Source organism: Bifidobacterium sp. VU/mBH4 (B4), from assembly GCF_058199535.1.
On sequence record NZ_JBVPQJ010000001.1, the window covers coordinates 1 to 57,671 of the forward strand.

At 54.5% G+C, this 57,671-nt stretch carries 42 protein-coding genes and 1 tRNA gene (1 of these 43 running past the window's edge); 26 read left to right on the plus strand and 17 right to left on the minus strand.

The annotated features are described in order from the left end of the window. The coding region (locus AC0AII_RS00005; protein WP_490445661.1) for a TIM-barrel domain-containing protein at nucleotides 1-699 on the plus strand (699 nt) is incomplete at its 5' end. A 496-nt stretch (nucleotides 700-1,195) separates the two neighbouring features. Here AC0AII_RS00005 and AC0AII_RS00010 read toward each other — a convergent pair. The 4 genes from AC0AII_RS00010 to AC0AII_RS00025 form a co-directional block, all read right to left on the minus strand. After that, entirely contained in the window at nucleotides 1,196-3,202 is a 2,007-nt protein-coding gene (locus AC0AII_RS00010; RefSeq protein ID WP_490445662.1) for a glycoside hydrolase family 127 protein, read from the minus strand. Between the two features lie 48 nt (nucleotides 3,203-3,250). Then, on the minus strand, nucleotides 3,251-4,069 hold the full coding sequence (locus AC0AII_RS00015; protein WP_490445663.1) for a carbohydrate ABC transporter permease: 819 nt from the start codon (nucleotides 4,067-4,069) through the stop codon (nucleotides 3,251-3,253). 12 nt (nucleotides 4,070-4,081) lie between these two features. Beyond that, nucleotides 4,082-5,023 carry a carbohydrate ABC transporter permease gene (locus AC0AII_RS00020; RefSeq protein ID WP_313838584.1) on the minus strand — a complete coding sequence of 314 codons (942 nt, stop codon included), beginning with the start codon at nucleotides 5,021-5,023 and terminating at the stop codon, nucleotides 4,082-4,084. Between the two features lie 178 nt (nucleotides 5,024-5,201). Beyond that, nucleotides 5,202-6,527 (minus strand): ABC transporter substrate-binding protein, encoded by a 1,326-nt coding sequence (locus tag AC0AII_RS00025; RefSeq protein ID WP_490445664.1) that lies wholly within the window; start codon nucleotides 6,525-6,527, stop codon nucleotides 5,202-5,204. A 245-nt stretch (nucleotides 6,528-6,772) separates the two neighbouring features. Here AC0AII_RS00025 and AC0AII_RS00030 point away from each other — a divergent pair, with 245 nt between their 5' ends. The 3 genes from AC0AII_RS00030 (at nucleotide 6,773) to AC0AII_RS00040 (ending at nucleotide 10,855) form a co-directional block, all read left to right on the plus strand. Continuing rightward, complete coding sequence (locus AC0AII_RS00030) at nucleotides 6,773-7,792, plus strand: LacI family DNA-binding transcriptional regulator (protein WP_490446077.1); 1,020 nt, start codon at nucleotides 6,773-6,775, stop codon at nucleotides 7,790-7,792. Between the two features lie 869 nt (nucleotides 7,793-8,661). Further along, nucleotides 8,662-10,299, plus strand: coding sequence for an anthranilate synthase component I family protein (locus AC0AII_RS00035; protein ID WP_490445665.1), 1,638 nt, complete (start codon nucleotides 8,662-8,664; stop codon nucleotides 10,297-10,299). Further along, the gene (locus tag AC0AII_RS00040) at nucleotides 10,280-10,855 is read left to right on the plus strand and encodes an anthranilate synthase component II (protein ID WP_490445666.1); all 576 of its coding nucleotides are present in this window, start codon (nucleotides 10,280-10,282) and stop codon (nucleotides 10,853-10,855) included. Before AC0AII_RS00035 ends, AC0AII_RS00040 begins: the two co-directional genes overlap by 20 nt. 235 nt (nucleotides 10,856-11,090) lie before the next feature. On the opposite strand, the gene AC0AII_RS00045 is transcribed toward AC0AII_RS00040, so the two are convergent. The 11 genes from AC0AII_RS00045 to AC0AII_RS00095 form a co-directional block, all read right to left on the minus strand. Further along, complete coding sequence (locus tag AC0AII_RS00045; RefSeq protein WP_490445667.1) at nucleotides 11,091-12,059, minus strand: siderophore-interacting protein; 969 nt, start codon at nucleotides 12,057-12,059, stop codon at nucleotides 11,091-11,093. A 214-nt stretch (nucleotides 12,060-12,273) separates the two neighbouring features. Continuing rightward, nucleotides 12,274-13,137, minus strand: coding sequence for an ABC transporter ATP-binding protein (locus AC0AII_RS00050; protein WP_490445668.1), 864 nt, complete (start codon nucleotides 13,135-13,137; stop codon nucleotides 12,274-12,276). Between the two features lie 5 nt (nucleotides 13,138-13,142). Beyond that, the gene (locus AC0AII_RS00055) at nucleotides 13,143-14,201 is read right to left on the minus strand and encodes a FecCD family ABC transporter permease (RefSeq protein WP_490445669.1); all 1,059 of its coding nucleotides are present in this window, start codon (nucleotides 14,199-14,201) and stop codon (nucleotides 13,143-13,145) included. Nucleotides 14,202-14,203: 2 nt separating this feature from the next. Then, nucleotides 14,204-15,253 (minus strand): FecCD family ABC transporter permease, encoded by a 1,050-nt coding sequence (locus tag AC0AII_RS00060; protein ID WP_490445670.1) that lies wholly within the window; start codon nucleotides 15,251-15,253, stop codon nucleotides 14,204-14,206. A 45-nt stretch (nucleotides 15,254-15,298) separates the two neighbouring features. Beyond that, complete coding sequence (locus AC0AII_RS00065) at nucleotides 15,299-16,369, minus strand: iron-siderophore ABC transporter substrate-binding protein (RefSeq protein ID WP_490445671.1); 1,071 nt, start codon at nucleotides 16,367-16,369, stop codon at nucleotides 15,299-15,301. Nucleotides 16,370-16,909: 540 nt separating this feature from the next. After that, the gene (locus AC0AII_RS00070) at nucleotides 16,910-17,569 is read right to left on the minus strand and encodes a phospholipase D-like domain-containing protein (protein ID WP_490445672.1); all 660 of its coding nucleotides are present in this window, start codon (nucleotides 17,567-17,569) and stop codon (nucleotides 16,910-16,912) included. Further along, entirely contained in the window at nucleotides 17,551-19,326 is a 1,776-nt protein-coding gene (gene drmB, locus AC0AII_RS00075) for a DrmB family protein (protein WP_490445673.1), read from the minus strand. Before drmB ends, AC0AII_RS00070 begins: the two co-directional genes overlap by 19 nt. Before the next feature lies 1 nt (nucleotide 19,327). After that, entirely contained in the window at nucleotides 19,328-22,657 is a 3,330-nt protein-coding gene (gene drmA, locus AC0AII_RS00080) for a DISARM system helicase DrmA (protein ID WP_490445674.1), read from the minus strand. Further along, the gene (locus AC0AII_RS00085) at nucleotides 22,657-23,151 is read right to left on the minus strand and encodes a hypothetical protein (RefSeq protein WP_490445675.1); all 495 of its coding nucleotides are present in this window, start codon (nucleotides 23,149-23,151) and stop codon (nucleotides 22,657-22,659) included. Before AC0AII_RS00085 ends, drmA begins: the two co-directional genes overlap by 1 nt. Before the next feature lie 331 nt (nucleotides 23,152-23,482). Beyond that, a complete protein-coding gene (gene drmD, locus AC0AII_RS00090; RefSeq protein ID WP_490445676.1) occupies nucleotides 23,483-26,119 on the minus strand; it encodes a DISARM system SNF2-like helicase DrmD in 2,637 nt (878 codons plus the stop codon). Next, complete coding sequence (locus AC0AII_RS00095) at nucleotides 26,106-27,395, minus strand: DNA cytosine methyltransferase (protein ID WP_490445677.1); 1,290 nt, start codon at nucleotides 27,393-27,395, stop codon at nucleotides 26,106-26,108. Before AC0AII_RS00095 ends, drmD begins: the two co-directional genes overlap by 14 nt. A 1,065-nt stretch (nucleotides 27,396-28,460) precedes the next feature. On the opposite strand from AC0AII_RS00095, the gene AC0AII_RS00100 reads away from it, so the two are divergent. The 7 genes from AC0AII_RS00100 (at nucleotide 28,461) to gtfA (ending at nucleotide 37,735) form a co-directional block, all read left to right on the plus strand. After that, nucleotides 28,461-29,156, plus strand: coding sequence for a lantibiotic protection ABC transporter ATP-binding protein (locus tag AC0AII_RS00100; RefSeq protein ID WP_490445678.1), 696 nt, complete (start codon nucleotides 28,461-28,463; stop codon nucleotides 29,154-29,156). Further along, nucleotides 29,153-30,010, plus strand: coding sequence for a lantibiotic immunity ABC transporter MutE/EpiE family permease subunit (locus tag AC0AII_RS00105; protein ID WP_490445679.1), 858 nt, complete (start codon nucleotides 29,153-29,155; stop codon nucleotides 30,008-30,010). The genes AC0AII_RS00100 and AC0AII_RS00105 overlap by 4 nt, the downstream gene beginning before the upstream one ends. A 1-nt stretch (nucleotide 30,011) precedes the next feature. After that, on the plus strand, nucleotides 30,012-30,836 hold the full coding sequence (locus tag AC0AII_RS00110) for an ABC transporter permease (RefSeq protein ID WP_490445680.1): 825 nt from the start codon (nucleotides 30,012-30,014) through the stop codon (nucleotides 30,834-30,836). Nucleotides 30,837-30,986: 150 nt separating this feature from the next. After that, on the plus strand, nucleotides 30,987-31,718 hold the full coding sequence (locus AC0AII_RS00115; RefSeq protein WP_490445681.1) for a response regulator transcription factor: 732 nt from the start codon (nucleotides 30,987-30,989) through the stop codon (nucleotides 31,716-31,718). Further along, entirely contained in the window at nucleotides 31,706-33,214 is a 1,509-nt protein-coding gene (locus tag AC0AII_RS00120; protein WP_490445682.1) for a HAMP domain-containing sensor histidine kinase, read from the plus strand. Before AC0AII_RS00115 ends, AC0AII_RS00120 begins: the two co-directional genes overlap by 13 nt. 214 nt (nucleotides 33,215-33,428) lie before the next feature. Then, on the plus strand, nucleotides 33,429-35,000 hold the full coding sequence (locus AC0AII_RS00125) for an ATP-binding protein (RefSeq protein WP_490445683.1): 1,572 nt from the start codon (nucleotides 33,429-33,431) through the stop codon (nucleotides 34,998-35,000). Nucleotides 35,001-36,220: 1,220 nt separating this feature from the next. After that, nucleotides 36,221-37,735 (plus strand): sucrose phosphorylase, encoded by a 1,515-nt coding sequence (gene gtfA, locus AC0AII_RS00130; protein ID WP_490445684.1) that lies wholly within the window; start codon nucleotides 36,221-36,223, stop codon nucleotides 37,733-37,735. A 19-nt stretch (nucleotides 37,736-37,754) separates the two neighbouring features. Here gtfA and AC0AII_RS00135 read toward each other — a convergent pair whose 3' ends face one another. Continuing rightward, nucleotides 37,755-38,786: a LacI family DNA-binding transcriptional regulator gene (locus AC0AII_RS00135; RefSeq protein ID WP_463427562.1), complete on the minus strand. Its 1,032-nt coding sequence runs from the start codon at nucleotides 38,784-38,786 to the stop codon at nucleotides 37,755-37,757. 292 nt (nucleotides 38,787-39,078) lie between these two features. Between AC0AII_RS00135 and AC0AII_RS00140 the strand changes: the two genes are divergently transcribed. The 7 genes from AC0AII_RS00140 (at nucleotide 39,079) to AC0AII_RS00170 (ending at nucleotide 49,075) form a co-directional block, all read left to right on the plus strand. Further along, entirely contained in the window at nucleotides 39,079-40,416 is a 1,338-nt protein-coding gene (locus AC0AII_RS00140) for an ABC transporter substrate-binding protein (RefSeq protein WP_490445685.1), read from the plus strand. Nucleotides 40,417-40,520: 104 nt separating this feature from the next. Continuing rightward, nucleotides 40,521-41,381 (plus strand): carbohydrate ABC transporter permease, encoded by an 861-nt coding sequence (locus AC0AII_RS00145; RefSeq protein WP_490446078.1) that lies wholly within the window; start codon nucleotides 40,521-40,523, stop codon nucleotides 41,379-41,381. After that, nucleotides 41,378-42,202 (plus strand): carbohydrate ABC transporter permease, encoded by an 825-nt coding sequence (locus AC0AII_RS00150; RefSeq protein WP_463427564.1) that lies wholly within the window; start codon nucleotides 41,378-41,380, stop codon nucleotides 42,200-42,202. Before AC0AII_RS00145 ends, AC0AII_RS00150 begins: the two co-directional genes overlap by 4 nt. A gap of 3 nt (nucleotides 42,203-42,205) precedes the next feature. Then, nucleotides 42,206-43,876 carry a glycoside hydrolase family 13 protein gene (locus AC0AII_RS00155; protein ID WP_490445686.1) on the plus strand — a complete coding sequence of 557 codons (1,671 nt, stop codon included), beginning with the start codon at nucleotides 42,206-42,208 and terminating at the stop codon, nucleotides 43,874-43,876. 1,083 nt (nucleotides 43,877-44,959) lie between these two features. Next, nucleotides 44,960-48,088: a cation-translocating P-type ATPase gene (locus tag AC0AII_RS00160; protein ID WP_490445687.1), complete on the plus strand. Its 3,129-nt coding sequence runs from the start codon at nucleotides 44,960-44,962 to the stop codon at nucleotides 48,086-48,088. A 394-nt stretch (nucleotides 48,089-48,482) separates the two neighbouring features. Next, nucleotides 48,483-48,770: a type II toxin-antitoxin system RelB/DinJ family antitoxin gene (locus AC0AII_RS00165; protein ID WP_490445688.1), complete on the plus strand. Its 288-nt coding sequence runs from the start codon at nucleotides 48,483-48,485 to the stop codon at nucleotides 48,768-48,770. After that, on the plus strand, nucleotides 48,770-49,075 hold the full coding sequence (locus AC0AII_RS00170) for a type II toxin-antitoxin system RelE/ParE family toxin (protein WP_490445689.1): 306 nt from the start codon (nucleotides 48,770-48,772) through the stop codon (nucleotides 49,073-49,075). The genes AC0AII_RS00165 and AC0AII_RS00170 overlap by 1 nt, the downstream gene beginning before the upstream one ends. 108 nt (nucleotides 49,076-49,183) lie before the next feature. Here the strand turns inward: AC0AII_RS00170 and AC0AII_RS00175 are convergent. Next, nucleotides 49,184-49,256 (minus strand) — tRNA-Lys (locus AC0AII_RS00175). Between the two features lie 502 nt (nucleotides 49,257-49,758). On the opposite strand from AC0AII_RS00175, the gene AC0AII_RS00180 reads away from it, so the two are divergent. From AC0AII_RS00180 to AC0AII_RS00215, 8 genes are all read left to right on the plus strand, one after another. Continuing rightward, complete coding sequence (locus tag AC0AII_RS00180) at nucleotides 49,759-50,496, plus strand: ABC transporter ATP-binding protein (RefSeq protein WP_490445690.1); 738 nt, start codon at nucleotides 49,759-49,761, stop codon at nucleotides 50,494-50,496. Then, a complete protein-coding gene (locus AC0AII_RS00185; protein ID WP_490445691.1) occupies nucleotides 50,496-51,917 on the plus strand; it encodes an FtsX-like permease family protein in 1,422 nt (473 codons plus the stop codon). Before AC0AII_RS00180 ends, AC0AII_RS00185 begins: the two co-directional genes overlap by 1 nt. Before the next feature lie 37 nt (nucleotides 51,918-51,954). Continuing rightward, a complete protein-coding gene (locus tag AC0AII_RS00190; RefSeq protein ID WP_490445692.1) occupies nucleotides 51,955-53,220 on the plus strand; it encodes a sensor histidine kinase in 1,266 nt (421 codons plus the stop codon). Next, the gene (locus AC0AII_RS00195) at nucleotides 53,213-53,887 is read left to right on the plus strand and encodes a response regulator (RefSeq protein ID WP_490445693.1); all 675 of its coding nucleotides are present in this window, start codon (nucleotides 53,213-53,215) and stop codon (nucleotides 53,885-53,887) included. Before AC0AII_RS00190 ends, AC0AII_RS00195 begins: the two co-directional genes overlap by 8 nt. Nucleotides 53,888-54,212: 325 nt before the next feature. Continuing rightward, a complete protein-coding gene (locus AC0AII_RS00200; protein ID WP_490445694.1) occupies nucleotides 54,213-54,800 on the plus strand; it encodes a GNAT family N-acetyltransferase in 588 nt (195 codons plus the stop codon). A gap of 64 nt (nucleotides 54,801-54,864) precedes the next feature. Continuing rightward, nucleotides 54,865-55,428 (plus strand): hypothetical protein, encoded by a 564-nt coding sequence (locus AC0AII_RS00205; protein WP_490445695.1) that lies wholly within the window; start codon nucleotides 54,865-54,867, stop codon nucleotides 55,426-55,428. A 49-nt stretch (nucleotides 55,429-55,477) separates the two neighbouring features. After that, the gene (gene ftsY, locus AC0AII_RS00210) at nucleotides 55,478-56,707 is read left to right on the plus strand and encodes a signal recognition particle-docking protein FtsY (RefSeq protein WP_490445696.1); all 1,230 of its coding nucleotides are present in this window, start codon (nucleotides 55,478-55,480) and stop codon (nucleotides 56,705-56,707) included. A 190-nt stretch (nucleotides 56,708-56,897) separates the two neighbouring features. Then, nucleotides 56,898-57,671: the 5' portion of an ammonium transporter gene (locus tag AC0AII_RS00215; RefSeq protein WP_198199509.1), read on the plus strand. Its footprint extends 492 nt past the window's final position; only the first 774 of its 1,266 coding nucleotides appear in the window; its start codon is at nucleotides 56,898-56,900; its stop codon lies off the right edge, out of view.

The following is a 57,671-nucleotide window of genomic DNA, read 5'->3' on the forward strand; positions in this document are numbered from 1 at the left end:
GCCGGCATCCCCTGGTTCACCACCGACATGGGCGGCTTCCACGACGGGGACATCGAAGACCCCCAATTCAAAGAACTATTCATCCGCTGGTCTCAATTTTCCTGCTTCCTCCCTGTCATGCGGAACCACGGCAACCGCAGTCTTTCCCACCCACATGCCGATGACCCATCACTTGCCGCCTTGGATGCTCCGCATGAACGGCTTTTGAAAGAGGAGGGGGAGTTCAAGGAGGTCGTCAGGGCCCAGGATGGTTCACCACGGTTCTATTCTGGCGCTGATAACGAGCCATGGTCCATGGGTAAGGAGGTTGAGGCCATTCTCGTAAAGTACATCACCATTCGAAATAAGATGCGCCCCTACCTCCGTGAGCTATTTGACCAGGCCCACAAAGATGGCGACCCTATCGTACGGGGTCTCTTCTATGAGTTCCCTCAAGATCACAGGGCTGCCAGATTGAGCGATGAGTATATGTTTGGACCGGATATATTGGTGGCTCCTGTGGTTCAGGCTGGGGCTCGTTCTAGAGAAGTCTATCTTCCGGGCGGGGAAGAGACCATATGGGAGAATCTCTCTGACGGCCAGATTTACCATGGTGGTGCATGGCAGACGGTTGAAGCCCCCTTGGACGTTATACCCCTCTTCGCGCGTCAGGGCAGAGGCCAGGGATTAAGAAAGGCTATACAGGAGGCTTCCGACTGAGCCCTTCTTGTCCTGTAGGGCACCGTCGGGCCTAAGAATTCGACGGTGCCTCCTCTGCTCGAATGGTGGAGATGTGTTCTGTGAATATGAGGCGGCACTTTTCTTTATCGTTGTTTTATGGCAATGATGCCCAACCTAAGTGATCAGTTGGCTGCGTCTTCCTCCAAGATGGGCCTAAATGGCCCAACAGATATCAAGTTCTTCCGTTTGTCGTCATCATCCTGCTTCAGGTCGGGGCAAGTCCTTGGCTTTCAGATTTCATAACACACCCATTAGTGGAGTAATTTTCTTAGTCGGGTGATAGCTAATTTCACGAGTACCACGATTCCGCTGACATACATGAATCACTTCACTCAGGGCCCCGGTAGGGGGTTGACCGAGATATGCAGGTCCGAGGGCGCCAGCCAGGGTTAATTGCCATGGCCGAATTGCCATCCTATCTGAGATCGTTAAGATGGGATGGCAATTCGGCAGACGTTTGGCTGAAAGGTACAGTCTACAAATCTGCATGCAACCAGACGCTCATCGCTCCTTCGGCGCGATTAGCCCAGGCATAATAGGGGATCAGCGTCATTGTTGACTTTTGGCTGCCTATCGATTCTTGGGCTGAATCATACGATTCGTATAAATTCGGCGAGGTATTCTCCTGTAGTTCACATGGCACTTTTAGGGTCATAACACCGCCCAGTAGATCTTTCTGATACTTGGTTTCCACTTCGTTGCTCGGCGAGCGCAGGGCTTCATGGGTGATGCGATACCTATGGAGCGGTTGGTCATTGTCAACGCCTTCGGCGCAGAAAACCTGGGGGCCGCGCATGAACGCCACCTTGTAGGAGTCTGCTCGAACAGTTGATGAGGCAACCATAGCCTTGGGCTCCATATCCAATGTGAGTGACATTGATACATGATTATCATCAGGTCCGATTTCTATGAATACGAAGCCTTGATATGGCTTTGTCGTGACAGGCTGACTGTCCCTCACGACGGTATAGTGCTTCTGCGACCAGGACGGTATGCGTATTGCAAAGGAGAACTGGGCTTTCTCTGGGTTGTCAATTTCGAATCTGATCTCTCCTGTTCGAGGGAAGTCGCTTTGCTGGTCGATGACGATTCCGTGGTCAAACTTTGTCCGGTTGGCTATAAATTGATGGGAATAAATGATATCCATGCCGTTGTGACGATCGACAACATAGATGTATTTATCAATAGAGGCAACTAATCGGGCGATGTTCGATGGGCAACAGGCACAGCCGAACCATTCAGCACGATGTGTGAGCACATGAGCATAGTCGGGGTTGGATCTTGATGCTTCGGGATCTGCATCAAGAGGGTTGACATAGAAGAAATGCGAGCCATCCAGGGACATCCCACTGATAGCTCCGTTAAACAGCTCCTTTTCTAGGATATCGGCGTATTCACTGCGTTGATCAATCTGAAGCATCCTGCGGGCGAACATCGCCATAGCCACTGAGGCGCAAGATTCTCCGTACATCGTCCCATTGGGCAGGTCGTAATCGTAAGTGAAGGCTTCCCCCTGGTGTGTGGAACCCACTTGGCCAGTGATATACATCCGGCGATGGACGATATCTGTCCAGAGTTTTTGAGCCTCTTGAATCAGTGATGTGTCATTCGTTAGCCGACCTGCCATGGCTGCCCCAATGCACAGATAAATTAGCCTTACGGCATGACCGTTGGCGGATTCCTGCTGAGTGAAGGGCTTGTCTATCTGGTAATAGGCATGATCGAATCGGTTGTCATCAAGCACTGGGATTCCACTGGGGCCTTGACGGAATTGCTGGTCTAAGAAGTCCGGATTTTGCCCACGTTCATGAATGAAGAATGAGGCCAGTCGCAAATACCGCCTCTCGCCGGTCACTTCGTAAAGACGAGGAAGAGCTATTTCAATCTCAGGATGCCCATCTACTCCATGTATTTTGCCGTCTTCTGGGCCGAAATGTGCATCAATGCAATCTGCCATGCCACGTGCAATGAGCAAGGCTTTTTCGTTGCCTGTGCTTCTGTAGTAGGCTGTAGCAGCTTCGATGTAGTGCCCCATTGTATAGAGCTCATGTGATTGGCGGAGTCTGTGGAATCGCTCCTTTGGCGCGTCAATTTGGAAAAGAGTGACCAAGTATCCATCTTTGTCTTGAGCCATACTGATCAGATCAATGAGTCGGTCTGCCAGGGTGCGCAGATCCTTATCGTACCGATATTGAAGAGTGTAGGCGACAGCTTCCAGCCATTTGTAGAGATCCGAGTCCTGGAATTGGTATCCCGTGTGATGTCCTGATTTGAGCCCCGCCGCAATTTCAAGGTTACGTAGGGTATGGCCTCTCGGGGGTTCTGACATTTGTCCCGACGAAGGGTCCTTAGGAGTGCTGTATTGCCTTTCGTCGGCCATGACCGACCACTGATAGGGCAGAACTTTTTCCGCGATCAGTTGTCGATAATTGTTCCAGAATTCCGAGGTGATTTCAACTGAAATATTGTTGGAGATTGACATGACTTTCCTTGTGTGTTGAGCGACGGATGCTTTGCTTCCTGAGGACTTTTATCCCTTGACAGCACCGGACATGAACCCTCGCACATAGTATTTCTGCAGGGCGAGGAAGAGAAATGCGCAAGGAATCATCAGGACTACAACACCTGCCTCGGTTATGCCATAGTCTATGGCGCCCAAGGCTTGGGAACGCATGTTGACCATGGCAAGAGGCAACGGTGCGTTCTCTGAACCGACCAGGTAGAGGGGAATCATGAAGTTGTTCCAAGCTTCGAGGAAGGCTAGGAGCCCAACTGTGATCATGGACGGGAGGACGGACGGGACAAGTATGCGAACCAGGGCCGTGAAAGAATTGCAACCATCGCATAGGGCCGCTTCCTCCAGAGATTTCGGAACCGTATTGAAGGCGATGCGCATGATGAATGTACCCATGGGCAATTGGAAAAGTGTCAGAACCAGCCCTACTCCGACCAGGGAGTCATTCAGGCCGATGTTCTTGAACCAAACCATCATAGGAATCAGCAAGGAAGCATAAGGCACCATCAGTATGCTGAGTGTCACCATGAACCCCAGATTTCTTCCAGGATAACGGAAGCGGCTGAACGAATACCCAGCCAAGGTACAAACGACAACTGAGAAAACTACGGCAATGACAGTAACGATCACCGAATTCAGAACATAATGCAGTAGACCTTCCTGGTAATGGGCCAGTTTGAGGTAGTTGGCAAATCCCCATCCTGAGGATTGCGATGATCCTGGTTGTGGAGACACGGAACAGACCACCACCCAGACCAGAGGCGCTAAGAAGATCAGAGCGAGTATGGCCTGAAGTATCCGTGCCGTGTACGTTTTCCATCGAGGTGTAGACATAACCTGCTTCTTTCAGTCGTTATCATCGCGCATGCCGCGCAACTGAATGGAATTCAATACAATCAGGGCCATCAACACACATAGCGACAGGGCAGCGGCCATGCCTAGGTCCTTCTTAGATTCAAAGGCGAAGCTGTAAATGAGCTGTACAACGGTCAAGGTGGAGTTGTTGGGTCCTCCGCGTGTGATGATGAAAAATTGGTCGAATGCAAGGATTGATCCTGTTACGCAGTAGACCAAACACATGATGATGGTTGGTCGCATCAAAGGCAGGGTTATCGACGTGAAGATACGCAGAGGGCTTGCCCCATCCATCCTGGCCGCTTCATACAAGTCACCGGGTATCGCCTGTAGACCGATCATCATGAGGAGCATGTAGTATCCGGAGAAACGCCACACGATTACGACAATTGTCGCCCACATTGCGCTGCGCCCTGTGGCAAGGACCGAGTCGCCCGGATTCATGAGTCCCAGGAAACTGAGGATGCCGCTTACTGGGCCGACCTGTGGAGAGTACATTGCGTAGAAAAGAAGTGACGCGGAGGCCAGACCTGTGGCGCTAGGCAAAAGGAAGCAGGTTCGGAGAATGCTGTTCCACCGGCTTGATTCCTGCACGATCAAAGCCAATCCCAATCCCAAGGCCAGGAGGATCACAGTCACGATGACCGTGTACTCGAGAGTGAAAACAATGGATTGGCCGAGTAATGGATGCTGGAATACCTTGATGAAGTTGTCAGGGAAGTTGAATCCCCGGCTTCCGCTCATTAGGCCCCAGCGTGAACATGCCATGACGACCAGGAGAAGGCATGGGATAAAGAGCAGGGTGACTATGAACACCCAATCAGGGAGTGCGTAGAGCCATCCTCGTCTAGTCTCGGCCTTTTCGACATCAGTCAAGCCATGATTTTTGGATCTTTTGCCGCGTGCCGGATTCCGCGTATTTTGACCGGCCATTGTGTTTCCTTTCATGGATGCAGATAGAATGCGCATATACGAGTGGGGTATTGCAGACGCTTTTAGCTGTGGATTAAGCGATTTCAATGAGCTTCAAGGTATGAGCAATGGCAAGGTACCCTACTGTTTTCAACTTCGCAGGGCACCTTACCAAAGAGTCGACGGATGAGTATGCCAATCACTGACTGAGGACAGCCGTTATCGCCTTATTGTCGGCTTCGAGCTTTGAGGCATCTCCCCATATTTGATTCTGCAGAAGAATCTGCCATGGTGATCCGGAAGCGTTGAATGCTTCATTGAAATGTGGAGAGACTGGTGTGCGGCCATTTGCTAGAGTGCTGTTCTCGATCTGTATCCGCGGATCTGATTGGCTGTACCCATTTTTGAGCACTTTCAGATTTGCGGCCGTGTCACCTTTGTCAGCGAAGGCACCTTGCTGCGCCTTTTCTCCTGTCAGCCACTTGAGGAAGTTCCATGCCTGGTCGGTCTTCTTTGAATCCTTGCTGATGCCTATGGCATCTCCGCCTAAGAAAGTCGATCCTTTGCCTTCCTTGGTGCCTGGGATAGGAGCGACGCCAAAGTGGAATCCGCCATTCTGCTCGTTCTTTATCAGGGAAGCAATGGCAGTACCGGAGTATGGCATGACGCCAATCTTGCCGTTGAGGAAGGGGGTCGTCCACGTTGAACAGTTCTCTTCCTTGGAGCCTGCGCCGATTCCATTTTTAGTCTCTGCCAGGTCTCTGTATGCTTCATACACCTTCTTAGCGGAGGGGCCATCTAGCAAGGATTTGGTACCTTCCTTATTCATGACTTGGTCTCCGCTGGCCCAAACCATGGGGAAGAGCATAAAGATATCGGCTCCTCCGCATTGGCCGCCGACATAGGTTCCGGCAACCCCCTCATGGTCAAGCGCGGCAACCGCCTTGGCTTGTTGCTGGAATTCCTGAATTGTTGCAGGTCCCTTCTCGGGATCCAAGCCTGCCTGTTTATAGAGATCTTTGTTCCAAACCATGACTGAAACATCGGTGAAGAAAGGCAATGTATAGTTTCGGTTTTCCACCGTACCTGCGTCGATATGCCCCTGTTGCAGGTCTTTAAGATTGCTTAGGCCCTTGATCTGCTTGGTTATGTCAGAGAAAATCCCCTCAGAAGCCCAGTATGGTATCCTCACCACGTCTCCTGACAGAAGATCTGGCAGAGAATCCGTCTGGGAAGAGCTACCTACTTTTCCCTCCATATCTTCACTGGGCACAAGCTTGAGTTTGACGGAGTTCTTATGGGACTTGTTGTACAGGTTGACCACGTTCTTAGCCTGTGATTCCTTATCAGAGCGAACCCAAAGGACCAGTTCGGTTCCATCGTCGGTTCCGTCCGCCGTGATGTTTTTTGTGTTGGCTTCGCTGCTGCTGCCGCAGGCGGCGAGTTGGCCGATGCAGAGCACAGAAGCCATCAGGCCAAGACATAAGCGCTTTGTGATTGATGTTGGTGTACGAGGATTTACCATATTGGCCTCCAATGCCCGGAACTCTTCTTCGAGCGGTTTCCTGTATGTACATTCCGGTTTGAATAGACGATTTTTTAGTAGACTAAAAGCTCAATCTGTTCAAACCTTTTCACAATATATAACATCAGTAAAAACATGTCAATTTGGAGTTTCTATTTTTCGTTGTGAAATAAATGAACTCACTATTTTCACTAGTAGTAAACTTGTTTGAGATTAGCGGCTTCGGCATGTATCCAGGGGGCAATATGGAAAAGGGCTCAAGAAAAAAATCTGCAAGACTAGTGGATGTAGCGGAGCGGGCTGGGGTTTCTGTGGCCACCGCTTCAAAAGCCCTTCATGATAATCCACGTGTGAGTGCACGAACCAGGAATCATGTCCAGAGGATCGCCAGTGAGTTGGCCTATACCCCTAATAAACTTGCCCAGTCGCTGGTCAGCGGGCTTACGGGAACTGTCGGACTGGTTACCTCGGATATGCAAGGCCGGTTCTCGACTCAGATTCTGATCGGTGCCGAGAATACCCTTGAGGCCGAGTCCTTCTCGGTTCTCCTGACCAACGCTCGGGGCGATCCGTCCTTGGAGGCTTTGCATGTCAGGAAATTGCTTTCCTTGAAAGTCGACGGTTTCATTCTGATGGGAAGAGAGACTGACCCCCGTGCATCATGGGGTTCTGATTTGAATGTACCCTTGGTGTACGCTTATGCTCCCTCTACAGATCCGAACGATGCTTCAATCACGTGCGATAACGTTGATGCCGGGAAAATGGCCGTCAACCATCTCATTTCCTGTGGCCGCCACAAAATTGCCATAATTGGTGGGGATGGAACCTTCGCAGCATCACAGGACCGGACCAAGGGCTCTATGACTGCACTCAAAGAAGCTGGCCTGAGGCCAGCGGGTCCTGTTCGATTCGGTCAGTGGGACGGCTCTTGGGGAAGGGGGGCCACTAGGTTGTTGCTCGATCAGGATGTCGATTTTGATGCGGTTGTGTGTCAGAATGACCAGATAGCGCGGGGTTGCATTGACGTGTTGAAGGAGCGCGGGATTCGGGTTCCCGAAGATGTCGCGGTTGTCGGACATGACAATTGGAGCGAGTTGGTTGACATTTCCCGTCCAGAACTTACCAGCATTGACAATAACGCCATTGAAATCGGCAGTCAGGCTGCACAGATGCTTCTGGATGCCATAGGGGGTAAGCCCCACCATGGCATCCGCTATCTGCCTTGTCGTCTTATACAGCGGGGATCGACGGTGCTGCTTGATTAGCATTTATGGTCAGTAATACCGGTGGGGATACCTGTGTCAGGCGTCTTCAATGGCGGCGGAGTAAGGCACATAGATAGTGCAATACACTTTCTTGCTTTTCAGGTGTTACTCCAGCAACCGTGTTTGGCAAGTGTCAATCTAGCCTTTCTTCCGACATTGTGATGCACAAGGCTGTTGCAATCGTTCTGTGTAATGTCTGAATATCTTGTGGATAGTCGAATTATGGGTTTAGGGATCAAATTTTATAAGGCATAAGAGGGTGGATTGTTGGATGTTCTAGCTGAATCCAGTAGGTAGGCACTGCGAATGAGCCATATTATGAAAGTCCTTTCAACGCCATATCGGAATCCGAGCCGCTCTGCTTACGCCAACGAAGTTCATCTGCCTTCATTCGCCATGTTGAGCATAGGGCATCAGCGATCAGGAAGGCTCATGTCATTACCGGATAAGCAGGCTTAATTGTTGAGTTTGAGGAAAGCGTCACGCATGCCACCGTCCATGGCATCGTCAAAGACGGCTGATTTCGTCGCTGACATCGGCATCTATTGAAATGAACAGATTGCGTCCGAATGATGGATATCGGTTGGGTGTTCGCATCCTGGTGCTCTAGCATCATGGCCATGGAGAAAACGACATCACTGAAGCCTTGGTTGCCCAAGGGTGCCTTCTTCTATGTCGATGCCCGATGGCGTTGATGTTTTAGCCGGTTCTTCTTCTGATTCCTCTATTTGCCTCGGTGTTTGAGGTTGCTCTTGTATTATCTGCGGACATGCTGCCATAGGAAATCCATATCCATGGCGTACTGACTCGGCATCAGGTGGGGTTTCGCTGTCGTTTCAAGCCGAGCATTTGACCTAGGAAGTCCCCTAATGACTATCAACGTAACTATGGAATCTCACAGGTTTTCCAGCGACCTCGATGCTCTGGCCATCTACAGGCGGCTGTGCATCAGATATCGGGAGGATCAGCTCTTCCTCCTGGAGTCTCTGAGTGGCCCCGACAAGGACCGGAAGCGCTCAGTTATCGGGTTCGAGCCGATGCTGACCCTGAGCGTGACGGACCATGTCATGACCATCGATCCTTTGGACAATGCTCAGCTGACTGGGATGCTGGAGCCCTTTGGCCCGATTGAGCAGGGAGTGGTCCATCTTCCGGTCTCCGGCATCCAGGAAGTCTTTGCAGTGCTGAGGCGGCTGGAATCCTCCTTCGCCATCAGCGGCGACCACGAAGGCCCCTTCGGAATGGGCTGGTTCGGCTACTTCGGGTATGACACCATCTTCATGATCGAGGATCTGGAGGAGCGCATACCAAGGGACGCGGCCTTGCCGGTCATCTCGTTGACTCTTTATCGGGGAATCATCACCTTGGATCTGAAGGCTGGCGGCTACTGCGCCACTTTGATTTATGCCGAAGAGGGTTCGGCCGAGTGCGGCATTCCAGAGGGCGGGGAAAATCTGCGAGAGCGCGGATCTTCTACACGGTCTGGTGCACAGATCCAGAATGCGGCAATTGAAAGCGGCGGGCACGGTCATGGATTCGTGTCGTTGGAAGAGGTGGTGGAGCTGCTCAAATCCGACGTATTGTCGGAGCAATCTTCTGAATCGCATGCTGACCATGGTGGCATACAGGATGGCATAGGGCCGGACTATCCATATAAGGCCCACGACACGATTGACCGGGACCTCTTCTATCGGTGGTTTGCCAAGGGCAAGGAGCACATAGCCCAGGGAGATGTGTACCAGCTCCAGCTCGGGCATGAGATTCAGGTGGACTCCAGGATTCCACCCTTCCAGGTCTACCAGCGGTTGCGTCTGCAGGATCCGTCCCCCTATATGTATTACTTCGTGACTCCCCAAGGGGTGCATGTCATCGGCGCCAGCCCCGAGCTCTTCATCGGACTGACCCCTGATGGTGACATAACCCTGAGGCCCATCGCAGGAACTGTCGGCAATCCCGGAGATGATGAGGCCCGCCAGGCGGCCATCAGGCAGCTGACCGGCGACCCCAAGGAACGGGCCGAACACCTGATGCTGGTGGATTTGGGGCGCAACGACGTAGCCAGGTGCTGCACACCCGAATCCTTGGAGGTGGACCGGCTGATGACCACCGAGGTTTACTCCCACGTCATTCATATGGTCTCGGATGTGGTCGGTCGAATCCGGCCTGGCCTGGACAAGTACGACGTCTTCTCGGCCGCCTTCCCTGCCGGCACCATGACAGGAACCCCCAAGGTGCGCGCCGTGGAGATCATCGAGGAGACCGAGGTCGGTTCGCGCGGGGTATATGCCGGGGCGGTGGGCTTCCTCGGATTTGACGGCCAGGTCCTGACGGCGCTGTGCATAAGGACGGCCTCCTACCATTCGGGCAGGTACCACCTACGCGCCTCGGCCGGAATCGTCGAGGATTCTCAGCCGGAAAGCGAATGGCAGGAAACCATGAAGAAGATGAGTTCGGCCTATCTGGCCATCACCGGAAAGGAGCTGGCCCATGAGAGTCTTGCTGGTTGATGCCTTCGACAGTTTCGTCTATGTGGTCAAGAACTACGTGGACCTGTTGGGCGCCGATACGACCATTGTCCGGGTGAACCACCTTGCCGAGGTGGATCCACTCACCTTCGATGCGGTCATCCTGGGCCCTGGACCGGGCCATCCGGAGGACTGCGGCTACCTGGAGCTCCTTGACCGGGTTGCGGGACGGAAGCCGGTATTCGGCATCTGCCTGGGCATGCAGGCCATCGCAGTACATGCCGGAGCCCAGGTGGTCAGGGCCTCAAGCCGTCAGCACGGTAAGGTGAGCCGGATAAGAAACGACGGGAAGGGCTGCTTCACAGGGTTGCCCGACACCTTTGAGGTGACCAGGTACCATTCCCTGGTTGCCGATGAGACCTCGGTCGGGCAGGTCGCCGATCTGGAGATCAGTGCGCGCTCGCTTCTGGACGGGTATGTGATGGGCCTGAGACGGGCGCGATCGCTCATGGAGGGTGTCCAATTCCACCCCGAGAGCATCGGCAGCCAGTATGGTCACCAGGTGATTGGTAACTTCTTCCGGGAGTACTGCGGCTAATTTGACAGGGACTGTCTCATCAGAACCGGACCGGGTTGTTTTCCTTGCAATCTGCTATGCAACAAGCAAGTCCTGTGACCTGTCTGCGTAAGTCCAGCAAGATGCTGCAGCGGATTCAATTCGGCAGCCCGTGACCTGACACTCACACGGTCAGGGAAACTTGTGCGACCGCTCGCTGAACTCATAGGTCAGGGAAGACAGAGGTGGGTGGCCGCACGCGTGTGAGGTTCGGCGGTCAGGACATTTCGCTGCGGCCCTGGCGCCAATATCCCATGAAAGAGACGTTGCGCCGGTCCATTCCTCGGTCTCTGACCAGCATGCGCCTCAGTTCGCGGACAGTGGCTGCCTCTCCGGCGATCCAGGCGTACAGGTCGTCGGCATGAATGGAGGCATCGGCTTGGGCAGCATCGGCAGTCTCCCAGAGCAGCTCCTTATCGATATCGATCTCTGTAAATTCCTTAGGAGCTTCAGTGGCTGCGGTCGTAGGCGAATGGATCGGCAGGTTCTCCAGGAGGCTGCGCATGGCTTCGATAAGGGCATGCCCATGCCCGGATTCGTCGCAGGTCGTCCAAATGACGCGGATTCCTGCGTGCTCGGGCAGCGGAAGACGATCCTCTTCGGTCGGGACCTCGATCAATGCCACCCCGTCACCCTGCCAGTGGTCGCGGATCAGGCTGTCCATTATGGCCGCGATGGCTGGTACTGCCGTCTCGTCGCCTACCAGGAGAAGATGTCTGGATTGCCCCGGGTGAAAGTCCATCCCCGCAACCGGTCCTCCGGCTTGTGCATTCGGGCCGATAATAATGGCCTGGTCGCCAGGTTTGGCAGCCTCTGCGAAGGCTCCAGCCGGGCCGGCATGATCGTGGATGACGAAGTCCACATCGATTTGCTCGCTCTCGTGCCTGACCTTGCGAACCGTATAGGTGCGCAGGGGATTGCGGCGCTCTGCGGGTAGGGTCCTCCACTTTTGGTACCAGGCAAGCGGATCTTCGGGGGATGCTTCGAAGAATGAAGGGGCCGGAAGTGAACCGTCTGGGAGGGGCAAGAGGATTTTGATTCGTTCATCGTACCCAGCATCTGCAAAATTCTGTAAATCTGGTCCCTGAAAGACGATTCGTTTGAAATGGGGAGAGAGCGTCTCCGCTCTGGCTACGGTGACGCGGAAGGGGATCAAGGGTACAGGACGACTGGCTTGGTGTTCCATGGCTGGCTCTCTTTCGGTTGGGGTTTATGGGTTGACCTGGACGTCAAGTTGTCTGAGGACGGGACTCCGTTCAGGTTGTCACGGCTCGTGAGTCGGTGGTTTTGAGGCTTTCTGGTTGGGACGTTGGTGGTAGTGATGTGGAGAGCAGGACGAAGGGGTTTACGTCAAAGGTTTTACATCATTGGATTGTTTGATGTCGTCCTGCCGAGTCATTTCAGTGTACGTGCGCATTACGAGCCCCGCCAGAGTGGGCTTCGAGGCAATGGAGGGGCGCCGGGGTCATCAGCGGGGTGCCGGTTGACCTATCAGTTACCACGGTGGACGCGATGTCGAACACCTCCGTGACCAGGTTCTCGGTCATGACCTCGTCGGGAGCGCCCAAAGCGACCCTCCTGCCACCCTTGATGGCCAGGATCCAATCCGAATATCTGGCGGCCATGTTCAGGTCGTGGAGAACCATGACCACCGTGACGCCCTCCTGCCTGTTCAGGGTGCTCAGCAGGTCAAGCACCTCAAGCTGGTAGGCGATGTCGAGATAAGTGGTCGGCTCGTCAAGAAGGAGTATGTCGGTCTGCTGGGCGAGGGTCAGGGCAATCCAGGCGCGCTGGCGCTGGCCTCCGGACAGGCGGTCGATTGGACACCCCGCCATATCGGTCAGTCCGGTCAGGGCAAGGGCCCGTTCCACCGCCTTTTCGTCCTTGGTCGTCCACCGTTCGACGAAGTGGTGGTGGGGGTATCGGCCGCGAGCGACCAGGTCGGCGATGGTGATGCCGGCGGGGGCTGACGGGTTCTGTGGCAGCAGCCCCAGAATCGTTGCAACCTTGCGGGTGGGGATGCTGGTGATGGGCTCTCCATCCAGCATGACGGCCCCCGAGGCAGGTTTCAGTATCCTGGCCATGGCCTTGAGGAAGGTTGATTTTCCGCACCCGTTGGGTCCGATGATGGACCCCATCGTGTGTGGGGGTATATCCAGACTCAGGTCCTCGATGACCGTACGCCCGCCATAGGTGAGGCGAAGGTGCGAGGCGGTCAGCCTATGCGCGCTGCTCCATGAGTCGTGTGCCGGGGGTGACGTCATGATGTTCAGAGCTCCTGTCTGCGGGTCATGAGGACCATGATCAGGATGAGGACGGGGCCGCCCACAATGCTGGTGATAATGCCGACCGGCACCTGGGTTGTGGGCAGATGCTGGGCGACGATGTCCGACCCCAGAACCAGGCAACCCCCCACCAGGCCCGACTGGGCAAGGGCCGATGTTCCCCGACCAACCAGGACTGCGGCGATGGGGCCGGAGAGGAACGAAACAAAGGAGATGGGACCGGTGGTCGCCGTTGCGACGGCCAGGAGCAGCACACCCACGATGATCACCTCGAACTGGACACGGCTTACCCTGACTCCCAGTCCGGCGGCCATCTCCGGTCCCAACTGCAGTGTGCTGACATTCCTGTCGAGTGCCAACAGGAGCATGGCGCCGACCAGGGTTGTTGTTGCCAGTATGGGCAGATCGGTCCACTGGGCATCGGCCAGGCTGCCCGTCAACCATCGGGTAGCTGTCTGGATGTCCCATTGGCTGCTGCGAATCATCAGCCAGGAACCCAGAGCATTGAACCCTGCGGCCACTCCGATTCCGATCAGTATCAGCCGGGTCGGGTCGAACGAACCACGCCAGGCCAGGGCCATGACCAGGAGGGCTGTCAGGAGACCGCCCATGACCGCCAGGCAGGCCAGAGGCATGCCCGACAGGCCCAATACGACAATGCCGAAGATGGCGGCCATGTTGGCTCCGGCCGTGATGCCGATGATATCCGGGCTGGCCATCATGTTGCGCAGGAGATGCTGGAAACCAATCCCGGCCATACCGAATGCGATGCCGGCGACGCAGCCGATCAGCGTCCTGGACATACGGAGTTGGAGAATCACGAACCTGGTCCCCTCGTCCCCCTGCCCCAGGAGTGCTCCAATCAGGTCGTTCATGGAGTATGTGCGATGTCCCAGAGCCAGGTCGGACAGCGCGAGAGCAACCAGGAGTATCACAAGCAGCATGGTGACCGCCAGTGAGCGAACGGTATGGGTCCGTCGTATCCGTTGCAGGTCGGTCATCGCATCGTGCCTACGCGAATCATAGAGGGAACAAGCATCCATGCCTATACCTCCGCCGTTCTTCTGCGCCCGGCCAGAATCACGAATACGGGAGCCCCAATCAGTGCCGTGACGATGCCGACCTCCACATCGGATGGACGGGTGATCATCCTGCCCACCACGTCGGCGCCGACCACCAGGAGGGGTCCGATAAGGATGCTCAAGGCCATGATTCGCCTGTAGTCGGGTCCTATGAGCAGTCGTGCCACATGGGGGACCACCAGTCCGACGAAGCCAATCGGACCCGCCAGTGCCGTGCAGGAGGCGCAGAGGAGTATCGCCGCAAGCCAGGCCAGGCTGCGGACACGTCCGACGTGCATACCCAGTCCTTCGGCCATCTGATCACCCAGGGTCAAGGCGTTGATTCCGGGCGTCAGGCAGAAGGCGAGTATCAGTCCAAGAGCGAGAAGAGGCAGGACCGGCATCATGAGGTCGAACCGGGCGCCCGAGATTCCGCCCACCTGCCAGAAGCGATATGAGCTGATGACATTGACGCGCGGCAGAAGGATGGCGGAGGTAAGAGACCCCAGTACCGAACTGATCACGACACCGGCCAGGGTCAGCCGTAGCGGAGATGGACCGGATGGTCCCAGAGAGCCTATTCCCCAGACGACCAGTGCGGTCGTCGCACTGCCTAGCAGTCCCACCCAGACATACTGGGCCGGGGTCGATAGGGAGAAGAAGGCTATGGAGCAGACAATCGCCAGGGCCGCCCCCGTATTGAACCCCAGAATCGACGGGTCCGCCAGTGGATTGCGTGATATGCCCTGCATCAGGGTCCCGGCCACCCCGAGCCCGGCACCGACCAGGAGGCCGAGGACGGTGCGGGGGATTCTCAGGCGGATGGCCGAGACCGCGATGTCATCCGAGGAGGCGGACAGGGCGTGGAGGATGTCGGAAGGGCTGACGGAGCGGGAGCCGAAAACCAGGGACAGGGCGCAGACCATGACCAGGCAGACCGCCAGAATCAGACCGGACAGGACCACGGGCCCGTTTCCGTTGCGATGCATGGCTGTCCGCCGGGTGCCTGGGTGCGAAGTCACTCCCGACCGCATATATGCGCCACCTCCCCCTCTTTCATCCCCTTACCTGCGGCCTGATCAGACCTTGGCGGCAGCCTCGCCCAGAAGTTGCGCGTAGGTGTTGGTCGTCTTTTGGATGGACAGGGCCGAGGGGTCAAGGGCATTGGCCATCTCGCCGTCACTGTCGATGACCACGACGGATCCGCGCTCAACTGCGGGAATCTTGGAGAGGAGGGGGTCCTTGCGCATCGCTTCAAGCAGGTCCGGGGTGCCGTAGGTAACGATGATGTCGACATCCTTGTACCTGTCGGCATGCTCGGAGGAGATCTCCTTGTAGAAGTTCTTGGTGCTCTTGGAGTCCTCCTTGATGGACTCCGGAGTCTCCATACCGAGGTCGTTCAGGAACTGAGGCCGGGCGTCGGAGGTGGTGTAGACGCTGAACTTGGAGAGCTTGGAGGCATCGAAATACATCACTGCCGCGGTCTTGCCCTTGATGGCCGGTTGGGTCTCTCCGGCCTTTGAGATGCGCTTCTCCAGGTCGGCTATCAGCTGCTTGCCCTTTTCGGGTTCTCCGATGGCTTTGGCTGTGGACGTGATGACCTTGCGCCAGGGGTCGCCCCAGGCAACCTCTTGATAGGCGATTGTTGGCGCAATCTTGCTCAAGGTGTCATACTGCTTCTTGGTCATGCCGGAGAGCAGGCCGATGATCAGATCGGGTTTGGACGCGGCGATGGCCTCGACATCGATGCCGTCCGATTCGTCATGCAGCTTGGGCATATCCGCCTTGGCCACATGCATTTCATCCAGGGCATCCTTGGTCCAGGGCAGATACCCTCCATCCACGGTCTTGCCGAAGGAGTTCTTCTGGATGCTGACCGGCACGACCCCCAAGGCGATGAGGTTGTCGGGAGTGGCCCATCCGACGGTGGCGATGCGCTTGGGCTTGGCAGGTATCGAGGTGGTGCCGTAAACATGATCGATCTTGACGGGGAAGGAGCCCTGCCCTCCCGAAGCTTCTGAATGGCTGGACTGGCCTGCCTGCGGGCCCGATCCGCAGGCGCCCAGGAAGAAGAGGGCGCTTGCCAGCACCAGGATGACTGCGATAGCGCGCTTGAATCGAGCGAGGGAAAGGAGTGGTCGAATGTGCATGTGGTTCCTTTGATCGTGCTGTCGAATTGGCATGGTGCACCAGAGCCAGGTACCAGATGTAGCATCGGCGCGACGGGAAGAAAAGAGTTGATTTCCCTGGTTGCGTGTGTTAAACGGAGCATATGCCGACCATAGTGTCTTTGTGATCAAGGGCATGGGTAACCTAATGAATTCAGTGTTCTTTGCTGCTCAGTAGCTGATCTCCAACCACTACAGTGTGGCGTAGATAAGAGCCAATGGATCCCACGGAGGTTTCAAGTGAACATCATTGGAAAAGGTGCTCGACAGGGGGTGGATGATTCCCGGCGAGCACCGTCGTATATCAAGGTCTTTCAGGGAGGCTAGTACTTAATTTTGTCCGAGATCCATAAAACGCTCAAAGACGGATGCAAGCTTATCAATGTCTCTGCTCTGACAAGATTTTATCCTTGATGGAAAGGCTGTATGTGCTTGAATGACATACAAAGTAAACAACCATCCAGTTCCGCCTCTGCTGCTGTTCCTTCGCCCGAATATCCGACATCGTCATCACCCCATGTATCATTCTTCTTTGAATATTTTTTTGAAGATCAACTGTGTCATTATTTCATCGAGTTGTTTCGCTGTGCGCTCTGATTCAATCAGTGTTCCAAGTTCGATGTTTCCTTCTTGCCCGTGGTAGGACAGATTTGCCGATGTAATCAAAGTCTGTTTCATATCCGTAGAAATGACTTTGGCGTGCAAAGCTGCCATCTTATCTTCCTCATTGCTGTAGTCGTAGATTTTAAGGAAGTGACCCTTGTGCCGAAGCAATTTGTCTGCTTCTGGTTGTTCCGCGATGTTGTTAATGAAGAACTTGACGAAAATTCCTTTCAGGCTTTTGTCAATAATAGTGTCTGTAAGTTCCGAGAAATACGAGGAAAGCGCATATCCGGTAATCAGAATGTTTCTTTTCGCTCCTTCGATCAATGATCGGACAACGGTCATCGTCGGTTTTGCATGAATTCTGAACGACGGCGGTGCTGTCACGACAAGCGAGACCTTGTCAGTGCTTTCTGTGTTCAGAGCAGACTGGATTGTTTCAGCTATTTCCGTGCAATCTATAGGTGACAAGCTTGGATGTTGTCTGCGCAGGAGGTCTGTGGCATTGTCGGTACCATTGGCGGCATCTGCCCTTAGAGTGTTCAGAAGTATTTCTCTTTTTACATCTCCACCTGACACAACTCATTCACCAGCTCTCGAAAATATGAAGTCTCCTCCCTTTCCGAAAGGGGAACCACGAGTCCCCGGTCAAGCATGCGGTTACCATTCTCGCAAGCAGTTTCTGAAATCATGCAGCACGAATGGCATGTAGCTCCGTTTAAATTTTGTCCTGCTGGAAGCGTGTTCATGCACTCTGGATCGTTCGTGCATACCAAGGCTTCTTGGAATGCGTCCCGCATGAGGCTTGTCATCTGGTCTGCCGTACCGAGCTCCACAAGACCTCCTAGAGAACCTTCCTTGTCGGAACTTCCCGTGTAGAGCAGAACGCCTGCCATCTTATCGCCGAAGTAGATTCTTTCCCTGATTGCTGAAGAGGAGTAGCCCGACGACATGGCCATCTGCTTGATGAGAAGATGGGAAAAGGTATGCATGAGGACATAAACGGCATTGCGATTCGTTATTATCGTCCACCCCTTTGACTCACAGTATTTCCTATAGGAAACGGTATATTTTCCCGAAATTTCGTTGACTTCCGGTTCATCCAGCCACTTCGCAAGCGTTTGCCTGTTGAATTCGATGAAGATTCCTTCGCCGTTTACTTCCACAGCAGGAAGCCAGCGTTCATCCCTGCCTTTTGCTAGGTAGACGACATTCGGCTGTTCGTCCGCATCAGGATCGGGAGCATCAACTCGAGTGAAGCCAAGAAGGACCTGTACTTCACGCAGTCTTGTTATGCGAATGATCCGGTTGAAGTAGTGTTTGAAGTATTCGGGCAAAGCGTCTTCCTCTGCCTTGAAATGCTTCTTGTTAGACTGATAGGTAGGATCATCATGATGCGTTATGGCCTCATACTCCATCCGCTTGATTTCCGTGAACTCTTTGATATTATTCATGCGCCGCTCATAGGCTGCATTAAATTCCTCGCGTGAATAATCAGAAAAGTACTGTTCGTAAATCTGCTGAAGACCTTCTTCCTCGGTGCCTAGGAGTCTTACAGCCATCTTTTTTGCCTGTTCAATATCCCGAAGATGCTCGTCTATCAGGTTGTAAAGGGGGTTGATCCATGGCGGAATAGATATGGCACTTCTGGTCACAGCAAAGTACACGTTCGATGCGCCTCGTTGTGACGGGATGACTGGTTTCTCGCAATGTTCGTTTCCACTATGTGGTCGGAACGGGTGCATGCCGCAGCAAGACAGCCCCTCGAAGTTTCCGGCCTGCGTGGCCCCGCTCATGCTTCTGTGCATGCCGCAGGAGCACTTCACGCACATATCCGACAGCGTGGACGTATTTCCGGTGGAGTACATTCTCATTTTTCCTTCGCAATGAGTAACTCCGTGATGAACCCACCAGTTCCACGGGAAATCTGATATGTGCCCGTTTTCGCAGATTGTTATGAAACGGGCAGGATAAGCACGCCAGCCGCAGTCGGGGCAGCTAGCGCCATATCTCAGATATTTGTCAAGATCATTGTCGATACCCTCTCTTGCATCAAAAAGTCTCCCACATTTGATGTTGGAGCAAACATGCCAGTAAGGAAAAGTAACGACAGGTATGTCATGCGCGGAGGTAGTTCTCGGCATATAGAAGGCATCGACGTTCAGGTAGGATGCAAGCCGACCGTCTATTATCTTCTTTCCTTTGTCCCTCCAGTACGGGATATCAAGAATAGTCACAGAGTCTTTGACAGCATCTACAACTGATCCCGGTCCAAAAGTTGTAATGATCTGATTCGGGTGCAGTTCGCCAAGTTTGTTATTGTAGTATCCAGCCATATTAGTCCTCCGTGTAGTAGTACATATTTGCTGCGCTCTCCACATCGCGCATCGATCGTAAAGTAGGTTTTTCACTTTCGATATGAAGCTGTTCATATCCGTTCATAAGCCTGCTGTATTTTTCGGTTCCTAAAACGTAATAGCGAAGAGGCCTGTCATCCTGAGTTGCCTTTGACTTCCACCAATCGATGAATTGGTCAATTTCTTCATTCGTATCGGCTCTTGCTGATGGCTTGACGATCCTTATCCGGTCAAGAATCATCTTCTTCACAGCATTGATCTGATCCTGTGACAGAGAATTTATTGCCGCGGCATCCTTGTTGTCAGCCATTGCCGGGTATAGAAGTCTTATGGCGGAAATAACAAGTGCATGTAGAACACGATCACGTGCTCTTGCAGAGAACGGAGTGGCAGTTGTCCCTTCGACAAACCTGTAAAGCTGCGCATGGTAGCCAGTGAAGTTCTCGTAATGCGAAAGGTCCCGCGGACGGTATGCGTTATACAGCGTCACGACGAGTCCTGGGTAAGCACGCCCTATACGGCTTGTCGCTTGGATGTATTCGGAGTTCTGCTTTGGCTGGCCCGTAACGACCATAAGTCCAAGCCGGTCTACATCCATACCAGCTGCAATCATATTCGTTGCGAGGGCTGTGTCAATGCAATCCTTTGCGGTATAAAGCAGCTCAAGCTGGTTGAGTTTTTCTGGTATTTTCCATGACGACATTCGGGATGTTATCTCGTCATTCTTATTCAGAAAACGTCGTTTCTTGCAGTGGTAGCGTTTTTGAATTCGCTTGATTCTGTCAGGAATATCATCCTGCAGAAGTCGGACTGTGCCTCCAAGTTCTCTGATACTGTTGAAATATCCAATTAAGGTGTAGTAAGGATCAATGACGTCCTTGTACTTTTCTTGTAGGGAGAATGTGTAGGCTGCCTGCAGAATGATGGCATAAGTTCTCAGCAAGGCCGTCTTCATAGACTGCCCAGGAGCACAAATCCCGACATATTTCCGGAATGGATCTTCTTCGACCGGGATTTCACGTATAAAGAAGCTGTCGCCGATCTCGAAGCCATTCGGAGGAAATTGTTTCGTTGTATTTCTGGCGTACAAGCTTTTCGCCTGATTGTCTGCGTTTTTTATTGTTGCCGTGGAGACCACGTACTTTGGCTTGATTTCATCGTGTGTGCACATGTCTTCAATAATTGTTTCATAAGCACCATAGATAGTTCCAAGAGGCCCAGTGATTAGATGAAGCTCGTCCTGGATAATCAACTCGGGAGGAAGAAACGGTTTCACCGGCGTAATCTCTGCAGCAGGAAGACTAGCTGTCTTCCTGTGTTTCGGATGTTTTACACCAATCGCAATGTATCCATGGCGGCTGCACTTGCGGTCAACTCTTCCGAACAGAGCATTCGTGTTCACGTCCCACGGCAGCCTAGCGAACTTGTCGACTGTTGACAAGATGATAGTCGGACATTTTGCGTAGATTTCCTCGTCAACCAAATATACCGGAATCGAAATACGCTCTCCGGTCTTTGGATATTTATAGAACTTACAGTGCTTGTCCGAGCAATATATTTCTACGGATTTCTCTTCCGGCGAGATATAAAAATCGTCCTTTGTGAGAGGCATGCCACAGAGTGGGCAAGTAAGAAGCTGCTTGTAAAGTAGATTTTTCTGGCTTCGTGTCTCGTAAGATTCTACCGACTTTTCTTTCAAGTCTTCGAACTTGTTTGGAGTCACTCCACCTCCGACCCAGAAACCGATGCTGATTGGCTCCGATCCGTAACGGGGATAGCTTTTCTGTCTGACAAGCTCTGCGGCGACAACCATCCTTGTGATACGGTCGCGCTGCTGGGTCGTTAGCAGTCTGAGCGTGTAGCGCAAAATGATGGTCACGCCGCCGTCATGATTGTATTTGTCAGCATCAGAAGCTCTCAGACGCCTGTTGGCGATAGTGAAAGCCATGAGTCCGAGATAGGCCTCCGTCTTTCCGCCGCCGGTCGGGAAGTAGAGCAGGTCGACGATTTCCCGCTCAGGATCTTCCGGATGCACGATGCCCCTGAGATTCATCAGGATAAAGGCAATCTGGAACGGTCTCCAGGCGAACTCGTTCTTCGGGTTATTTGGATCGAGAAACTCTTCGAAATTGCATTCGATGCCTTTTCTATGCTTCTTCGCGTAGTTCTTGATGCTGTTCTGCATGAAAATCACGCTGTTCATGAAGCTGAACGCTTCAAAGGAGACCTCGTCAGTCTCAATGATCTGGATGCCGTCCCGGATTCTGCGCAGTGCATCCCGGCAGTGGTCGATGACGAGATTCCCAACCTGCCCTTGGAATTCCTGATCATTCATCCTTGGGCTGCTTTCCAGCGTTTCTTTAATCCAATTCTCGTATGAGTCGGCAAGCGTGTTCAGCTTGTGTAGAGTATCCGCCTTTTTACCCTTGGCCGCCATCTGCCAAGTCGAAAAATATTCAGATGAGAAGCCCTTGAGTGCAGCACTGACACCGGGATACTCATATTCTGGAATGAATGCAGATTCAACATAATTAGTTCGGCCGTTTTCAGTATTTCCCCATACGGCCGCGCAGCCTCTACCGCGTCCCATGATTGGTCGCTGTTCGAAGTAGAACTCATCAGTCGCAAGAACATTCCTGCAGATATGTTCGGCGATAAACACCGCCGAACCGTCCTCCGCATGAGCTTTGACTCCTACTTGGAACATCAGTCCCTCGATGTCGTTAGACGGATTGCTCCTCTTGTTCACAACATAGGCAGTAATGAGAGAATACCCGTCCTTCAGCAGAATGCGCGACACATGGACATGTACATTTGAATCTTGAACAAGCGGGTAGTCCTTTGTGCGGCCGAAGTCACTGAACTTTACTTGGACGGTTTCCTCCTCTGGAATCCTCTTGTAAACCGTGTGGCTGTGTTCCTTTCCATCCTTGTCGACGTTCTTTTCTGTTGATTTTGTATAGTCTCCCCACGTCACATCCAGACAGATGCAGTCGAGACTGCTTTCCACGTAGAAGCTGATGCCAATGGATGATGGCAGCTCGAATTTCGTGGTGGATATCGGCTCGTTGTCGTCACCCTTACCGGCAGTAAAGTCCTCGCCTTTGTCGTGATCAATGTCAGCTTCGATTTCCTGCTCGTTCTCGTCTGGCGCATTCTCATCACGTTGCGGTTCGAGCTTGCCGACAAGGTATGCGTAGCGCGGATTCTCATCCAGCTTTTCCTTCGAAGAACTTGGGCCGATCAGGTCAGTTCGGATTGCGTCTATGATTTTCTGCCGTACTTCGGCGTACTTGAATCTGTCAGCCATTAGTCCTCCTTTACGGAATGTGCTGTTCCGAGGGTGTATTTGCTGGTGTTCCCGGGATGAATATTGTCAGTGAAGATCGGCTGGTATTCCCATGTGGTTTGGTCCTGATTGGCTGTCGCTGCGAAGTGGCGCCACTGGACGCCTTCACACGCCTTGGAAGAAGTCTTCTTGTTATTAACTTCGTTGATTGCTCTGGCTTCGACCGTGTATTTCCCGGTCGTGGTTGCCAGGAGAAAGCTAGGGCTGTGCCATTGAGAAACTTTCCAGAACAAGCTGAGTTGATTCAACGGTGGCTTGATCAAGCCGAACACGTCCGGATCTTCCTCAAGGATGATGGAGAACAATCTCTCCGTTCTGGGTTTGCAATGGGTGTTGGAATAAAAAGGCGCGTAATTGTGACCAAGCGAGAATTGTTTAGAATCGTTGTTGCTGTTATTGATCGATCTCCAAGTAACAGTAACCACGAAACACGTTCTTGCAAAGATCTCATCCATAAGAACCCTTAGGTTAGAAGACCTCGTTATCGTCCAAGGCAATCCAGATGCTTCCATCGTCTGCTAGCAATTTATGCAATAGAGCGAGACAATCTTCCATCATAAATAACCAAATAATATGATACATCATCATCGTATTGTTTGAATACGTAACCTCGTCGTATGGTGGATCAATAAAAAAATTTAACCGCCCAGCATGTTCCTGCTGCCCGGGTCGTCGTTTGTGTTCTCCGGATTTTACAAAAGAATGCATGGCTCGACAAGTTTCTTCTCATCGTATTTGCCGATTCTATCAGCTCGAATCTTCATCTTTCCTGCATGCCTGCATCTCCTAAAACTTCAGTATGATGCTGATCAGAAGAATGGGATTGTCGATTTCAAGGTTCTTGTTGAAATTGGCTATTTCCCGTTTACCCTCGGCTCTGAACTGGCTGTCTCGTTCATAGAACGAAGTGTCGAACTCCTCGAGCCTCTTCTCCTTCTGCCTTGCCTTTTCTCTGATGTCTATTTTTTCGTAGAAATTGTTTGAGGCTCGCTCTTCATCGTGGAGAGCCTCGACTTCCCTACTCATTTTCTGGTACTCCATAACGAGCTGTTCACTCTGGATGCGAATCCAGTTTTCGATTTTGCATCTGTTGTGTTCCCGCACGGGTTCCGTCTGCTCTTCGAGCCTATTCAGCATCTCAGAAACGAGATTCTCGTGTGCGCTCTGGAGTATTTCGTTTTCCTGGTCGGTCGGTTTGAAAAAATGGATGGCAGAATCGTTAATCTTCTGCAGTTCCGGCATGAGATCATCCTCATCAAAGTCAACGTATTTCCCATCGTGGTCACACAGGAGCAGCGCTGGGAACAGGATGTCGGTGTTATTGCACATCGCGCCGAGAAACAGGTAGCCGTGCACACCGAAAGTTTGTTGGCCCCAGCCGTCGACCTTCCAATACTGAGTGTCCTTGAATACCTTGGGCTTGGGAACCTTGCTCCAGTAATCGACTTCCTGAAGATAATGGTCTATTTTCTTCTTCGTTCCTTCGAGCGCCTGCTTCTTTGCGCCGCTGCTTTCCGTGATCAGGATGTCGCGGAGCTTGCGCACCTTTTTGCTGCGGTTCACGTTCAACTTCTTGTCAAGCTTATCGAACGCTTTATTGAATTCGGCTGTCGTATTGCAACGCTGGTAGATATCCAGCACTGTTTTCTCGAAGCTCGTGCCGGATTCCAATGTACCGAGCGCAATGTCAGAGGCACCGAACACACCTTCGAACAGTTCAAACTTTTTTGACAATATCTCGTAGACGCGCCTATCTGCCTCGTTCTGTGTGTTTAGCAGGTTGATGGCGACAACGTCGTTCTGTTGTCCGTAGCGGTGGCAGCGACCGATCCGCTGCTCGATCTTCATCGGGTTCCAAGGCAGATCGTAGTTGATGACCGTATTGCAGAACTGCAAGTTCAGACCTTCGGAACCGGCATCGGTGCTAATCAGTATCTTTGCGTTCTCTTTGAAATAATCAACAATGGCGTGCTTATATTCGACGCTCCGTCCATAGTTTGTGTTTCCGGAGTTCTTCACCTGCCACGCCCGGTAGATTTTCCGAGTCATGGCATCGTCGAAATCGCCGTTGAACTGGAGGATATCCTCCCCGCTGTACCCAGATCTGCACAGCTCAGCAGCGATGTATTTCTGTGTCCGCTTTGAATCCGTGAACACAACAGCCTTTTGTGCTATGCCATGAGCCCTCTGATACGAGAAACCAATCTTAAGTGCCTGTTTCAGAGCGGTGACTTTGGAATTCGTCTTAATACGCTTCGCCATATTGATGATTGCATTGACCTCGTCCATTTCATTCTGAATGCATGCCTTCTGCGCGGCGGTGTCTTCATCTTCAACTTCTTCAAAGCCGGATTCATCGATCTCGTCCTCGACAAAGCTCCAGAAGAGGTCGAAGCCATCCTGCGCGTCAGCTGACTTCGTACCCTCATACAGCTTTTGGAGTCGCTTCTTTAGTACCTCGAATGTCTCGACCAAGGCGAAGCTGGATGAAGCCATGAGTTTACGAATGACAAGGATGACCAGCCCGCGATTGGAGGCCGGTATGGAATACAGGTTATCCTTCTTGAGAAACTGATTGACCTGTTCATACAGCTTGATCTCGTCTTGTGACAGTTCGAAATCCACGGTCTTGCAGATTCTCTTTGCAAAGTGCATATAGTCTGCAACGTCTTTTCGAAGAGTTCTGTATACCACTGGCGCAAGTTTGCGCTTGAGGTCGTCGTAATTCTTGTTCTTTATGTACCGCTGCCGGAACACCTGCTCTGGGCCGAAGATTTTCGGATCAATGAAGGAGATCAGCCCATACAGATCCAAGAGCGAGTTCTGCAGCGGAGTCGCGGTCAAAAGAATCTTTGGAATTCCGGCAGAAAGCTTATATAGTCTCTTCGCGCGCTTCGTGCCGTTCAAGTTACGCAAATTGTGCGCCTCGTCAATAATAAGGAAATCCCATTTCACATCAGGGAACCGCTTCATCAATTTCGATGAGTAGTCGTAGGAGGTAATCACGATCTGAATGCTCTGCTTGTCAGTGAGCTTCTCGTGCCAGTCCTCCGCGTCATGTTCTAACGTAAGCCTGTCCAGAATCACGGACTTCAGATCGAATTTGTCATTAAGTTCCAGCTCCCATTGCTTGCGGAGGGGAGCGGGGAGCACTATCAGAATCTTTTTCGCTCCGGATTCCAGCATGTACCGCAGAACGAGTCCCGCTTCGATTGTCTTTCCGAGTCCAACCTCGTCGGCAAGCACCATGCCGCCCGTCTTCATTGCATCGATGGCAGCGCAGAAGGCGTTGACTTGGTGAGGGTTCGGATCAATATGGGACTCATTCGCAAGGAGAAAATGGAAAGGTGATTTTTCCAGTTCCATGCGCTTGAACCTGCCGTACTGCTCGAGGATCAGGTTTCCGTTTTCACTGCTGTCCACTAGTGCCCTCCCCCTGAAGCTGTGCGAAAATGCCCTCTGCGATGCCTCTTGCCATCAAAGGAGGCACGGCGTTGCCGATTTGCACAAACTGCGATGTGCGCGGCCCCTCGAAGTAATAGCTGTCAGGGAATGACTGTATACGTGCCGCTTCCCGTACGGTGATGGACCGATGCTGATCAATATCCGGGTGAATGAAGTAGTGGCCGTCCTTGGAAAGGTGCGCCAGTATCGTGTGGCAGAAGTGCTCGTCTCCCTCGACGATCTTGAAGCGGTCGATGAAGGAGCGCCGGTTCCTATGCGTCTTCAGTTCCTCGGGCAGGTCGTTGTAGTTGAGACGCTTATGCCCGTCGTTCCACAGCTCTATGACCCTCTTGTATATCCTTATGTCACGCTCGATATTCGGTCGGCAGTTCTGCAGGGTCAGGATGTCGTCTTTCGTGCGGATGCGGGTCTCAGTCACGTATCTGCTCGGCATTTTCTTCGAGTAGGTGTTATTGCTTTCGCCGGGATGGAGTTTCGGAAGGTCCGTGAACAGGTCGTTCACCACGGCATCCGACTTTTTCCTCACAAAGTCCGGGTATGCCAGGCCGCTGTTCTTGAGCCAACCGACGATGATCATTCTCCGCCTGTTCTGCAGGACGCCGAAGTTCTGTGCGTTCTGCTCTCGGCATTCGATCTCGTATCCGACGCGCTTGAGGTACTTTTGCAGGTTCTTCCAGATGGTGCCGCCCTGGGCTGTCTCGATGCCGGTCACGTTCTCGAATACGAACATGCGCGGCTGATATTTCTTAAGGAATCGTCCATACAGCTTATACAGGTAGTTGCGCGGATCGTCCTCCATCGGGGTCCCCATGTGGCTGCTCTGTGCTCTGCCGACGATAGAGTAAGCTTGGCATGGCGGACCGCCAACAATCACGTCTATATTCTCGATACCGCGCATCTTTATGACACTGTCTATGGTCTTGAAGACGGAGGGAAGTGTCTCGTTCGACAATGTCTGGTTGATAACAGTCTTTGTCACGGTTGCAGGGATCTGCTTCATGAACTCGTTACGGTTGATTTTCTTGGATAGATATTTTTTGTAAAGAGCGAGATTACCAGTGTTCTTCAGATAGTAATACGCACTGCGGGTTTCAAGCGTCTTTGCGGCGTACTTGTCCATCTCGACATGCGCAATCGGCTTGAAACCAGCCTGAAGGAATCCTTCGGACAGGCCTCCAGCCCCCGCGAAGAGATCTATGAAAGTGCAGTTACTCTGCTTATCCGCCCGTGGCATGCATTTTCCTTACAATCTTTGTTTCAATTACCGTACGGTATGGACAGGACGTGTACGTTCAAATGAGACTGTCGGTCATGCTTCTTCCTGCATCGCGTCTTGTCCCGAGGAAATCCTCCTTTTCTCACATCTTATTAACACGGATATTGCCGACCAGGGCAGTTCTGGCCAGCAGTTCCTAGACCGCTTGGGGCGTAAAGAGCTCAGCGCCGGATTTGTCTGTCCGAGAAGAGTACACGTCCGTTGGAAATTCATAAGCATCACCGGAGGTGTCTATCTGAGTATTGTCATCTGACCCAAGCTGGATGCCACCAACAGCGCGTAGCAGTCTATGGAGGTTCTTGTTGCGGTTGACCAGGGTCGGGCCGAGTTTGTTGCAGTTGACGCCCATGTCGTCAAAATGTCCTTGAAGTTATCTTCACGAGCTGTTCCAAGACTGATCTATCAGTATTTTTGAATATTCTCTCCAGTGGATCGTTCAGAATTTCGGCCAGGTAGCATTAGTCTGTATCTTGGCAAACAAGCCAAAAGGAAGAATGGGAAACTCTTTTTTGCCGCCTTGTTACTGCCCGAGTTCGCCTGCTTGTCTGGCAGCTGTGCATAGTCAAAAAAGCTATTGCATGCTACTTGTTCGGCTGTATTAAATAGTCGCTCAGATTTTCTGATATAGACTAGTAGAAGAGCAGTCTAGGAATGTAGGACTTGAAACCAAGGCCGTCCATAAAAGATCGTAACTTGTTGGCTATTCTTAAGATGGTCTTGCGCAGTTCTGCTCCGTTGACTCTCCTTGGTATTTGGCATTCTTTGTACTCTAGGTGCGCCCGTATGTACGGTATTCGATAGATCATGAAGCTATCGGTCAGACCGTACTTATTAACAGCCTCAGTATTTGTTTATTGATCTCGACAGAGAATGATCAAATCAATCAGTCTGGTAAAGCCGACAGGAATAGCATGGTTGCCTTGACTTAGTGTCGGCGTGAGAATCCGTTTCGACTCCTTTATCTTTCTTTATTTTCGGTCTTTAGTCTGGCTCCTGCCACAAGGAAACGAATAGGAGCTGACCATGCGTTACATATTGAGGACCGAGGGGCTGACCAAGGTCTTCGGCCACAGACAGCGGGCCGTCGACCAAGTGTCCCTGCATGTTCCTGAGGGCGGAGTTTACGGGCTCCTGGGTCCAAATGGGGCTGGCAAATCCACTACTTTGAAGATGGTCACAGGCATGTTGCATCCCACTGGCGGATCCATGATTCTGGATGGGCACCCCTGGTCGCGCCGGGACCTCTACGACATCGGCGCCCTGATCGAGCAGCCGCCCGTCTACCCCAACCTGACGGCCCGCCAGAACCTCAAGGTGCGCACAACCCTGTTTGGCCTGCCCGATGAGCGGATCGACCAGGCGCTCTCCATTGCCGGACTGAGCGATACGGGCTCCAAGAAGGCTGGACAGTTTTCCCTGGGCATGAAGCAGCGCCTGGGGATAGCCAACGCCATCCTGACCAGACCCCGTCTGCTGATACTGGACGAGCCCACCAACGGGCTGGATCCGCTGGGGATCGAGGAGCTGAGGGGGATGATCCGCAGCTTCCCGCAGCAGGGGATGAGCGTGATCGTCTCCAGCCATATCCTCTCCGAGGTGTCAATCCTGGCGGATCATATCGGCATCATCGCCGACGGTCGCCTGGCCTACGAGAATGAACTGCACGCCGGAGAGGACCTGGAGGGGCTGTTCATGGACGTGCTCAGGAGGTCGCGATGAACGAGCGGAATGCCAACGAACTCGTCCAGCAGAATACGACTACTTCAGACAACCGAGTTGTGACAAAGGCTAGAACGCGGGGAGGAGGCATCTCCTTTGGCAGGGTTCTGGCGGCGGAGATCATGAAGGGCAGGTCGGCCGCGCCCAGGCGGATGGCCCTGGCTTTCCCCCTGGTGCTCATTGTCATCGTGGCTTGCTTCGCGTTCGGGCTGCATGTCTGGATGCCCTCCTGGATCAACTACTGGTATGTCCTGCTCCTCCCAGCCATGACTGCCCTGATAAGCGTCGCCGTGGCCAACATCGACGGAAAGCAACAATGGAGGACCACCCTGTCCCTGCCCGCAGCGCCCGTTCTGGTCTGGTGGGCCAAGATCGTCTACTGCCTGCTTCTAGTCGGCCTTGCTACCTTGCTGGCTCTGGGTCTTTCGGCAGTCATGGTCGCCGTCTCCAGGGTCCAGGGCCCCTCCATAGTTGATTTCGCAGTCAGCGCCCTAATGCTGGTCCTGGCCTGCTCCTGGATGATACCGGCGGGACTTGCCCTGACCGCCCGGTTCGGCGTTCTGATCGGGTTCGGCCTGCCTTACATGGCGGACCTGCTGGTCTCAATCATCTTCTGGGGAAACCAACGGCTATGGCCCTTCCTGCCGCCCGCCGCCATGATCAACCTGCCGGTGCCCTTCATGAAGGTCATGCCTGATGGTGTGCCTCTGGAGACCGAGGACAACAGTCCCATCAAGGCTGCCTTGTCTGTCTTCGGCGGACAGAGCCTGACGGCCTTGGTGGCCTGTCTGGTCTGGTTCCTGCTCCTGTCCGTCCTGACGGGAATCTGGTTCTCGCGGAAGGAGACCAACTGACATGACTGGGATGACAGTCGGCCGGGTCGTGGCCTCGGAAATCGTGCGTTTGCACGGATCTGTACTTATCGCCATCCATGTCGTCTGCGGGTTGGCGGCCGGACTCGTCTGCGGTGCCTACTTCGCCGCAGCCCCCTATGATCCCGGGCTGGAGACCGATGCCTTCTTTCAGGTCCTGGGCGCCTTCATGCCCCTGATGGCCGCCATCGTTGTTGCCATGAACATCGAAACCGAGCGTGAGGCCGGCGACATGGCCAACCTTCTGGGGATTCCCAGCCGCCGACTGGGTCTGGCAGCCAAGGTCCTGGTGCTCTGGCTTCTGGGTCTGCTGGCCCTGGCCCTGGCGGCTCTGGCATACTGCCTGCCCATGGCTCTGGCCGGCGGATCGGGCGCACCAATCTCGGCCGTTGCGCTCGCTACTTTGGGCATGGCCGGTGGTTCCCTCTGCCTCTACCTTTTCGACATCGCCCTGGCTCTACGCTTCGGCCGGAATGCGACCATCGCCATCGGGGTCCTCGGCACAGGGATATCCATCAGTTCCCTTGGCGGCCTCTTCAATGGCTTATACGGCCGTACTTTATCCGGTGTCGAGAGCACGCCCGGGATCAGCCAGTGGATACCCTTCACCTGGCCTACCAGGTTCGGCTCCTTGGGAATCGAGCAGGCCCTGGCCTTGACCATGCCGGGAGGGGAGGGCCTGCGTGCTTCAATCGGCGTGACGGCTGTGGATAATCTGGTTCCCTGTCTGGTCCTCACCCTGACCCTGGGCCTGGCCCTCCTGCTCTGGATCGGCAGGTTCGAGGACCGGCGCAAGGTCAGTGATTAGACTGGATTACAGGGCATCCGGTCTGTGAGAAATCCGTCCTGCAAGAAAATCGTCCTGCAGGAAATCAGGCTTACAAGAATCCTGGCCCGCAAGGTGTTCATTCTCAAACGCTGCTGGGCCGGGTCGCTAAGCGCAGAAAAGGAGCCAATCGTGGCTGATGTGCACGCCGGAGGTTCCCCCGGGGACGATCGGCATCGGGCCTCCATCCTGGTGGTGGATGACGATCCAAGGATCACCACCCTGCTGATGGCCGCTCTGTCCAAGGACGGCTATGCCGTGACTGCGGTCAACGATTCCCGGGAGGTCGTGAGGATGGACCTGTCCTCGGTCGACCTGATCCTCTGCGATGTCATGATGCCTCACTTGGACGGCTTCGCTCTGTTGACCTCCATCAGGGAACGGGTGTCCTGCCCGATTATCTTCCTGACGGCCAAGACCGACGAGGACAGCGCGGTCCTGGCCTATGGCCTGGGGGCTGACGATTACATACGCAAGCCTTTCGGCATTGCCGAGCTCCGAGCCAAGGTCAGGGCGAGGCTGTCCCAGGGCAGTCGGCGTGGGCGTCCGCTCCTGCGTTTCGGCTCCTTGGACATGGATCTTCAGGCGCGGCAGATCAGGGTGGACGGGCGCAACGCCAATCTGACGGATGCGGAATACCGCATATGCGCACTGCTGGCCGAACATCCAGGGCGGGCCTACGCGCCCATGCAGATATGGGAGGCCTGCTTGGCCGCTGAGGATGACCCGGCCGCTGAGGATACGGACAGCGATGCCACGGCTGCGGTCAGAGTCCATCTGAGCAATGCCCGGCGCAAGCTCAAGGCCCTGGGGGTGGACCCCATCAGGACCATCTGGTCGGTGGGTTACCAATGGGCGGCCTGACCGACGGCGTGCCCGAAGCGCCGGGGGAGCAGAACCCCGACGGCAAGGGCCGGCCAAGCCGCAAGGGAATGCCCATCGTTCTGCTGATCATCAGATACTTTCTCTACGTGCTGCTGATTCTGGCTCTGCTGTTCGCCGGTATGTATATGGTCTGGATAAACCTGGGGACCAGGGGTGACTTCTTCTGGGCCAACTATGGCGAACAGCATCTGGAGGAGGTGGGGCACTCCATCGGCCGTTCGACTGCTATTGACGAATCCATGATTCCCGCTGCTTACTGGTACCGAACCTATGACCATCAGGTGCATCCCACGGGGGGAGATATGAAGGGCGGCATGGCCAGCGAAGCCGACCAGCTGGCGGCCGACCACTGGGAGCACAGGGCATCCATGCCATCGGAAGAGCGGGAGAAGAAGACGGGACGGCCTCTCGCCACTCGTGCAAGGCCGAATGCGACCTACCTCGTCTATGCCACAGCCGATGGGCGGCCATGCGTCCTGGCCTATCGGATCCAGCCGCAGTGGGTATCGAGGCAGGCCCGGGACCGCTATCCCAATCCCCAGAATCTTCTGCTGGTGTCTTGCGGGGCGGTCCTGCTGATCACCCTCCTGCTGATCGGGTTGCGGGCGGCCCATGTCATATCGTCCAAGCTCAAGGTTTTCAACCAGGTGGCTGACGACATAGGGCGGCAGGATCTTGACGCATCCCTGCCCCGCAGCAACGTGCTGGAGATCAACCGGGTGCTGGGGTCCTTCGATAGGATGCGCGTCACGTTGAGGGAATCCCTGGAGAAGACTTGGACGGCCCAGGAGTCCCAGCGTCGGCAGGTGGCGGCCCTGGCTCACGACTTGAAGACACCGCTGACCATCATGCGAGGCAACGCCGACCTGCTGGGGGAGACCGGGCTCAGCCAGGAGCAGCAGTCCTACCTGGACTCCATCGAGGACGCCATCCGCGAGATGGCCGACTATGCCCAGGCCATCAGCCGGGGTTCCGTGGGCACCGCTTCAGAGCGATCCGGGGTTACGACAGTTGCCTTGAGAGATATGGTCGACAACCAGGCCCAGGGGTACCTCAATGCTCGGGGTCTGCGACTCGAGAGGGATGACCGCCTGGGTTCCGATGCCGGACAGGTTTCCGGTAATGATGCTGACCTTGCCAGGGCGATCATGAATATCGTCGCCAACGCGGCTGACTATTCTCCGGACCATGGTCTGGTGACGCTGACATGGAAGCTAGAGGATGGCCAGGCGGGCGGGCGCGATTTGGTGGTGACCGTGCGTGACCAGGGTCCAGGATTCAGCAGCCGGGCTCTAGCCCATGCCACGGAATGGCTCTATCAGGCCGATAGCAGTCGGCACGGCTCCGGCGGCCACCATGGCATCGGCCTGGCTGCAGCGCGGTCGACCGTCGAGAGCGCAGGAGGCCGCCTGACCCTGGGGAATGCAACCGATGGCGGTGGCGCAGTGGTCAGTGTATCTTTGCCATTGCAGTGACTGGGGCAGGGTGAATATCGGTCACTACAAACTCCGTGTCCGGTTAAGAATTGCACATTGATAAAGATCCGGAAATAGTGTTGATCATGGGCCGATAATTATAAAAACACCAATTTTTTAGTAATCATTTTAGTAATTGATTACTAAAGTTTGCCTTTCTTTAGTAAATCTGTATGATAAAGATCACAGAGATTATCAATTTATAGGGGCCTGCATGCAACAATCAGATGACGCTGAACAGAGCGATCTGTCGCTGGAGGAGGTTGTGCGTTCGATTCAGCGCAAGGGTTGCGAAGGCCAATCGATAGAAGTCAAAGCCGCCAACCAGGGGACTCCGAAGGTGTATGACTCGCTGTCGTCGTTTTCCAACCAAAACGAGGGCGGCATCATCGTATTCGGGCTGGATGAAAGCCTTGGATTCGAGGTTGTCGGCGTCCATGACGCGCAGGAGCTGGAAAAGGCGGTAACGGCACAGGGCAAAGAGATGTATCCCGAGGTCAGACCGGTCTATAGCGAAAGCTTGATTGACGGCAAGACCGTGGTGTCGGCTTACATCAACGGCAAACCCATGGGCGAGAGGCCTGTCTACCGTAAGACAGCAGGTATCAGCGCAGGCAGCTACACCCGGATCGGGGATGCCGATGCCCGCATGACGCCTACGCAGCTGTATGAGATCGAGACTTTCAAGGACGGTCGGCGCGACGATGTATCGGTAGACCCTCAGGCCGATTCCGATATGTTGAACCCAGGAAAACGTCATGATTTCATTAATCGCGCACAGCGGGAACGCCCGCTCCTGGCCAGAAGGAATGAGGACGAGATCCTGGAGCTATCAGGTGTCTGCCGTCGTGGATCTCCCACTCTTGCAGGTCTGATGACCCTTGGCGAATATCCGCAGCAGGTGTATCCGAACCTCTGCATTACCGCTGTGGTTGTGCCGGGAGCCAAGGCCGGAACTGGTCTTGGGGGAGAGCGGTTCCTTGACAATCAGCGCTTTGAAGGGACCATCGACCGCATGCTTGAGGATGCCATGGCCTTCGTGCGGCGTAACAGCAGAACCAGAACGGTGATCAGGGATGGGGTGCGCACTGATATTCCCGAGTATCCTGAAACCGCAGTCAGGGAAATCCTGACCAACGCATTGATGCATCGTGACTATGGCCCATACTGCAACGGAACGCCGGTCAGATTGACGCTCTTTGCCGATCGTCTTGAATGCTGGAATCCTGGTGGTGTATACGGCGGTCAGAGCATCAACGACTTGGGCTTTGCCAACAGTCAGACCAGGAACCCTACTCTGGTCAGTCTGCTGGAGATTGAGGGGATTGCGGAGAATCGGCACTCAGGGATTCCGGCTATCCGTGAGGAGGCCAAACAGTATGGATATAAGCCTGTAGAGTTTCAGGATCGGCAGGCTTCCTTCACTGTGCGCTTCTACTCTGTGCCGGAGCGTGCTGGTGCGGCGGAAGCAAACGTTCCTTGGTACGGAACCGCAGAATCTGATTCGGCGAAACGCGTCCAAGTCCATGCGCTTGGTGGTTCCGATGCCTCGGGAGCAGCAAAGACGGGCAATGGAATATGCGACAGGATTCTCGGTTTTTGTAAGGAACCCCGTTCACTCGAGGATATCGCGCATGCGCTTGGGCTGGGCAAGTACTATGTCCGCAGGCGGTATATCGAGCCACTGCTCGAAGAAGACGCGCTCTCCATGACGCTTCCCGATAAGCCCCGGAGCAAGTACCAGCGATATGTGGCCAGTGATGCCTCAGCCGAGATGTCTTTGTAAAAGAAGCCGTGAATGGCATTACCGTAAGAGCAGGTATTGCCGGGTGGTCAAGATGAAGCATGGTTATAGCATGCTGATTGTTTTCTCAGTGCGAGTACGCTGACCTGCTTGAATCCCGCTCTACCAGGGTCGGCTCAATCAACACGGAGCAGTGCACATGCCGGGAGTTGCTGAACTCGCCCATCAAAAGGGTAGCGGCCTTGCGGCCCATGTCGTACTGATAAGGGGACCTTGGGATAGCTGTCCGTGCGGGCGCCTTCGGTACTGTCGGCTTTGATGTCGTCGGGTACGCGATATCTGCGCTTTTCTCCTGAATGGGATTGACAATTCCCGCACGGAGAGCGTCGTTGCTGGTGGAAGCTGGCTGATCTCACGCTGTCTGCAGGATACTATGCAGCGGTCACATATGGACTGGTTTCCGAAGGAGTGGGAGAGAAGCGAAGGCAGTGTGTTGGCAGCCGGCTCCCCGCAAATATCTGGTCGACATTTGCCCTACAACGAGATGTTCTCCAGGACGCGGCAGTTTCGGTTGTGCTGCTGAGCTCGACATGATCCACCAGCACTATGGGTAACTTGACCGAGGCCGCACACTCCAGGTCGGAGGAGCAGTCTATTACGATATAGACACCAAGAGAGCGAAGGAAGTTGAGCAGACTGGTCTGTCGCTCTGAATCAGAATAGGCATTGGTGCCGATCAGCTGCATATTTTTGTCTTTGTGGATTTCCTGAGCCCCCTCGAATACGGATGTGCACAAGGAATGCTCAATATTGGTCATGGTGATGGGGATGGCTGATTGTTTGGTAAGAGTTGTGGCTCGACTCGCTGGGCAAGGATCGGCATATTCGGGATGAATCCTGGGATCTGGTGAGAAGATGGACAGAAGAAGTGCGGCTGGAGGTGTCCTGCATGATTCTGTGCAGGCTAGTGGAATCGGTTTGTGGCAGGCGATGGCCTAGCTTGGAAGGATCATATATTAGATCTTTCCAATTTCAATATATTCATGATTCTAAAACTGTGTTAATGATCTACTGAACTTTTCGGCTGTTCGAACTTGATTGATGACTTCAGGCTCTGGTTAGAACCTAATCAATTAATCCTGCTTCTTGTCTGTCTAGCCAGAGTCGTTAGCTCGATGCTCTGTCGTCGCCTTGTTAGATACTTGTAAAATCGATTTTACAATGATGATCAAGCGTGGTTGCTGACTGTACTCGGAGGAATAATGGAAAACACGGTTCAACTTATTGCCTATGCGGATCGCTTTGGCGATGGAACTTTGGCATCACTGACCGAAATGTTGCGGACCAGGTTTGCCGGAGTTTATTGTGGTGTTCATATTCTGCCATTTTTTACTCCTTATGACGGGGCAGATGCTGGCTTTGATCCGATTGACCATACAAAGGTAGACCCACGTCTCGGCTCTTGGGATGATGTCACGGAGCTTAGCCGTACTCATGGAATCATGGTGGATACCATTGTCAACCACATGTCTTGGGAATCAGAGCAATTCCAGGATGTTATGCGCCGCGGTGAAGACAGCCCTTTCCATGATATGTTCCTGACTATGTCATCAGTCTTCCCTGATGGTGCATCTGAAGAAGATCTATCAGGGATATATCGTCCTCGTCCTGGCCTGCCCTTTTCCCAATACTCTTGGGCAGAGAAGACGAGACTGGTTTGGACGACCTTTACACCTCAGCAGGTAGACATTGACACTGACAGCAAGCAGGGATGGAGCTACATCCTGTCGATTCTTGACAGACTTGCAGAAAGTCGAGTGCGATATATCCGACTGGATGCTGTTGGTTATGGCGCCAAACAAGCCGGAACTAGCTGTTTCATGATCACCAAAACATTCCGTCTGATTGAATCTATCAAACAAGAGGCGGAAAAGCGCGGTCTTGAAACTCTGATAGAGGTCCATTCCTATTACAAAAAACAGATAGAGATAGCTTCTAAAGTCGACCGAGTCTATGATTTTGCATTGCCTGCCCTTCTTCTCCATTCGCTCTATAGCGGAGATTTGCAGGCACTGGCGCATTGGATAAGTGTGCGGCCCAGCAACTCTATCAATGTTCTGGATACGCACGACGGCATTGGGGTTATAGATATCGGTTCCGATCAGACGGATAGAAGTTTAAAGGGTCTAGTTAACGATGCGGCAGTGGATGCCTTAGTGCGCACTATTCATCAGAAAACTGCGGGTCAGTCTCAGGCGGCTACTGGAGCGGCTGCCAGCAATCTGGATCTTTATCAGATCAATTCAACTTACTACTCAGCTTTAGGTTGTGATGATCATCTTTATCTAGCGGCTCGGGCTGTTCAATTCTTCCTGCCAGGGGTTCCTCAGGTTTACTACGTCGGTGCTCTGGCAGGGGAGAATGATATGGAGCTTCTCAAGCGGACTGGCAATGGGAGAGATATTAATCGGCATGCATATTCAGTAGTGGAAATCGACCAGGCTCTTCGGCGCCCCGTGGTCAGGGCTCTCAATGCTCTGTGTAAGTTGCGTAATCGATTAGATGCCTTTGATGGAGAATTTTCCTACGAATTGATTGATAAAGGCCCTCTTTTTCTGAGGTGGAAAGGTGAAACGAGCAGGATTCAACTCACTTTTAATCCTATGAAAGCAGCCATACCCGAAGATGCCAGTGGTGTCGCCGAGCTGGATTGGGAGAGCGGAACAGGTCATCATCACAGCTCTGACCTCCTAGAGAATCCTCCTACGATCATATGACGAGCCTGGGGTCTATCTGTTAATTAATGTGACGTGCTGGGCCGATGGTGTCTCGTAGAATGAGAGAAGCAGGCGCGACTATTCTTGACTGGTCTAATGTCTCCCCACGGGCCAGTCGTACTGCCATCAGTCCAGCCGTTTTGCCATATTCGTCGGGACGGTGCCTGATCGTCGAAATTCCGAGCGGAGCCGCCATCTCACGGTCGTCAAAGCCTACGACAGAAATATCATCCGGAACACGTACTCCGTAACGCCGTAATTCATGTACCAGGCTAATTGCCACTTCGTCGCTGATGCAGCATATGGCTGTTGGCTGAGGATCTAAGGCAAGTATGGCACTGACTGCAATGCTGCCTGCTTCAGAACTATGGGGAACGGGAATCTCGTAATCTTTTCGATGGGTAATGCCAGCAGCTCGTATTCCTTGACGGTATCCTTCAATCCGCTGGTCGGCATCCCAAACGAAATCTTTGTTTATCGGAGTCGTCTGGATGAAAGCGATACGCGTGTGCCCCATGACGCAGAGGCGATGAATCAGGTTCTTCAATGCGGAGATTTCATCTACGCCTATGGATGCCATGCTATAACGGTCGTTGAGGTGCATAGTGTTGACGCCTACGATGGGTACTCCCACATCGCGTAGAGACTGTCCTTCATTCTCAGTTAGAGCGAAGGAAGAAATGATGACAGCATCCGTATTGCGTTTGATCGGCATCGAAGAGAAGAAATCAGCGCGTTGCTTTCGATCTGCAACTCGATAGAAGAGCAAATCATAGCCTTCGCTGCTCAGGGCGGAATAAACCCCTTCAGCTAATTCTGAGCTGTACCATCCTGACATTCGGTTGCCGACAATCAGGGCAATTCGCCCGGTTTTCCCGCTTCTCAGTCTCGAGGCTTCCTTGGATGCCGTGAAGCCAAGCTGCTCACTGGCTTGGAAAACCTTACTCCTTGTGTCGGCTGAAACTCTATCTTTACCGTGTAGTGCGCGAGAGACTGTTGACGGGGAGACGCCCGCTTTTTTTGCGACGTCGTAAATGGTCGGTTCTCGCATGTATATGCCTCTGTTGTGGTTACTTTAGAACACAACCGATTTTACAGCATGAATTAAGGCGTTGTCGTTGCCGAACTTTGATTGGGCAAAGAAGGTGAAGAGGCTTGTTCGGCATAGGAAAAGGTGGGAACAATTTGACAGGAGCTGGATTACGTTTATATACTGTGTGCAACCGATATTACAAATGGAGAGTAATTTAGAAAAAACAATGTCATAAATATAGCAATATCAAATATAATATCGGTTGTGCAAGTTCATCGACGAAGTGGACATCTGTACGGCAGGAGGAAAGATGCAGTCGTTCTTTAAACAAGGGGCAGCGATGCTGCTGTCCGTCGGATTAGCGGTTTCGCTCGTAGCCTGTGGACCTGGGGGTTCAGACAAGCAGGCGGGAAGCAACGAACCGGATTCTGTCAGCACCGATCTGGGTGATAAGAGCTACAGTCTGACACTCTGGGATGGTGCAGGTCTAAAGACTGTAGATGATGCGCTGATTAAAGGGTTTACAAAGAAATATCCGAAGATCAAAATTAAAGCGCATTACGATCCGGACAATGTAACATCCCAAAACGGTCCTCGTCTTATTGCGTCTAAGGATGCTCCAGATATTGCTCGTGTCACTGATGTTAACTCTGCTGTCAAGGGAAAGCACGTCATCTCTCTTGAACCTTACGTTCAAGCATACGGCTGGAAGGTTCCGCAGTCGCAGACCCAGCTGTACCGCGCTGACGGAGCAGGCAAGGTAGGTAAGGGCAATCTCTATGCGCTTCCCAACTCCTATTCGGTCGCTGGCATGTATGTAAATACTAAGTTGTTGAAAAAAGCTGGTATCGAGAAGGTGCCAACGACTATGGATGATTTGGAATCAGACATGGCCAAAGTTAAAGATGCTGGTGAGATTCCCATGATGATTAATGGAAAAGATGGGGGTCTTTCTTACATCTTCCAGGCTATGATGGTCAACAATGACTCTTTGAAAACAGTAACCGACTGGATTTTGCAGCGGGACGGATCCACTTTCGATACCAAGGGAGCAAAAAAGGCTGCCGAGCGGATTCAGAGCTGGAGCAAGAACGGGTATCTGCCTTCTGATGTCAATGCCGTTGACGGTTCTTCAGCGCTGAATAGATTTGCCAATGGCCAGGGTGTGTTCTTCCCCAGCGGGAATTGGAACCTGGATCAGATGAACGACTCCTTGGGAGCTGATGTCCAATTCGTTCCATTCCCTTCCAATTCGGCGGATCAAAAGCCTAATATTGCAGCCAATGGAGGAAGTTTCTTTGGTATCCCGACAAACTCGGCCCAGAAAGATGCAGCGGCTTGCTTCCTTAATTACACACAGAGCGATGAGGCCCGTCAGATAATTGCTGATGTCAGCGGTTACTTCCCCAAGACGGTCAAGGGACAGACCGTGCCCAAGGCCAAAAATGATCTGCAGAAGAGCATGTTCGATTCTTACTTGAATGTGTTTGAATCTGGGAACTCTACTGATTTCATTAATAATGCCACTGCCGGTCTTCAGGCCAGTGCTCTGGTGCCTAATTTCCAGCTTCTGGTGGACGGCAGTATTTCACCCAGCCAGTTTACGCAAAACGTTCAAAATGAGTATAAGCAAGAGGTCATGCAGTGAGTACCTCTGTCAAAGCTGAGGCGGGTGCGGAACGACATTGCTCGAATGCCGTTCGCACTGCCAAGCGAGATGGGCATAGGCGCCATAAAGCTGGTGTTACACTCATCGGCTGGCTTTTCCTGTTGCCTGGGCTCGCTTTCTATATAGTTTTCGTCTTTTGGCCCATCATTCAGACTGCTTGGTACTCCTTTTACAGTTGGAATGGGGTTGATGCCAGCACATGGGTTGGATTCGATAATTTCACCCGTGTTTTTACCGATCCGGTCCTGAGAGGCAGTATTGCTCATTCGTTTTACTTGATCATTCCCTTTGCGCTGATTCCGGTTGCCCTAGGTATCATTTTGGCATCGCTCATTCGAGATGTTCGCAGCAGAACCTTCAGCTCTGTGGCACAGGTCTGCATGTTCCTTCCCAGGGTAATACCTGGAGCCGCGGCAGGTGTGGCTTGGACTTGGATGCTGGCTCAGGATGGCATCGTTAATCAGATGCTTAAAGCGATGGGTCTTGGCTCTCATGCCACGGCATGGCTAGGAAATCAGCGTACAGCACTGAACGCCGTTGGAGTTATTGGGTTTTGGTTGCAGCTGGGATTCTGTATCGTTCTGCTCTCAGCGGGTATCGGCAGTATCAGCAAATCTCTTTATGAGGCCGCAAGCATTGACGGTGCCGGCTGGTGGAGTCAGTTATGGCATATTACCCTGCCTGGCCTGCGTGGTCAGATAGCTGTCTGCTTGACCATGACCATGGTCGCGGCGCTGGCAAGTTTCGATGTCGTCTTTATGGCTACTCAAGGCGGTCCGGGCTATTCGACGATGGTTCCCGGCGTTATGGTCTACCGGCTGGCCTTTACGCAGAACAAAGTCGGTTTGGCTTCCGCTCTGGCTGTGGTGCTCATGATTTTAGTCCTGCTTGTAGTTGGACCCTTGCAGCGGCTGGTCCAGGGCAAGTCGGAGGAGGCAGCATGAAGCAGTCCTTATCTGTCCGTGTTCTAGGAAATCTGACGCTGGCGATCACTGTTATTTTTTGTGTCTTGCCTTTTATCAGCATGCTTTCAGCTGCCCTGCAGCCTCAAGGTTCCATGCCATATGGGATTCAATTCACCGCCCATCCGCATTGGGAGAATTTTGCTGCTGCTTGGAAAGTAGCCAACATCACTCCTCTGCTGATTTCCAGTGTGATCCTGGTCGTGGCTGTGGTTCCGGTAACTCTCATCTGCAGTGCTATGGGCGGGTATGCACTAGGTTCTTTGCATGTTGCAGGTGGTTGGATTGCATACGCCCTTCTCTTTGTAGGGCTGACGCTGCCGTTCGAGGTGCTGGTAACTCCTCTGTATTATGAAATCCAATCAATGGGATTGCTCAATACGCGGCTGGCTATGATCCTGCCGATGATCGGACTGAATATGCCGTTTGGAGTCATCTGGATGCGAACCTACTTCGCCCAGATGCCCCGTGATCTAATCGAAGCTGCCAGCCTAGACGGGGCCGGACAGTTACGTATATTCCGTAGCATCCAACTGCCGCTGGTGATTCCTGCCATATCTTCGCTGGGAATATTGACTTTTCTGTCAACATGGAATCAGTTCCTGCTGGCTGTAGTACTTATCGATGATCCGACCAAGCGGACAATGGCTGGGGCTCTGCAAAGTTTCGTTGGACAGTATTCGACAGATGTCGTTCTGCTCAACGCAGGCTCTCTGCTCATCATGGCGCCAACCATGATCCTCTTCATATTTCTACAAAAATATTTTATACGGGCGATGCTCGAAGGCTCAGTAAAGGAGTGATGGATGATCAACGATATGCTGGACCCAGACTGGTGGAAGAATGCTACTGTCTACCAGATTTACCCCCGGTCTTTCCGCGATGCTAGCGGAGATGGAATAGGGGATTTGCGAGGAGTGAGGTCCGGACTGCCCTATCTAACCAAGTTAGGTGTTGATGCTATATGGCTGACTCCTTTCTATCCTTCACCTCTAGTGGACGGAGGCTATGATGTGGCTGATTATCGTAACGTTGATCCGCGTCTAGGGACCATGGATGATTTTGATGCTTTGGTGCACGATGCCCATGATTCGGGAATAAAGGTGATTGTGGATATCGTTCCCAACCATTGCTCCAATCAGCATCCCTGGTTTCAGCAAGCTTTGAAGGATGGACCTGATTCGCCTATGCGTCAGAGGTTTGTCTTTAGGAAGGGGAAAGGCCCCAATGGAAGTCAGCCCCCCTCTAACTGGCTTTCAGGAGTTGGCGGCAGTGCTTGGGAGCCGTGCGGCGATGGCTGGTACTATCTGCATCTTTTCACCAAAGAACAGCCTGATTTCAACTGGGACAACGAAGAAGTCAGGAAGGACTTTCTGAAGACGCTGGCTTTCTGGAGTGATCATGGGGTTGACGGATTCCGTATTGATGTGTCGCATGGCCTGGCCAAGGATTTAGCTGAACCCTTGCGTGATAGGCCTGATCCTGCTGATCAGGAGCCCTTGTCGGACAAGGGAGATGATCCTTTGTTTGATCGTGACGAGGTGCATGATATCTACCGAGAATGGCGTAAGGTCTTCAACGAATATAACCCACCCCGCATGGCTGTGGGGGAATCTTGGACTCCGATCACGGATCGGGTATATGACTATGCAAGATCTGACGAGCTCGGATCAGTGTTCGATTTCTCTCTTTCTAAGTGTGACTGGGATAGACAGGAGTACCAGGATGCTATTGAACGTACATGGAATGGTTTCCGTAGGGTCGGCGGCTCTCCAAGCTGGGTATTGGGCAATCACGATGTACCTCGCGTGGCATCGCGTCTCGCTTTGCCCAAGGGCGCCGATGTGGTCGAATGGGTAACTTCTGCCGGTACTCGACCGGTCATCAATCAATCAGTGGGTCAGGCTCGAGCCCGTGCAGCTGGAATGCTCATTCTTGCAGTGCCGGGAACTGCTTACATCTATCAAGGTGACGAATTAGGCCTGCCAGAGGATTTGGACATCAAGGAAGAAGACATTCAGGATCCGAGCTGGGAGCGTTCAAATCATAAGGTCAGGGGCCGCGATGGGTGCAGGGTTCCACTCCCTTGGACAGTTTCGGAGACAAACGCTTACGGATTCAGCTCAGCCAAGTATGCCCGACCCTGGCTTCCCCAACCAAGTTGGTTCTCGACCTATGCGGTTCAGAGAGAAGATGGTAGGCAGGATTCAGCGCTGGAATTGTATCGAAAGGCTTTAGCTCTCCGACGTCAATGGGTGGTTGCAGAAGGTACTACCACTATGGAAATCCTCAAAGACGGTGATCCAAGAATCCTGCATATTAGACTTTCGACAGGGTTGCATTGTCTTCTGAACTTCGGCCCAGGCAAAGTTGGTCTCAATATAGATGGGACGATCGTTCTATGTAGTGACGATATCGATGAGAAGCTTCAAAAAGAGGAATTACGAGAAAATTCCTGCGTGTGGTTTGTGGAGTAAGCATAAATAAAAGAGCTGTAGGTGTGAGCGCTTATGGGCTCTTGGTCTTCTGAGTCGGGTGTTTCTAATCATCCGCGAGATATGGGCGGCTAACTAGAGCACCGATAAGGTTGAAAGGGCACGGGAAGAATATAAGCCGAGACTGTAGGCCAGTCTTGGCTTATATTCATCAGCAGCGTCAGAAGGTATGACATCATGGTGGCGCTGGACCGGGAATTTAGTGCGGGAGTTGGGAGCATGGACGCGAAGATCGAATTAGCCGCTTATTGAGGGGTATAACCAGCTCTTTTCCTGTTGCTGTATCTGTAAGATCGCGATTACTCCCGTCAATTGATAGTCAGAGGGAAACGAACTATGTTTACGCGAGTTGGCTACAGAGAGATCAAACCTTATTGTGTATTGGGTTCTTTGGCTGACTATGTGTTCTTATTCGGAAGAGATTAGGCTTTGTCATTCGACAAAATAGATACCGGGGAACGACATCGTTAATATTGCCAGCAACCGAGAGCCGCCCTTGTCCATCAGGAATGCTTGCTCTAGGTTTGGTCAAAGATCAGGACGAGGGACTGAATGCACGCAAACTGAAAGAGGAGTGGCTACGATCGAGGCCGGATCGTCTATCCGTTTACCGCCGGTAGGGCGGAGCCAAGAATTGAGCTAATAGTGACGGACTGTGCTGTTGTTTAGGATGAAGAACCTACTGGATTCGTTGTATGAAAAACTGACTTTACTGTTTTATTGCAGGTCAGTTATTTTGCGTAGTTAGCTAGTTTTCACGAAGCTGCCTTGGTTTTTCAATCTGCTGCACATGCAACTAATAGACTTGACAGTGAACGAGAACAGATGACGCGAATAAGGGATTGAGGTATTTAAAGCCGAGTTCAGTTCGGTTCATGTGTATCGGTAAAGGAATTGCTGTTGCTTTGTCTTTGAGCAAAGACCTTGACGACTTCGGTTGTATTTATGTATATTGTGAATTCAACTTGGTAAACATCCACGCAGCGTTTTGGCTTGGCCGACTCTGATTTCTTTCAACAGGCCCCCGAAGCGTTGACTACTCCGTGGCATAAGCAGGAGAGTGGCATGACTGGGTTGACCAGTGACTCCAAGCATGAACAATCAACAGATACTGGCGTGATCCCGGCTGCAGGGCAGGACTCCGGGCAGAAGAGCGGGGTGAATGACCCTGTCCTTAAGGATCCTTCTACAGCAGATGTCGGTCAGGTCGCCCTTGCCCTGAACGTGGATCCTGACCGGGGTTTGGACGAGGCCGAAGCGGCTCGCCGGTTGGAGGCGCTCGGCCCTAACGAGCTGGCTGGGGCGCCTCCTGTTCCTGCGTGGCGGAAGTTCCTTCAGCAGTTCAAGGATCCCTTGGTCTATCTGCTTCTGGCAGCCACGGCCATTTCGTTGGTGGCCTGGGTGGTGGAGCGCTCGCACCCGGCGGCCGGAGGCGGCGAGCCCCTGCCCTTTGATGCCATCGTCATCATGATCATCCTCATCCTTAACGCCGCCCTGGGATACGCCCAGGAGGCCAAGGCCGAGCGGGCGGTCGACGCCCTGGCGAGCATGACGGCCCCGCGGGCCTCGGTTCTGCGCGATGGCCAGGTGGTCAGCCTGGAGACCAGCAGGATCGTGCCTGGTGATGTAGTAGTCCTGGCTGAAGGCGATTCGGTCGGCGCCGATGGAAGACTGTTCCAGGCCGCGGGCCTGCGTGTGGCCGAGGCGTCGCTGACCGGTGAGTCGCTGCCGGTGGGCAAGCGGCCCGGTCGGCTTGACCGAGCCAAGGCTCTGGGCGACAGGGCCAACATGGTCTTCAACGGCACTGCGGTCACCCAGGGCACCGGTCGCATGATCGTCACCTCCACCGGCATGGACACCCAGGTCGGGAAAATCGCCGGCATGCTGGCCGACACCCAGGAGGAGCCCACGCCCCTGCAAAAGGAGATGGCCCGGGTCTCCAAGCTTCTCGGTCTGGCTGTCTGCCTAATCGCAGTCCTTGTTCTGGCTGCTCTGGCTTTGATGGAGGGCTTCCAGACAACCCAGGATCTGATTGACTCCCTGCTCATGGCCGTATCCCTGGCCGTGGCAGCCGTGCCGGAGGGGCTTACGGCCATCCTGACCGTGGTCCTTGCCCTGGGCGTGCAGCGCATGGCCAGGCATCATGCCATCGTCAAGAAGCTCAGCTCGGTTGAGACCCTGGGATCGGCATCAGTCATCTGCTCCGACAAGACAGGGACTCTTACACGCAATGAAATGACCGTTGAACGGGTGGTCGTCCCCTCGGGGCAGGTCCGGCTCACTGGCACCGGGTACGCTCCGGAGGGAACCATGCAGCCGGTCGAGGCCGGAGGTTCCGACGACCGGCCGACGGACACCATCGATTCGACTTTGGCTGAGGCGGTTGAAGAGACCCTGATGGTCGGGACCATCGCCAACGACGGAGACCTTCACTGGCAGGCGGACCAGGCCGGACCGGATTCCCAGGCCCAGTCCGGATCCGGGCATGGTTACTGGCAGATTGTCGGTGATCCCACGGAGGTCTCGCTGATTGTCGCCGCCCGCAAAATCGGCGCTGATGCCAAGGCTGATGGCTATCGTCGTCTGGCCGAGATTCCTTTCACGTCCGAGCGCAAGCTCATGTCGGTCCTGGCCGCCCCGAATGATGGCGGCAAAGGGCGGTCGCGCCTCTTCTGCAAGGGCGCTCCCGATGTGCTGCTTGGCCGATGCGACCGAATTCTCGAAGGCGGCCAGGCCAGGCCTATGACCAGCGCCGATCGGGAGAGGATTCTTGCCCAGGTCAGCAGCCTCTCGGCGGATGCCTACAGGACTCTGGGGCAGGCTTTCCGGCCTGTATCCGACCAGGAGCTGTCGGCGTTGACCGAACCCGATGAGGGGGAGGAGCCGTCAAGCACGGTTGGGGCAGACCAGACGGACCGGTTGTCCCAGAAGTCTCAGCATGCCCCGGCGATCCGTCTGTCCGCCGACAAGGTGATCCAGGAAAGCGCCCGACTGGAGAGCAATCTGATCTGGACGGGCATGGTCGGCATCATCGACCCGCCCCGCACCGAGGTCCGTCATGCGGTGGATCAGGCCCACAAGGCCGGCATCAGAACGATCATGATCACCGGCGACCATCCGCTCACCGCGGCCAGAATCGCGGGGGACCTGGGCATCATCAAGCCCGGCCAGCCTGCCTGCACCGGCGAGCAGCTGGATGCCATGGACTCGGATCAGCTTCGGGAGACCACCTCCAAGGTCTCCGTCTACGCCCGTGTGGCTCCGGAGCACAAGCTGAAGATCGTCGAATCGCTCCAGGACCAGGGCAAGGTCGTGGCCATGACCGGCGACGGCGTCAATGATGCCCCCGCTGTCAAGACCGCGGACATCGGCGTGGCCATGGGCATCACCGGGACCGAGGTCACCAAGGAGTCGGCCAAGATGATCCTGGCGGACGACAATTTCGCCACTATCGTCCAGGCTGTGCGAGAGGGCCGGGGCATCTTCGACAACATCCGTAAGTTCCTGCGCTACCTGCTCAGCTCCAACATGGGCGAGGTCTTCACGGTCTTTGGCGGCGTGGTCTTTGCGGGGCTTCTGGGCATATCGCAGCCCGGCATGGCAGGTGTGACCGTGCCGCTGCTGGCCACCCAGCTCCTCTGGATCAACCTCCTGACCGATGCGGCCCCCGCGCTGGCCATGGGCGTGGATCCGCAGACCGACGATCTGATGGACCGCCCGCCCCGATCTGTCAGCGACCGGGTCATCGACCGGGACATGTGGGTTGACATCATCTACATAGGCCTGGTCATGGCCCTGGTCACCCTGATCGGCATGGATATGCACCTGAGCGGCGGCCTCTTCACCGACAGGTCCGTCCAGGCGATCGGTCACGAGGCGCAGATCAGGGAGGCGCGGACCATGGGCTTCACCATCCTGGTCTTCGCCCAGCTCTTCAACGCGCTGGCCTCCCGCTCCTCCCGCAAGTCGGCCTTCCAAGGACTCTTCAGCAATCCCTGGCTCTGGGGCGCCATCGGCATCTCCATCCTGCTCCAGCTCCTGGTGATCTACGTGCCCTTCCTGGGCGAGGCCTTCGGCACCGTCCCCCTCCAGTCCCAGGCCTGGCTGGAATGCATCGCCCTGGCCTCCTTGGTCCTCGTGGCCTCGGAGCTGCGCAAACTGTTCAACTGGGCGGTCAGACAACTGCGGGCATAACCTGGCTTCTTCCTGATGCGGCGACCGTACTCGCTGCCGTTGCATTAAGTGAGGACACAGTTTGCGCCCTACTTCATCTTCCGCAAAGCCATTGTGGATCAGCTGTGTAGAGCCAAGGCTGTTGTTGCTAGGAGGGAGCGAGCGCATCCGTGTCCGGCGTCATTCTCGTTCGGGCGACTTTGGTTGTAGCAGAAGACCGCTTCGTCAAGGTTGGCTTGGAAGCATGAGTAGTCAGAATCGCCCAGCGCAGCATGAAGCAATGGATGCATGCTATTGCTGTCAGCTATACACATTGATGCCTTACCATGCACTGCAATTTTGCATTAAAGTAAGAAATTAGCTGTAATTTTGCACTTTAATGCAAAATTACAGACAACGAGGAAGGTGGGCTCCGATGGAGAAGATGTCTCAGGTTACGGTGCGTATATCCGATGCGGACAAGCAACAGGTGGATCATATCGTGAAGGAGCTTGGTCTGGATATGACTACGGTCACCAGAGCCTTTTACAAGCAGATCATTCGGGAGCAGCGGATCCCCTTGGACTTCAGCTTGGATCTACCTGCTGAAACCGAGGAGGCCTTGGAGGAATCGCGCCGTCTGGCCATGAGGGGAAAGACTAAGGGGTACGCCACAGGAAAGGACTTGGTGGATGGCGTGCTAGCAGCTGCTGGCGTGGACTGATGAGGCTTGCGCTGGTTCCTACCGGTGCTTTCGCGAGAGATCTGAAGCGCATGGCTCGCCGGCACGTCCCATTAGAGCCGGTCGAGGAGGTGCTTGATCTGATAGCGGAGAATTCCGAAGCGTCGCTCCGTACTTTGAAAGCGCATCATCGGATGCATATGCTGCAAGGTTATGCAGCTATGTATGAGTGCCATGTAGGCAATGCCGGAGATCTGCTGCTGGTGTGGCATAGGGAGGGCGGTGCTGCCTATATGCTGCGACTAGGTTCCCACGATCAGGTGTTGGGCAGGCGCGGTGGATACTGAGCTTCAGCAAATGGATCAAACTTATATCAAGGATCTAGCCCACTATTGCGTAGGCAGATGATCTGTAGAGAGCATAGCGACTGGTATTAAATAATCGGCAATCTAAAGTGCCCCCCGTGGGACTCGAACCCACAACCCACGACTTAAAAGGACGCTGCTCTAACCATTGAGCCAGAGGGGCAACAGCTCAACACTACATGTTTGGTCTGGATTTTTCCAGTTCACGGCAAGCCGGTTCTCGGGCGAAGCATCACTGAAAACCTGTACAGATAGATGAAGAATATCAATATGAAGCGCTACCCTTCCGCCCGCTTAGGAAGGTTGTTGAGGTGGGTAGAGGGCGGTAGGGGCGGCTAGGCGCTGAACTTGTGCGACGGGATCCGTGCCGGACAATAAACGAACCTGCATGCCAAAGCTTCTGCCAAGGCTGTTGAGAGGCATTCCTCCCCGTTAGGTGTTGGCTGGTCGTTGTTTTGCCATCTGCAGATGGCGAACTGGCGAGCGACGTTGATTCCCCGTACTCGGATTGAAAGAATCATCTCTGCGAGGCGATCTTTTGCCATCGCAACTGCGCTGAGGGAGGGAGCTCCGATGAAACATCCGGCTCAATACGCATTGCCGCACGCACAGAGCGTCACAGGTTCATATGGGCATTCGCCCGTTTACAAGCGCGGGATACTGCTATGAAGCGTACCGCCAATCCTTCCGGCCAGAGCGAGCCTTTCGCCATCCATGCATCTGGTCTGTGTAAGCAGGTTTCGCCCAGGAAAGGGGAGACCATCACTCTCCTGGAGAATGTGGAGTTCACTGCTTCCTGGAGAGCCATGACCGGGATTGTAGGGCCGTCGGGTAGCGGCAAATCAACTCTGCTCTACTGCCTGGCTGGTCTCGAACCAGTCAGCTCGGGCCAGGTGGAAGTCCTGGGTCGTCGCATCTCTGCCATGGGGTCTGCAGCGTCAGCGCGATTCCGGCGTGTGCACCTGGGCTTCGTTTTCCAGTCCTATAATCTGGTGCCTTCGATGAGCATGGAGGACAATCTCAAGCTGCCCTTCATTCTGCGCAAGACCCGCTGGCCGGAGGATCAGGCGGTCGAGCTGCTGGGCAGACTGGGCATCAGGGGGCTACTCAAGTCCAATGTGACCCTCCTGTCAGGGGGCGAGCAGCAATGTGTGGCTCTGGCCCGCGCGCTGCTTTCAGATCCCGATATCATCTTCGCCGATGAGCCTACTGGCGCCCTTGACCAGGAGACCGGCAATGCGGTCGTCAATGAGCTTGCCGCCTTCGCCGATCGACCGGGCCACGCAGTGATCATGGTCACCCACAGTCCTGAAGTCGCCTCCCGCTGCAACGCTCTGGTGCGTTTGTACGATGGCCGCATAGCCACAGCCGACAAGGTTCCTGTGCTGAAAGCGGGCATCTGATGCGGCTTCTTCTGCGAGATTTCAAGGATGCCCCCTTGGTTTGGTCTGGCGTCGTGCTTGTGCTGATCGCATCGCAAACCATGGTCGGCCTGCTTGCCATGATGCTCTCTTCAGCCAGGGCCCTGGGCTATCTTCCCGGCATGGCCGAACAAGGCCGCACTGCCTACCAAAACTTGATGATCCCCTTCGTAGCGCTTCTCATTGCCGCAGTGCTGATCGTTCTGCAAGTCGTTTCGTCGGTGGTCAACCAGCGGCGACGCAACCTCGCCCTCCTGGTCCTGCAAGGCGCCACGCCCTGGCAGCTGACCTCGCTGACCTGTCTGCGTGTGCTCATTGTGGCGCTCGCGGCCAGTGTGGTCTCGCTGGCGGCCTCTTTTCTGCTGGTCCGTCCCCTCTATGCCTGGGAGACTTCACAGTTCTTGATCGGCAGGCAGCCTTTTATCGCCAGCCACCAGCTGGCTTCATGGGCAGTAGGAACCTTGTGCGGAATATTGGTGGCCTTGATCGGCACACTGCTGACCATCCGGACCATCAGCAGGATCAGTCCCGTGGAATCTCTGCGTGCTGCAATCATTCCTCCAAAAACAGCAGGTTTGGCTCGTCGTATCGCCGCTGCCTTGTGTCTGCTGGCAGCCTTGGCAGTCATGCTGATGCCGATTATGCAGGCTCGGACCATACCTGATGAGCAACTGGTCCGTTTGCACACTGCGGCACCCATCCTGCCTATTGCCATGGGCAGCACTTTCGGTTTCGTGCTCCTGCTGGCAGCAATCTGCTTGGCAGGTCCCTCCCTGATGGGTGCGGTCACCAGCGGCTGGACCAGGCTCGTCGCTATTCACAGCCCCTCATGGCTGATCGCTTGCCGGCAAGCCAGCGCCCGCATGCGTAGTCTCAGCTCCACGGTCCTACCGCTGGTCGTGGGGGTTTCATTGCTGATGATGACCGATTCCTTCTACCAGACCAGCGCCGATTCCAGTCATCTGCTGCCTCCCAACCTGGATGTCAGCAGCTCTGATTTCTCCATGCTCATTACCCTTCTGGGCCCCGCACTGGTCGTCACGCTGGCTGGAGTATGCGCAGGATGCCTGATCTCAGCCCATGGTCGAAGCCTGGATCTGTCCCTTATCTCGATCGCTGGCGCGGACCCGAACCAACTTGAAATCATGTCCGCTCTTGAAGGGGTCATCATGGCAACCACCGCCGTACTGATATCCTTCACCTCCGGCCTTCTGCCGGTCATAGCCTACGCTGTCGGATTCCGCAAGGTCTTCGGGGCTGCCAGCATCGGCATACCTTGGGTCCACTGGGCGCTGGTCTTCCTGCTTCTGACTTTGGCGGCATCACTGGCTTCGTGGATCACGGTGCGCAAATCAGCAGGTCGTTCCCCTGCCGGTGTGATAGCACAGTACACTGGCGAATGAACCTGGGGATCCTGGGCATGCGGCGTGAGGGGGCGCGATGAAGGGCATGGCAACCAACCTATTCGAGCTGTTGAGCAATCAACGCTTGACCAGATTCGTCATGCCTCTGCTGAGCCTGATTTATACGCTTCTCTATGTCAGCGCCCCCACGTTCCCTCCAATCTGGGCCGAGAACATTCCTTTGCCCGTTTGGAAGACGGCCATTGGCCTGATTGGGCTCCTGTCTTCCTGCCTGCTGTACTGGAGCAGGCAGCTTCCCCTGCTCATCACGACTTTGGAGACCCTGACGTACATCGGTCTGTCATTTGCCAGCTCGGACGATAGCTTCCTGATACCACTGGTAGGCGCCCTCTATTTCTGCGTCTGTTTATCATCAGCACTCAGGATTGCAGCAGGCGTGGGTGAGGTAGCCGCAGCCGTCAGTCTGGTCACTGTCAGCATGCATGCCGGGCACATGCTTTTTCTGGAATGGTCGGCCAGGATGGCTGTCATCATGGCGGTCGCGGCCGTTGCCGTAGCTGTCAGGTCCTACCGGATTCGACGCGAGATGCAGCAGCGTCAGGAGCAGGAGCGGATCCGCTCTGAGATGCTTGCCAGGCAAAGGGATCAGGCTGTATCGCGCGCCCAGGTGGCAGGGGAGTTGCACGACAGCGTGGGCCACGACCTCACCACGATCATCGCCCTAACCCAGGGATTCGCTGATTCGGTTGAGATTGAAGAGCTGCAAGAGGTGCTTAAGGACATTAATCAGGTTGCCAGGGATGGATTGGCCGACACCCGGCAAGCCGTCCGTACCCTTGTCCAAGAGCATGAGGCGATCCCTCAAGAGCCCGATGATGATGGGCGCAGGTTTGGTTCCAGGCTGCACACGCTCGACGAGCTAGACACCGTAATCGCCCATGCCCGCGCAGCTGGTCTGGCTGTCGTGTCTACCGAAACAGGGCATCGGCGGCAGGATCGCAGACAGGACAACCTCTGCTTCATAATCAGCAGGGAGGCCATCACTAACACGCTCCGGCACGCCTCAGACCCGAGCACCATCGTCATCTCCCGCGACTATGAGCAGGACGGCACCCTCCGCATCAGCATCCGCGACGATGGGCATGGGAATGCACATCGACAAGCCTCGGGCGATTGGAAACCGGCCATTCATGACCATCCAGGAGTGGGCCTTAAGCAGATTGGCGAGCAATGCCGACTGATGGGAGGGAGTCTGAGTTGCGGGCCGAGCGAGAACGGGGGATGGACTGTAGAAGCCGTCCTGCCTGGCACCAGCGAGAAAGAGGGCAATGCCGATGATTGACCTGATGCTGGTCGACGACCTTGCGCTCCTCCGCAAGGGGTTGGTGCGCATGATCGAGGCCGACCACGATTTACAGGTCGTCAGACAAGCCTCCAACGGTCAGGAGGCAGTGACCATGCTTCGAGAGATGAAAGCAGCCGCCCAGCCGTTGCCTCGGGTGATCCTGATGGACGTTCGCATGCCGGTGATGGACGGCATCAGTGCCACTGCGGTCATTGCCAAGGAGTTCCCCGACATTCGCACGCTGATCCTGACCACCTATGACGAAGACGATTACGCCTTCACCGGTCTGCACGCAGGCGCCTACGGCTTTCTGCTCAAGGACGTATCCACCAGAGACCTGCACCGAGCCATTCACGCAGTGGCCGATGGAGACGCGGTGCTCACCCCCCGTGTCACAGCAGAGCTCATCAATCGCGACAGAGCCTACGCCCGGCATAAGGTCAGTGATCCGCAGGCCAGACAGCAGCTGGATAAGTTGACCCCCAGGGAGTACGAGATAGCCGGGCTCATCGCTCAAGGGCTCTCCAACCAGGAAATAGCCCAGCGCCTCACTCTCGAAATCACCTCCGTCCGGCGCTATGTAAGCCGCATACTCGACAAGACTGGACTGCGGGACCGTACACAAATTGTCATCACATGGTTTCAGGCCGGAATGTCTGTGTGACGATCCCTGACCGGCCATTCCGGGCATTGCGGGGAGAAAAGCAGAAAGAATGACAGATTCCAGAGCGACTCTTTCGCTGACCTGATGAGGTCGAAGCCAAGGATTAAAGCCCAGAACGTAAGTTTGGAACATTCTTTATTGCACATTGTGGTTCTTACTGTATTGGGTTCCAGCTATTCGGCTATATGCACGATGTCCCGGTGGCACTTGTTCGCTTTGGAAGCCCAGTTCCGTTGAATGTTGCTCAGGTAAGCTGAAATACAACTGCTGGTCAGGTTGCAGCAGATAAAGGCGCAGGCCTTGGACTGGGCAGGGGAGGTGGACCATGGGAATCCGTCTGGCGAGGATGGATCAGCCGGGGATGGTGGATGCCAAAGCGATTTGGGAATATCTGCAGGCCTGTCATGCCCGGACTGAGGATGAAGCGGCGGGGCTTGGTCCTCTGGAGGTCTGTCGCAGCCTGGATGAGGTTCGTCGGTTTGGCTTGCCTGAGGTGGCTCGTCAGGCGCGCGGCGATGATCTGCCGCCGGGGTTTGTGCCAGCTCTGCAGTTCGCCGCCCTGGACGCCGGCGGCAAACTGGTGGGAATGATCCAGCTGAGACTGCGGCTTACGGAGGCGCTTCTGCGCACAGGCGGCAACATCGGCTATTCAGTTCGTCCTGATTGTCGCCGGCAGGGTTATGCCGGTCTGATGCTGGATGGCTGTCTGCGACGGGCGGCCGCTCTGGGCATGCGCCGGGTCCTGATTACCTGCTCTCCATCGAACCTGGCTAGTCGCCGGACCATCCTCTCGTGTGGCGGGCAACTGGAGAATGTGCTCCCTAGCAGATCTGGTCAGCCAGTAGAACGGTATTGGATTGAGCTGTCTACCGAGTCAACAGGCCACAGAACACGTCAGCATGAACCAGTGTGAAAGAGGCCGATAGATTCCTCGTGTTGCAGCGCGTTTGGGGCGTTCTTCTGAGAGAATGGCAAGTATGGTCTGGCTGATTGTCCTGGTATGGGTGCTGGTGGTGGCGGCATTCATTGTATTCGTCATGCGTCTGGCGCTTGGTGAGTCCCAGGACCGTGCCTTCTCCCAGTCTCTGGATGAGCGTGTACGCCGGGCGGCCCGCCGTCAGCAGGAACGAGAGAATCGGCTGCCGCGGATAGCAGGAGGGCATCTGTCGTTCGCCCCTGGATCGGACGAGGGCGCATCAACTACTGAAGATACCGAACATCCCTATCCGGTCTATGTCAATTCCTCCTCCGTGGTGGAGGTTCGAGGCATGCTGGCCTCCGATTCCACGGACGAGATAAATCTGCCTCGGCCCCCAAGCGCTGATTCCGCGTCCTCGACCAGCCCGAGACAAAAGAAGAATGTTGTACCGTCGGTTTCTGCGATCTCTGGGCCCCCAGCCCCCAGGAGCTCCACCCTGCGATCATCAAGCCCTGAGCCTTCGCGTCGGCAGCGACGGGAGCCTCAGCCCACTACCTCCGACATCATGCCCGCAGTCCAGAGCGGTCCGCAGGCGGGAACGAGCCATCCGAGCGGGAAGTGACCGCTGGTGGTGACCATCCGTGTCCCTTTTCGCCTTTAGGCTGGTACCTATGACAACACAGCAGCTCCTTATTCTTATCGCGGTGTTGATCGTCCTGGTGCTGGCAGTGGTCGGCATTCTGGTGGCGGTCCGTAAACACCGGTCCCCGGGGGATTCCGCGCGCCCCGACAGTGCGGAAGAGCCTGGTGCCTTCCCAGCAGCTTCGTCGGGTGACCAGGCACCCCGATCTGCTTCGCACGCATCTAGTGCTTCTGCGGGTTCCGGCTCAGTCGATTCAAAGGAGTCCAGTCAGCCGTCCTCGGTTGAGCAAGCGGCATCGTCGGCGCAGGAGGAGCTGGCGCATCCGGAGGCCTCTGCATCCCGCATGACCAGGCTCAAGGCCAGGCTGGCCAAGAGTCCCAACCCCTTCGGCAAGGCCCTCTTTGCCATTCTGACCAAGGACCATCTGAGCGAATCCGACTGGGAGGATGTGGAAGACACCCTGCTCATGGCGGATGTGGGCGCCGAGGCCAGCGAACAGCTAGTGAAGCAGCTGCGCGACGATGCCCGGATTACCGGGCAGAAGGATCCCGCAGCAGTGCGCCGCGGTCTTCGTCAGCGCCTGATCGATCTGGTCGACCCCAATATGGACCGAACTCTGGCGGCTGCCCGACCTCAGGCCAACAGGCCGTCGGTCATCATCATGGTGGGCGTCAACGGCACGGGCAAGACCACCACGGCGGGCAAGCTGGCCCGGCTCTTCGTGGCCGATGGCAAGTCGGTGGTCATGGGTGCTGCCGACACCTTCCGTGCCGCCGCCGCTGACCAGCTGGAGACCTGGGGCGGCAAGGTGGGCGTGCCTGTGGTCCGCAGCGACCGTGACGGCGCCGACCCGGCCTCGGTGGCCTTTGAAGCGGCTGAACGGGCCAAAAATGATCAGGCAGATGTTCTCATTGTGGACACCGCCGGTCGTCTGCAGAACAAGGCCAATCTGATGGATCAGCTGGGCAAGATCCGGCGGGTGATCGAGAAGAACCTGCCTGTGGACGAGGTTCTGCTGGTCCTGGATGCCACCACCGGGCAGAACGGGATGATCCAGGCCCAGGTCTTCGCCCAGGCCATCGGGGTCACGGGCATCGTCCTGACCAAGCTGGACGGTTCGGCCAAGGGTGGCATCGTCGTTTCTGTCCAGCGTGAGCTGGGTGTGCCTGTCAAACTGGTCGGGCTGGGCGAGGGGCCCGACGATCTGGCCGTTTTCGATCCCGAGTCCTTTGTCGACGGCATCCTGGGAGACGTGTAGTCCGGCCGGTCGGTTGGTCATAAGGTGGTCATCCAATAGTCACCCGCAGGTAATGCGGCGGTGACCTGACCGTCATCCTCTTCCTGTTTGATGAATCGGGAAGTGGAAGAGAATCTGACGTAGGCTGTCCGGAGGTAAGCCCTCGTTATCGGGGACTGCCCGCCCGGATGGGGAAAAGAGAGGTGTAGGCATGGATTCTGGAAATGCTGCCTGGATGCTGGTAGCGGCATCCATGGTTTTCCTGATGACTCCAGCGGTGGCTTTCTTCTATGGGGGTATGGTCCGAGCCAAGGCCGTGCTCAACATGATGATGATGTCCACGCTGGCCATCGCCGTGACTGGGGTTATCTGGGCCTTCTGGGGCTGGTCGATTTCCTTTGCAGGCAAGGACATCGGAGGCGTCTTCGGCGACCCCATCACCGGCTTCCTGCTCAAGGACACGGTCACGGCCAAGGACGGGGTCTTCACCTCGCTTGATTCCGCCAACGCTGCTTACCCGCACACGGTGGACATTGCCTTCCAGGCCGCCTTCGCCATGATTTGCGTGGCTCTGATTTCGGGAGCCCTGGCAGAGCGAGTCAGAATCAGCACCTGGATGATTTTCGTGGCCCTCTGGGTCACCTTGGATTACGCGCCCATGGCCCATATGGTCTGGAATCACGGACTGCTGGCTGCCGATGGACCCATCTCCAACGCCATCGGAGCCCAGGCGCACGACTTTGCAGGCGGTACGGTCATCCACATCAACGCGGCAGTAGCAGCCCTGGTCATTGTGCTCATCATCGGCAGGCGAATCGGCTTCCCCAAGGAGTCCATACGTCCCCACAATGTGCCCATGGTCATGCTGGGTGCCTTCCTGCTCTGGTTCGGCTGGTTCGGTTTCAATGCTGGTTCCGCCTTCGCCGCCAACGGCACGGCTGGATATGCCTGGGTTTCCACGACCATCGCCGCCAGTGGCGCCACA

Bases quoted from the DNA above. Each gene is read 5' to 3' on its own strand.
- ftsY (WP_490445696.1), top strand. From the start codon at position 55,478: ATGACAACACAGCAGCTCCTTATTCTTATCGCGGTGTTGATCGTCCTG.
- drmA (WP_490445674.1), bottom strand. From the start codon at position 22,657: ATGGCTGACAGATTCAAGTACGCCGAAGTACGGCAGAAAATCATAGAC.
- AC0AII_RS00150 (WP_463427564.1), top strand. From the start codon at position 41,378: ATGAAGCAGTCCTTATCTGTCCGTGTTCTAGGAAATCTGACGCTGGCG.
- AC0AII_RS00015 (WP_490445663.1), bottom strand. From the start codon at position 4,069: ATGTCTACACCTCGATGGAAAACGTACACGGCACGGATACTTCAGGCC.
- AC0AII_RS00035 (WP_490445665.1), top strand. From the start codon at position 8,662: ATGACTATCAACGTAACTATGGAATCTCACAGGTTTTCCAGCGACCTC.
- AC0AII_RS00030 (WP_490446077.1), top strand. From the start codon at position 6,773: ATGGAAAAGGGCTCAAGAAAAAAATCTGCAAGACTAGTGGATGTAGCG.
- AC0AII_RS00065 (WP_490445671.1), bottom strand. From the start codon at position 16,369: ATGCACATTCGACCACTCCTTTCCCTCGCTCGATTCAAGCGCGCTATC.
- AC0AII_RS00195 (WP_490445693.1), top strand. From the start codon at position 53,213: ATGATTGACCTGATGCTGGTCGACGACCTTGCGCTCCTCCGCAAGGGG.
- AC0AII_RS00120 (WP_490445682.1), top strand. From the start codon at position 31,706: ATGGGCGGCCTGACCGACGGCGTGCCCGAAGCGCCGGGGGAGCAGAAC.
- gtfA (WP_490445684.1), top strand. From the start codon at position 36,221: ATGGAAAACACGGTTCAACTTATTGCCTATGCGGATCGCTTTGGCGAT.
- AC0AII_RS00040 (WP_490445666.1), top strand. From the start codon at position 10,280: ATGAGAGTCTTGCTGGTTGATGCCTTCGACAGTTTCGTCTATGTGGTC.
- AC0AII_RS00125 (WP_490445683.1), top strand. From the start codon at position 33,429: ATGCAACAATCAGATGACGCTGAACAGAGCGATCTGTCGCTGGAGGAG.
- AC0AII_RS00055 (WP_490445669.1), bottom strand. From the start codon at position 14,201: ATGGATGCTTGTTCCCTCTATGATTCGCGTAGGCACGATGCGATGACC.
- AC0AII_RS00050 (WP_490445668.1), bottom strand. From the start codon at position 13,137: ATGACGTCACCCCCGGCACACGACTCATGGAGCAGCGCGCATAGGCTG.
- AC0AII_RS00185 (WP_490445691.1), top strand. From the start codon at position 50,496: ATGCGGCTTCTTCTGCGAGATTTCAAGGATGCCCCCTTGGTTTGGTCT.
- AC0AII_RS00095 (WP_490445677.1), bottom strand. From the start codon at position 27,395: ATGCCACGGGCGGATAAGCAGAGTAACTGCACTTTCATAGATCTCTTC.
- AC0AII_RS00190 (WP_490445692.1), top strand. From the start codon at position 51,955: ATGAAGGGCATGGCAACCAACCTATTCGAGCTGTTGAGCAATCAACGC.
- AC0AII_RS00010 (WP_490445662.1), bottom strand. From the start codon at position 3,202: ATGTCAATCTCCAACAATATTTCAGTTGAAATCACCTCGGAATTCTGG.
- AC0AII_RS00020 (WP_313838584.1), bottom strand. From the start codon at position 5,023: ATGGCCGGTCAAAATACGCGGAATCCGGCACGCGGCAAAAGATCCAAA.
- AC0AII_RS00135 (WP_463427562.1), bottom strand. From the start codon at position 38,786: ATGCGAGAACCGACCATTTACGACGTCGCAAAAAAAGCGGGCGTCTCC.
- AC0AII_RS00165 (WP_490445688.1), top strand. From the start codon at position 48,483: ATGGAGAAGATGTCTCAGGTTACGGTGCGTATATCCGATGCGGACAAG.
- AC0AII_RS00100 (WP_490445678.1), top strand. From the start codon at position 28,461: ATGCGTTACATATTGAGGACCGAGGGGCTGACCAAGGTCTTCGGCCAC.
- AC0AII_RS00045 (WP_490445667.1), bottom strand. From the start codon at position 12,059: ATGGAACACCAAGCCAGTCGTCCTGTACCCTTGATCCCCTTCCGCGTC.
- AC0AII_RS00170 (WP_490445689.1), top strand. From the start codon at position 48,770: ATGAGGCTTGCGCTGGTTCCTACCGGTGCTTTCGCGAGAGATCTGAAG.
- AC0AII_RS00200 (WP_490445694.1), top strand. From the start codon at position 54,213: ATGGGAATCCGTCTGGCGAGGATGGATCAGCCGGGGATGGTGGATGCC.
- AC0AII_RS00060 (WP_490445670.1), bottom strand. From the start codon at position 15,253: ATGCGGTCGGGAGTGACTTCGCACCCAGGCACCCGGCGGACAGCCATG.
- AC0AII_RS00155 (WP_490445686.1), top strand. From the start codon at position 42,206: ATGATCAACGATATGCTGGACCCAGACTGGTGGAAGAATGCTACTGTC.
- AC0AII_RS00180 (WP_490445690.1), top strand. From the start codon at position 49,759: ATGAAGCGTACCGCCAATCCTTCCGGCCAGAGCGAGCCTTTCGCCATC.
- drmB (WP_490445673.1), bottom strand. From the start codon at position 19,326: ATGGCTGGATACTACAATAACAAACTTGGCGAACTGCACCCGAATCAG.
- AC0AII_RS00160 (WP_490445687.1), top strand. From the start codon at position 44,960: ATGACTGGGTTGACCAGTGACTCCAAGCATGAACAATCAACAGATACT.
- AC0AII_RS00025 (WP_490445664.1), bottom strand. From the start codon at position 6,527: ATGGTAAATCCTCGTACACCAACATCAATCACAAAGCGCTTATGTCTT.
- AC0AII_RS00105 (WP_490445679.1), top strand. From the start codon at position 29,153: ATGAACGAGCGGAATGCCAACGAACTCGTCCAGCAGAATACGACTACT.
- AC0AII_RS00110 (WP_490445680.1), top strand. From the start codon at position 30,012: ATGACTGGGATGACAGTCGGCCGGGTCGTGGCCTCGGAAATCGTGCGT.
- AC0AII_RS00140 (WP_490445685.1), top strand. From the start codon at position 39,079: ATGCAGTCGTTCTTTAAACAAGGGGCAGCGATGCTGCTGTCCGTCGGA.
- AC0AII_RS00205 (WP_490445695.1), top strand. From the start codon at position 54,865: ATGGTCTGGCTGATTGTCCTGGTATGGGTGCTGGTGGTGGCGGCATTC.
- AC0AII_RS00085 (WP_490445675.1), bottom strand. From the start codon at position 23,151: ATGGATGAGATCTTTGCAAGAACGTGTTTCGTGGTTACTGTTACTTGG.